General features: G+C 43.1%; 59 protein-coding genes and 1 pseudogene (1 of these 60 cut by a window edge). 18 read left to right on the top strand and 42 right to left on the bottom strand.

Annotated features, from left to right (window positions below; genetic code table 11):
• The 3 genes in view from qoxB to qoxD are tightly spaced (at most 1 nt apart) and all read left to right on the top strand, a layout consistent with a single transcriptional unit that may run on beyond the window.
• Positions 1 to 1,065: the 3' portion of a cytochrome aa3 quinol oxidase subunit I gene (gene qoxB, locus B9N86_RS15825; protein WP_208914136.1), read on the top strand. The gene continues 879 nt to the left of window position 1, outside the view; the window shows 1,065 of its 1,944 coding nt (coding positions 880–1,944); its start codon lies beyond the left edge, outside the window; it ends in the stop codon at positions 1,063 to 1,065.
• Positions 1,062 to 1,658 (top strand): cytochrome aa3 quinol oxidase subunit III, encoded by a 597-nt coding sequence (qoxC, locus tag B9N86_RS15830; RefSeq protein WP_208914137.1) that lies wholly within the window; start codon positions 1,062 to 1,064, stop codon positions 1,656 to 1,658. Before qoxB ends, qoxC begins: the two co-directional genes overlap by 4 nt.
• 1 nt (position 1,659) lies before the next feature.
• Positions 1,660 to 1,947, top strand: coding sequence for a cytochrome aa3 quinol oxidase subunit IV (gene qoxD / locus B9N86_RS15835; RefSeq protein ID WP_208914138.1), 288 nt, complete (start codon positions 1,660 to 1,662; stop codon positions 1,945 to 1,947).
• A gap of 79 nt (positions 1,948 to 2,026) precedes the next feature.
• Here the strand turns inward: qoxD and B9N86_RS15840 are convergent, their stop codons facing one another.
• From B9N86_RS15840 to B9N86_RS15895, 12 genes are all read right to left on the bottom strand, one after another.
• Positions 2,027 to 2,227 carry a hypothetical protein gene (locus B9N86_RS15840; RefSeq protein WP_208914139.1) on the bottom strand — a complete coding sequence of 67 codons (201 nt, stop codon included), beginning with the start codon at positions 2,225 to 2,227 and terminating at the stop codon, positions 2,027 to 2,029.
• The gene (locus B9N86_RS15845; protein WP_244562718.1) at positions 2,214 to 3,518 is read right to left on the bottom strand and encodes a sensor histidine kinase; all 1,305 of its coding nucleotides are present in this window, start codon (positions 3,516 to 3,518) and stop codon (positions 2,214 to 2,216) included. The genes B9N86_RS15840 and B9N86_RS15845 overlap by 14 nt, the downstream gene beginning before the upstream one ends.
• Before the next feature lie 109 nt (positions 3,519 to 3,627).
• A complete protein-coding gene (locus B9N86_RS15850; protein ID WP_208914141.1) occupies positions 3,628 to 4,338 on the bottom strand; it encodes a response regulator transcription factor in 711 nt (236 codons plus the stop codon).
• A 212-nt stretch (positions 4,339 to 4,550) separates the two neighbouring features.
• Positions 4,551 to 4,856, bottom strand: coding sequence for a hypothetical protein (locus B9N86_RS15855; RefSeq protein ID WP_208914142.1), 306 nt, complete (start codon positions 4,854 to 4,856; stop codon positions 4,551 to 4,553).
• A 78-nt stretch (positions 4,857 to 4,934) separates the two neighbouring features.
• Complete coding sequence (locus B9N86_RS15860) at positions 4,935 to 6,140, bottom strand: cell wall-binding repeat-containing protein (protein ID WP_208914143.1); 1,206 nt, start codon at positions 6,138 to 6,140, stop codon at positions 4,935 to 4,937.
• A 118-nt stretch (positions 6,141 to 6,258) separates the two neighbouring features.
• Positions 6,259 to 7,512 (bottom strand): DHH family phosphoesterase, encoded by a 1,254-nt coding sequence (locus B9N86_RS15865; RefSeq protein WP_208914144.1) that lies wholly within the window; start codon positions 7,510 to 7,512, stop codon positions 6,259 to 6,261.
• Positions 7,513 to 8,009: 497 nt separating this feature from the next.
• Complete coding sequence (locus B9N86_RS15870; RefSeq protein WP_208914145.1) at positions 8,010 to 8,939, bottom strand: hypothetical protein; 930 nt, start codon at positions 8,937 to 8,939, stop codon at positions 8,010 to 8,012.
• A 146-nt stretch (positions 8,940 to 9,085) separates the two neighbouring features.
• Positions 9,086 to 9,865, bottom strand: a complete 780-nt coding sequence (locus B9N86_RS15875) for an SDR family oxidoreductase (protein WP_208914146.1) — start codon at positions 9,863 to 9,865, stop codon at positions 9,086 to 9,088.
• Between the two features lie 171 nt (positions 9,866 to 10,036).
• On the bottom strand, positions 10,037 to 10,378 hold the full coding sequence (locus B9N86_RS15880) for an antibiotic biosynthesis monooxygenase (RefSeq protein WP_208914147.1): 342 nt from the start codon (positions 10,376 to 10,378) through the stop codon (positions 10,037 to 10,039).
• A 135-nt stretch (positions 10,379 to 10,513) separates the two neighbouring features.
• Positions 10,514 to 10,885: a rhodanese-like domain-containing protein gene (locus B9N86_RS15885; protein ID WP_244562719.1), complete on the bottom strand. Its 372-nt coding sequence runs from the start codon at positions 10,883 to 10,885 to the stop codon at positions 10,514 to 10,516.
• Positions 10,886 to 11,284: 399 nt separating this feature from the next.
• Positions 11,285 to 12,280: a biotin synthase BioB gene (gene bioB / locus B9N86_RS15890; RefSeq protein ID WP_208914148.1), complete on the bottom strand. Its 996-nt coding sequence runs from the start codon at positions 12,278 to 12,280 to the stop codon at positions 11,285 to 11,287.
• 243 nt (positions 12,281 to 12,523) lie between these two features.
• The gene (locus B9N86_RS15895) at positions 12,524 to 14,449 is read right to left on the bottom strand and encodes an LTA synthase family protein (protein ID WP_208914149.1); all 1,926 of its coding nucleotides are present in this window, start codon (positions 14,447 to 14,449) and stop codon (positions 12,524 to 12,526) included.
• A 201-nt stretch (positions 14,450 to 14,650) separates the two neighbouring features.
• Between B9N86_RS15895 and B9N86_RS15900 the strand changes: the two genes are divergently transcribed.
• Positions 14,651 to 15,583 (top strand): NAD-dependent epimerase/dehydratase family protein, encoded by a 933-nt coding sequence (locus B9N86_RS15900; RefSeq protein WP_208914150.1) that lies wholly within the window; start codon positions 14,651 to 14,653, stop codon positions 15,581 to 15,583.
• A gap of 155 nt (positions 15,584 to 15,738) precedes the next feature.
• On the opposite strand, the gene B9N86_RS15905 is transcribed toward B9N86_RS15900, so the two are convergent.
• The gene (locus B9N86_RS15905; RefSeq protein WP_208914151.1) at positions 15,739 to 16,668 is read right to left on the bottom strand and encodes a DMT family transporter; all 930 of its coding nucleotides are present in this window, start codon (positions 16,666 to 16,668) and stop codon (positions 15,739 to 15,741) included.
• 76 nt (positions 16,669 to 16,744) lie between these two features.
• Here B9N86_RS15905 and B9N86_RS15910 point away from each other — a divergent pair, with 76 nt between their 5' ends.
• Positions 16,745 to 18,100: a TrkH family potassium uptake protein gene (locus B9N86_RS15910; protein ID WP_208914152.1), complete on the top strand. Its 1,356-nt coding sequence runs from the start codon at positions 16,745 to 16,747 to the stop codon at positions 18,098 to 18,100.
• Between the two features lie 120 nt (positions 18,101 to 18,220).
• Here B9N86_RS15910 and B9N86_RS15915 read toward each other — a convergent pair whose 3' ends face one another.
• Positions 18,221 to 18,493: a hypothetical protein gene (locus B9N86_RS15915; RefSeq protein WP_208914153.1), complete on the bottom strand. Its 273-nt coding sequence runs from the start codon at positions 18,491 to 18,493 to the stop codon at positions 18,221 to 18,223.
• 151 nt (positions 18,494 to 18,644) lie between these two features.
• Here B9N86_RS15915 and B9N86_RS15920 point away from each other — a divergent pair, with 151 nt between their 5' ends.
• Both B9N86_RS15920 and B9N86_RS15925 read left to right on the top strand, forming a co-directional pair.
• The gene (locus B9N86_RS15920; protein WP_208914154.1) at positions 18,645 to 19,877 is read left to right on the top strand and encodes an aminopeptidase; all 1,233 of its coding nucleotides are present in this window, start codon (positions 18,645 to 18,647) and stop codon (positions 19,875 to 19,877) included.
• 137 nt (positions 19,878 to 20,014) lie between these two features.
• Complete coding sequence (locus tag B9N86_RS15925) at positions 20,015 to 21,244, top strand: aminopeptidase (RefSeq protein WP_208914155.1); 1,230 nt, start codon at positions 20,015 to 20,017, stop codon at positions 21,242 to 21,244.
• Between the two features lie 369 nt (positions 21,245 to 21,613).
• On the opposite strand, the gene B9N86_RS30995 is transcribed toward B9N86_RS15925, so the two are convergent.
• Complete coding sequence (locus B9N86_RS30995) at positions 21,614 to 21,694, bottom strand: MHYT domain-containing protein (protein ID WP_425298614.1); 81 nt, start codon at positions 21,692 to 21,694, stop codon at positions 21,614 to 21,616.
• Between the two features lie 106 nt (positions 21,695 to 21,800).
• Here B9N86_RS30995 and B9N86_RS15935 point away from each other — a divergent pair, with 106 nt between their 5' ends.
• Both B9N86_RS15935 and B9N86_RS15940 read left to right on the top strand, forming a co-directional pair.
• A complete protein-coding gene (locus tag B9N86_RS15935; RefSeq protein WP_208914157.1) occupies positions 21,801 to 22,388 on the top strand; it encodes an RNA polymerase sigma factor in 588 nt (195 codons plus the stop codon).
• A complete protein-coding gene (locus tag B9N86_RS15940) occupies positions 22,369 to 23,178 on the top strand; it encodes a DUF4367 domain-containing protein (RefSeq protein WP_208914158.1) in 810 nt (269 codons plus the stop codon). Before B9N86_RS15935 ends, B9N86_RS15940 begins: the two co-directional genes overlap by 20 nt.
• 48 nt (positions 23,179 to 23,226) lie before the next feature.
• Here the strand turns inward: B9N86_RS15940 and B9N86_RS15945 are convergent, their stop codons facing one another.
• The gene (locus B9N86_RS15945) at positions 23,227 to 23,715 is read right to left on the bottom strand and encodes a hypothetical protein (protein ID WP_208914159.1); all 489 of its coding nucleotides are present in this window, start codon (positions 23,713 to 23,715) and stop codon (positions 23,227 to 23,229) included.
• Between the two features lie 148 nt (positions 23,716 to 23,863).
• A complete protein-coding gene (locus tag B9N86_RS15950) occupies positions 23,864 to 25,180 on the bottom strand; it encodes a hemolysin family protein (protein ID WP_208914160.1) in 1,317 nt (438 codons plus the stop codon).
• Positions 25,181 to 25,516: 336 nt separating this feature from the next.
• Between B9N86_RS15950 and B9N86_RS15955 the strand changes: the two genes are divergently transcribed.
• Positions 25,517 to 27,373, top strand: coding sequence for an alkaline phosphatase (locus B9N86_RS15955; RefSeq protein WP_210190584.1), 1,857 nt, complete (start codon positions 25,517 to 25,519; stop codon positions 27,371 to 27,373).
• A 66-nt stretch (positions 27,374 to 27,439) separates the two neighbouring features.
• Here the strand turns inward: B9N86_RS15955 and gerQ are convergent, their stop codons facing one another.
• Complete coding sequence (gene gerQ / locus B9N86_RS15960) at positions 27,440 to 27,916, bottom strand: spore coat protein GerQ (protein ID WP_208914161.1); 477 nt, start codon at positions 27,914 to 27,916, stop codon at positions 27,440 to 27,442.
• A 62-nt stretch (positions 27,917 to 27,978) separates the two neighbouring features.
• Complete coding sequence (locus B9N86_RS15965) at positions 27,979 to 28,401, bottom strand: cell wall hydrolase (RefSeq protein WP_208914162.1); 423 nt, start codon at positions 28,399 to 28,401, stop codon at positions 27,979 to 27,981.
• 187 nt (positions 28,402 to 28,588) lie between these two features.
• Here B9N86_RS15965 and B9N86_RS15970 point away from each other — a divergent pair, with 187 nt between their 5' ends.
• From B9N86_RS15970 to B9N86_RS15980, 3 genes are all read left to right on the top strand, one after another.
• The gene (locus B9N86_RS15970) at positions 28,589 to 29,563 is read left to right on the top strand and encodes a carbohydrate ABC transporter permease (RefSeq protein ID WP_208914163.1); all 975 of its coding nucleotides are present in this window, start codon (positions 28,589 to 28,591) and stop codon (positions 29,561 to 29,563) included.
• Positions 29,560 to 30,384 (top strand): carbohydrate ABC transporter permease, encoded by an 825-nt coding sequence (locus tag B9N86_RS15975; RefSeq protein WP_208914164.1) that lies wholly within the window; start codon positions 29,560 to 29,562, stop codon positions 30,382 to 30,384. The genes B9N86_RS15970 and B9N86_RS15975 overlap by 4 nt, the downstream gene beginning before the upstream one ends.
• A 116-nt stretch (positions 30,385 to 30,500) precedes the next feature.
• Positions 30,501 to 31,868, top strand: coding sequence for an ABC transporter substrate-binding protein (locus B9N86_RS15980; protein WP_208914165.1), 1,368 nt, complete (start codon positions 30,501 to 30,503; stop codon positions 31,866 to 31,868).
• A gap of 75 nt (positions 31,869 to 31,943) precedes the next feature.
• On the opposite strand, the gene B9N86_RS15985 is transcribed toward B9N86_RS15980, so the two are convergent.
• From B9N86_RS15985 to B9N86_RS16020, 8 genes are all read right to left on the bottom strand, one after another.
• Positions 31,944 to 33,020 carry a copper resistance D family protein gene (locus B9N86_RS15985; RefSeq protein WP_208914166.1) on the bottom strand — a complete coding sequence of 359 codons (1,077 nt, stop codon included), beginning with the start codon at positions 33,018 to 33,020 and terminating at the stop codon, positions 31,944 to 31,946.
• A gap of 3 nt (positions 33,021 to 33,023) precedes the next feature.
• Positions 33,024 to 33,689 carry a copper resistance CopC family protein gene (locus tag B9N86_RS15990; RefSeq protein WP_244562720.1) on the bottom strand — a complete coding sequence of 222 codons (666 nt, stop codon included), beginning with the start codon at positions 33,687 to 33,689 and terminating at the stop codon, positions 33,024 to 33,026.
• Between the two features lie 211 nt (positions 33,690 to 33,900).
• On the bottom strand, positions 33,901 to 34,446 hold the full coding sequence (locus tag B9N86_RS15995) for a DinB family protein (protein ID WP_208914168.1): 546 nt from the start codon (positions 34,444 to 34,446) through the stop codon (positions 33,901 to 33,903).
• A gap of 64 nt (positions 34,447 to 34,510) precedes the next feature.
• Positions 34,511 to 35,461, bottom strand: coding sequence for a helix-turn-helix transcriptional regulator (locus B9N86_RS16000; protein ID WP_208914169.1), 951 nt, complete (start codon positions 35,459 to 35,461; stop codon positions 34,511 to 34,513).
• A gap of 121 nt (positions 35,462 to 35,582) precedes the next feature.
• Positions 35,583 to 36,332 (bottom strand): SDR family NAD(P)-dependent oxidoreductase, encoded by a 750-nt coding sequence (locus B9N86_RS16005; protein ID WP_208914170.1) that lies wholly within the window; start codon positions 36,330 to 36,332, stop codon positions 35,583 to 35,585.
• 93 nt (positions 36,333 to 36,425) lie between these two features.
• Positions 36,426 to 36,842: a DUF2500 domain-containing protein gene (locus tag B9N86_RS16010; RefSeq protein ID WP_208914171.1), complete on the bottom strand. Its 417-nt coding sequence runs from the start codon at positions 36,840 to 36,842 to the stop codon at positions 36,426 to 36,428.
• A 229-nt stretch (positions 36,843 to 37,071) separates the two neighbouring features.
• Entirely contained in the window at positions 37,072 to 37,260 is a 189-nt protein-coding gene (locus B9N86_RS16015; protein ID WP_208914172.1) for a hypothetical protein, read from the bottom strand.
• Between the two features lie 330 nt (positions 37,261 to 37,590).
• Positions 37,591 to 38,880 (bottom strand): WD40/YVTN/BNR-like repeat-containing protein, encoded by a 1,290-nt coding sequence (locus B9N86_RS16020; protein ID WP_244562721.1) that lies wholly within the window; start codon positions 38,878 to 38,880, stop codon positions 37,591 to 37,593.
• 248 nt (positions 38,881 to 39,128) lie between these two features.
• Between B9N86_RS16020 and tlp the strand changes: the two genes are divergently transcribed.
• Positions 39,129 to 39,356, top strand: coding sequence for a small acid-soluble spore protein Tlp (gene tlp, locus B9N86_RS16025; RefSeq protein WP_208914173.1), 228 nt, complete (start codon positions 39,129 to 39,131; stop codon positions 39,354 to 39,356).
• 440 nt (positions 39,357 to 39,796) lie between these two features.
• Positions 39,797 to 40,726, top strand: coding sequence for an L-lactate dehydrogenase (locus B9N86_RS16030; protein ID WP_208914174.1), 930 nt, complete (start codon positions 39,797 to 39,799; stop codon positions 40,724 to 40,726).
• A gap of 75 nt (positions 40,727 to 40,801) precedes the next feature.
• Here B9N86_RS16030 and B9N86_RS16035 read toward each other — a convergent pair.
• From B9N86_RS16035 to B9N86_RS16060, 6 genes and pseudogenes are all read right to left on the bottom strand, one after another.
• Positions 40,802 to 41,909, bottom strand: a pseudogene (locus tag B9N86_RS16035) (DUF3900 domain-containing protein).
• A gap of 137 nt (positions 41,910 to 42,046) precedes the next feature.
• Positions 42,047 to 42,964 carry a tyrosine-type recombinase/integrase gene (locus B9N86_RS16040; RefSeq protein ID WP_208914175.1) on the bottom strand — a complete coding sequence of 306 codons (918 nt, stop codon included), beginning with the start codon at positions 42,962 to 42,964 and terminating at the stop codon, positions 42,047 to 42,049.
• Between the two features lie 188 nt (positions 42,965 to 43,152).
• Entirely contained in the window at positions 43,153 to 43,518 is a 366-nt protein-coding gene (locus tag B9N86_RS16045) for a spore germination protein GerPE (RefSeq protein WP_208914176.1), read from the bottom strand.
• Between the two features lie 201 nt (positions 43,519 to 43,719).
• The gene (gerPC, locus tag B9N86_RS16050) at positions 43,720 to 44,340 is read right to left on the bottom strand and encodes a spore germination protein GerPC (RefSeq protein ID WP_208914177.1); all 621 of its coding nucleotides are present in this window, start codon (positions 44,338 to 44,340) and stop codon (positions 43,720 to 43,722) included.
• Positions 44,341 to 44,403: 63 nt separating this feature from the next.
• Complete coding sequence (locus B9N86_RS16055) at positions 44,404 to 44,619, bottom strand: spore germination protein GerPB (RefSeq protein WP_208914178.1); 216 nt, start codon at positions 44,617 to 44,619, stop codon at positions 44,404 to 44,406.
• A 13-nt stretch (positions 44,620 to 44,632) separates the two neighbouring features.
• Positions 44,633 to 44,857, bottom strand: coding sequence for a spore germination protein (locus B9N86_RS16060; protein ID WP_208914179.1), 225 nt, complete (start codon positions 44,855 to 44,857; stop codon positions 44,633 to 44,635).
• 108 nt (positions 44,858 to 44,965) lie between these two features.
• Between B9N86_RS16060 and B9N86_RS16065 the strand changes: the two genes are divergently transcribed.
• On the top strand, positions 44,966 to 45,421 hold the full coding sequence (locus B9N86_RS16065) for an Hsp20/alpha crystallin family protein (RefSeq protein ID WP_208914180.1): 456 nt from the start codon (positions 44,966 to 44,968) through the stop codon (positions 45,419 to 45,421).
• Positions 45,422 to 45,562: 141 nt separating this feature from the next.
• Here B9N86_RS16065 and B9N86_RS16070 read toward each other — a convergent pair whose 3' ends face one another.
• The 3 genes from B9N86_RS16070 to B9N86_RS16080 form a co-directional block, all read right to left on the bottom strand.
• Positions 45,563 to 47,032: an MFS transporter gene (locus tag B9N86_RS16070; protein WP_208914181.1), complete on the bottom strand. Its 1,470-nt coding sequence runs from the start codon at positions 47,030 to 47,032 to the stop codon at positions 45,563 to 45,565.
• Positions 47,033 to 47,196: 164 nt separating this feature from the next.
• The gene (locus B9N86_RS16075; protein WP_208914182.1) at positions 47,197 to 48,195 is read right to left on the bottom strand and encodes an AraC family transcriptional regulator; all 999 of its coding nucleotides are present in this window, start codon (positions 48,193 to 48,195) and stop codon (positions 47,197 to 47,199) included.
• 89 nt (positions 48,196 to 48,284) lie between these two features.
• A complete protein-coding gene (locus B9N86_RS16080) occupies positions 48,285 to 48,977 on the bottom strand; it encodes a Crp/Fnr family transcriptional regulator (protein ID WP_208914183.1) in 693 nt (230 codons plus the stop codon).
• Between the two features lie 88 nt (positions 48,978 to 49,065).
• Between B9N86_RS16080 and B9N86_RS16085 the strand changes: the two genes are divergently transcribed.
• Together B9N86_RS16085 and B9N86_RS16090 are read left to right on the top strand one after the other, a co-directional pair.
• Positions 49,066 to 49,842 (top strand): HAD-IIB family hydrolase, encoded by a 777-nt coding sequence (locus tag B9N86_RS16085; RefSeq protein WP_208914184.1) that lies wholly within the window; start codon positions 49,066 to 49,068, stop codon positions 49,840 to 49,842.
• Positions 49,843 to 49,999: 157 nt separating this feature from the next.
• Positions 50,000 to 51,352, top strand: a complete 1,353-nt coding sequence (locus tag B9N86_RS16090) for an IS1182 family transposase (RefSeq protein WP_208914185.1) — start codon at positions 50,000 to 50,002, stop codon at positions 51,350 to 51,352.
• Positions 51,353 to 51,563: 211 nt separating this feature from the next.
• Here the strand turns inward: B9N86_RS16090 and B9N86_RS16095 are convergent, their stop codons facing one another.
• The 6 genes from B9N86_RS16095 to B9N86_RS16120 all read right to left on the bottom strand — a co-directional run bounded on the left by B9N86_RS16095 (position 51,564) and on the right by B9N86_RS16120 (position 57,542).
• Positions 51,564 to 52,754 (bottom strand): GNAT family N-acetyltransferase, encoded by a 1,191-nt coding sequence (locus B9N86_RS16095; protein ID WP_208914186.1) that lies wholly within the window; start codon positions 52,752 to 52,754, stop codon positions 51,564 to 51,566.
• Positions 52,755 to 53,351: 597 nt separating this feature from the next.
• On the bottom strand, positions 53,352 to 54,227 hold the full coding sequence (locus B9N86_RS16100; RefSeq protein WP_208914187.1) for a carbohydrate ABC transporter permease: 876 nt from the start codon (positions 54,225 to 54,227) through the stop codon (positions 53,352 to 53,354).
• Positions 54,228 to 54,249: 22 nt separating this feature from the next.
• A complete protein-coding gene (locus B9N86_RS16105; RefSeq protein WP_208914188.1) occupies positions 54,250 to 55,107 on the bottom strand; it encodes a carbohydrate ABC transporter permease in 858 nt (285 codons plus the stop codon).
• Between the two features lie 116 nt (positions 55,108 to 55,223).
• Positions 55,224 to 56,564, bottom strand: coding sequence for an ABC transporter substrate-binding protein (locus tag B9N86_RS16110; protein ID WP_208914189.1), 1,341 nt, complete (start codon positions 56,562 to 56,564; stop codon positions 55,224 to 55,226).
• Between the two features lie 476 nt (positions 56,565 to 57,040).
• A complete protein-coding gene (locus B9N86_RS16115; RefSeq protein WP_208914190.1) occupies positions 57,041 to 57,271 on the bottom strand; it encodes a cold-shock protein in 231 nt (76 codons plus the stop codon).
• A 70-nt stretch (positions 57,272 to 57,341) separates the two neighbouring features.
• The gene (locus B9N86_RS16120) at positions 57,342 to 57,542 is read right to left on the bottom strand and encodes a cold-shock protein (protein ID WP_054957841.1); all 201 of its coding nucleotides are present in this window, start codon (positions 57,540 to 57,542) and stop codon (positions 57,342 to 57,344) included.
• Positions 57,543 to 57,671: the final 129 nt, after the last annotated feature.

Raw genomic sequence — 57,671 nt, forward strand, 5'->3', positions numbered from 1 at the left:
GAGATTATTTCGGCCTTCTCGAAAAAAAATCTCTATGGTTATACATCGATGGTTATCAGTATGGCCGTGATTTCCGCTTTGTCTTTCCTTGTCTGGGCTCACCATTTCTACACCATGGGTCAAGGCGCTATGGTCAACGGTTTCTTCTCCATTACAACGATGGCTATTGCCGTTCCGACCGGAGTCAAGATTTTCAACTGGCTGTTCACGATGCGAAAGGGCCGAATAACCTTTACGACACCGATGCTTTATTCACTGGCCTTTATTCCAGTCTTTACGATCGGTGGTGTGACAGGTGTCATGCTGGCGATGGCCAGCGCGGATTATCAGTATCACAACACGATGTTCTTGGTGGCGCATTTCCACTACACTCTCATACCAGGTGCCGTGTTTGCTGTACTCGCAGGTTTTCATTACTGGTTCCCTAAAGTGTTCGGCTTCCGCCTGAACGAGCGACTTGGTAAAGCCGCCTTTTGGTTCATCGCCATTTCGTTTAACGTAACTTTCTTCCCGATGTTCTTCCTGGGATTGAAAGGTATGACGCGCCGGATGTACACCTACTCAGCTGAGACAGGGTTCGGACCACTGAGCATGATCTCGATGGTCGGTGCAATCGGTTTGACAATAGGTTTCATTCTTCTCGTCTACAACATTTACTGGAGCACACGTTATCAGCCTCGGGACAAAACCGGAGATCCATGGGATGCTCGTTCGTTGGAATGGTCTACGCAAAGTCCTGTGCCAGTATATAACTTTGCTGTTACACCAAAGGTTACTAAACGTGATGCCTACTGGTTCGCCAAGCAGGATAAAGTTCCACTGTCAGATGAAAAGATTACGAAAATTCATATGCCGAGCAATTCAGGAAAACCATTCATTCTCGGTGTAGTCTTCTTCTTCTTCGGATTCTTCTTGGTATTCAGTTGGTGGACACCAGCTATTATTTCCGGTATAGCCCTCATCATAGTTTTGGCTACGATGTCCTTCGACCGGGATAACGGTTACTATATTCCGGTAGAAGAGATTGTTCAAACAGAAAACAAATTGCGGGGTGATACGGTATGAAAATAGATGCCACTCAGCCGCTTGAATACGGAACAGAGGAAAACAGCAACAAGATTTTTGGATTCTGGTTGTTTCTCGGAGCTGAAATCGCACTGTTCGCAACCCTGTTTACCACCTACTTGATTTTGGTCAATCGCTTTGCGTCTGGCCCGAGCGGTGCTGAAATATTTGAGATTGGTCCAGTTATGATCGAGACCTTCCTCTTGCTAACATCAAGCTTCACAATTGGACTTGCGGTTCACAGTATGCGCCTTGGTCTGAAAAAGCAGATGATGATCTTCATGATCATCACCCTGCTGCTCGGCGCTGGGTTCCTTGGAATCGAAATATACGAGTTCTTCACTTACGTTCATGAGGGTGCTACATTATCGACAAGTGCTTTCTTGTCCAGCTTGTTCGTACTTCTGGGTACTCACGGTGCGCACGTTGCCTTCGGTCTCTTGTGGGGATCGGCTATTCTAATCCAGTTGAAAAAGCATGGCTTGGATCATCGTACAGCTAATAAATCATTTATCTTCTCGCTGTACTGGCACTTCCTGGATGTTGTGTGGATCTTTATCTTCAGCTTTGTTTACCTGAAAGGACTGATGTGACATGATGAAACAGCTGTTTCCGATTAAGCATGTAGTAGGTTATGTTTCCTCTCTCGTCCTTACAGCCCTTGCACTGGTTGTGCTTATGGATTTTCCGGCTGCGGTGAAAATGGGAATACTTGTAGTAACAGCTATACTGCAAGCATCCCTCCAGCTCGTCTTGTTCATGCACATCGGGGAATCGGACGATAAAAAATCACTGTATATCAATATCGCCTATGCATTGTTCGTTGCATTGGTTACGATTTTTGGATCGCTCTTCATCTTTGTGTGGGGCTGGTACGCTTAATACTCGTGAACCGAACCTGCATGAAGCTTGAAAACACTAAAAATGCCCTCCTTGATTTCTCAAGGAGGGCATTTTATGTTCAGCGTTTTCGCATCCATTTTATCAGTACATATATACTACCAACAACAATCAAGACTAGACCGATAAGCAAACAAATACGAACCAGCATCGGACCAAGATTCAAGAGAGACCCTTCAGGGTCTGACGTTGCAGAGACCATGAGACACATCAGGCCAACCGCCATTAGCGCCACAGCGAGCATCCACTCAACCTTCCTCATAATCTTCCTCCTGACTTCCTGAAAGAGGAAAACATATGTCGAATCTCGTGCCAACTCCTGTTGTGCTGCTTACGTGAATTTCGCCGCCTTGCAGATCAATCAGTTTTTTAGCGATAGATAATCCCAATCCAGTGCCGCCATACTGGCGGGAGCGAGACTTCTCCACCCGGTAGAACCGGTCGAATAAGAATGGAAGCTCATCCTCAGGTATTCCTATACCTGTATCTTCAATCGTCATCGTTACTTGATTGGCATCACTGTGCAGTGACACTGTAACATCTCCAGACTCCGTATATCGCACAGCATTATCCAACATATTTATAAAAATTTGCTCCATACGTAGACCGTCACCTCGGATCAATGGAATATCAGAGCCATAATTAGCTTGTAAATTCAAACCCTTCTCTTTAACTCTCCATTCCATTTTACGAACCGCACTTCGGGCGATCTCCGTCAGATCTATCCACTCCAGAGTCAAGCTGATCTTTCCTTCTTCCATTTTGGCCAACTCGAACAAGTCATTTACCAGCCGCTGCAGACGAACAGCTTCCTCCTGAATGATATCAAGATACTTGTCCTTCTCTTCCTCTGAAGTATATAACTTCTCCTTTACAACTTTTGCGTAGCCTTCCAGATACGTAATCGGTGTGCGCAGCTCATGAGATATATTTGCAAAAAACTCTTGCCTCGTATCCTGGTAGCGCTGCAAATCCCTTGCTAGATCATTTATGGCCTCGGCAAGCAAGCCAATTTCGTCCCTGCTCTTAATCGTGAGTCGTGTTTCCAAATCTCCCACAGCAATTTTGCGGGTTGCTTGCTGCATTTGCAGTAATGGACGGGATAATACCTGAGCCGCTATCCAAATAAAGCCTAACGCAAGCAGGAATGCTCCAACGCCTGACAAAATAAGCAGATTGCGTATGTTGGCAATGGATTCATCGACATGTTGTGTTGAAGCAAGCAAATATAAAGCTGAGTCGCTTACACGATGGGTATCATCCTGCGGAATAGCCATGCCGGTTACCAGATAGCGATTACCGTCAGGATCTGTGTGTTTAAAGTTCACCGTCTCCCCGGAGAAAATTTTTTGAACATCTTTGTCGTGAATGAAAGAATGATCCGAAGGATCATGCGAGCCTGAATGTGCTGTTACATCTCCTTTATTGCTGATAAAGAATATACTCACGTCAGAGAAATCCGCAAACGCTTCAAGGGAATGCTCGGATGATTGATCCTTCGATGCAGCCATCATAACAAAGTGCGCTGTCATTTCACTATAGTTGTTTCTCATTTCCGCGTAGTGAAAATTAGTAAACATACGGTCTATAGCCACACCTAGAAAAAGGATTACAATCAAAAATAAGGATATCATCCATAAACCAAGCTTTGTTCCGATTCGGTTATGAATCATGCTGCTCACCAGCCTGGTGGAATTTATATCCAATCCCCCATACCGTTTGAACGGGATTATAACTCAGACCAGCCTTGTGCGCTTTTTCCCGGATATTTTTCACATGCGTATCAATGACGCGCGATTCCCCATGATAATCATACTCCCACAGACGTTCAACAAGCTCTTCTCGGGAATAGGCACGATGATTGTTTTGTGCAAGCGTAAGTAGCAGATCGAATTCTTTTTGAGTAAAATCTACGGGCTGATTACGAATTAATACTTCACGCCCCTCAGGGTGGATCGACAGCTCGGGGTAGTGCAGTTTCACTTCAGGCGGTGCATTCATTTTCGATATCGTATACCGGCGGATTAGGGAATACACCCTTGCAATGAGCTCCTCGGATTCGAACGGCTTAGTTAGATAATCATCTGCACCGATGCCCAGACCATGAACTTTGTCCTTCGTTTCCGAACGTGCGGTCAACATCAGAATTGGAACTTGGCTGTGTTCGCGAATCTTTTTGCATACTTGCCATCCATCCGTATCCGGCATCATCACATCGAGAAGTATAACATCAAAAGAATGCTGCATCGCCAAAACCAGTGCCTCATGGCCCGTTGCCGCCTCCTTGACCTCGAAACCTTCCTTCATCAGATAAATCCGCAATAAATTGCGCATATTCCACTCATCATCTACTACAAGTACTTTTATTTTCATTAGCGCTTCACCTGCTCTATAATCATAATTCCTCTTATTATAAGTCAAAAATATGTTGAAAACATGAAGGCACTCTTTCACGCCCGAAATTAGGATTACCGGAATTGACGTTGACGGTTAGTTCGAATGGTAGCATCTGGTTATGGTTCAAATAAAAGAAAAAACCAGTCTACAACACACAACGTGTCAGACTGGTTTTTGACATCTGTTCTTTAGGAATCTTGCAATGAGCCAGCTTCGCTGTCCCACATCATTGAGCCACCGTTACCGCGCATCATGTGGCCGTCATTTACGGCATTATTAGAGGTTTGTCCTCCGTTACGCATCATGCCACCGTTATTCCCGTGACAGCTCTCATACATGTCATTCAGCTGCTGCTCCGAAGCTCCTGGGTGCATTTGTTTCATAAACGGCAGCATGTCCTGAAAAGACAGGTCATTAACATCAGCATATACCATCGTGCCGAGTCCAAATGTAAGTACTGCAACCCCTATTCCAGCGAGAAATTTGTTCTTCATGATGTATCGCCTCCTTATAAACCCATCATAACGAGAAATGATGTGGTTTTTGTGTAGAGGCTGTGACACTGATGTGAATTAGTGTCCGCTATGAGCATCCCCACCGGAAGACGGAACAATTTCAAGCATATCATCGATTTCGCTTTGACCTTTGTCAGAAATCGAATTTACATCTCCTGTGATCCATGCGTGATTGTACGGCCCCTCTGTAGGACTCTTCTCGAATTTAGGCTGAATCGACATTACATATTTCATCACAGACTCCGGCATTCCGTCCTTGTCTGTAAACAGAAGCGGTGCATGCTTGCCCAAGTGGGAGAATGGGGCGACCGCAATACTCAGCATGGTAGAGTCAGCAGGCAGGAACGAGAAGTTATGTCCAGGACTGTCAATACCCCAGCCGAACTCCGTTTCAATATCCTTGAATTTGGCAAAATTCACAGCATTCTCATATGGATCTTCACCGGAAATCCGCGTAACCTTTCCATAAGCCTTCAATTCTTCCTCAACTTTTTTGGATATCGAAGATTCAGGTCCAATTAAATAAATATTCGCTTTACCGCCGCGAGTATTCAGAGCCTCAATCGTCTCTTTAGGCACCTCGTCCTTATTAACGTATAGCAGAGGTTCAGGCATATGAGCAATCCAGTTCACAGCCGGCAGTGTATATTCAGGGCTGTCCATCGATCCGACAATGACGGATTCTGGCGTACTCCCCGCTACCTTGGCGTAATAAGCGTCTATAGCCTTGGCTACAGCAGCAGGCTCTTCCCCTTCCACTTTATCTACTTTGTAATTCAGCTCTTTGAGCTGCTCTTCCACTTTCTCAGCAACCTTGCCAACAATAATTACCTGAACTCCATCGTTGCTCGCAGAGCCTTTTGGATTTAATCGTTTCAGCTCATTAAGCGTAGCTTCCGGAATTCCATCCCTATTCACAAACAAAATCGGTCCGTTGCTCGGATGATGGATCAGATCGGCGCTGGCCGCCGCAATCTGCCAGTTCTCTGAATCCACAAGCACAACGCTTCCAGCCTTGTTGTTATCGTTCGTTGATGTCCAGAGCGTCTTGGAAGCCACTACAGCTGCTTCAACGGGATCGGATGTATTAATCCGCGTTGTATTCTTGGTACCGACCCATGGCGTGCTCACTTCCGTCTGAGAGACAGCTGTGCTTCCAGTAGAAGGATTAGAAGGTGGCTGAGCGTTGTCATTATCCTGACATCCTGCCAATATGCCTACTGCAAACAAAGCTGTTGCACCGGCAGCTAACACTTTTTTCATAGATAAATCCCTCCAGATCTTCTGCTTTGTCTCGTCCTATCTTTGGACTGTTATCAACTTACCCAACAAATATGTGGAATCTGTGTAGGAAGTGTGAATTTTCTGGAGGGTTCAAATATTAAATATCTTCTAGTGTAGCTTCACCATCAAAATCAGGTAGGGCAAGAGGCATTGCACCAGTTCGGATTCTCCTCATATGATCAGTCAGCATGCTGACGTAAATCTCATCTCTAGCAAGCCAGGCTCCATAGTTACGCTTAATATGCCGCTCGGCATCCTCAAACGTCTTAAAATGAAAGGCAAGCGGTTCATCATTCCACTCCACCGCCCATTGCCCTGACCGTGATAGATAAACGAAAATTTTATCATCCCCCCAACTTTCATACAGCACACCAGTTTCTGAACCTTTTATATTAAATTGATTACGGGCAGCATCCGCTCTCATGGGTTCAAGTTCAAACGGCTCTTCTACAAATAATTTAAATACCACATCACCAATATTGCAGCCGGAAGCCTTGGCATGGCCGCCTCCTCCATAGCGCATAGCAATAGCAGATACATCAATATGTTCGTGAATCGTTCGAAGACTCATTTTTCGACCGCCCATGTTTAATATGGCAATGAAATCCAAGTGTGGATGGCTTGTCCCCAGCTCACTGGCTAGTTCGGAATGATATGATTCCGCATACACAATGCCGGCACACTCGCTGCCAATAAAGGTCTGAATCATTTCCCTTCTTTTGCGGCGGATGTAGCGTTCGATTTTATTCTCCTCCATGTCAAGGATTTTCTCCTCGAATTCATCGAAGGTGAAGCTTTGTTGACTCCGAAGCCGATCCACCATTTTAGTCTCAAACTCATCAAGGGATACCATGAAGAACAGGTCGTTCAACCGCTTGGCTTGCAACTTGTTTTCGGACTCCCATTCCCATGTATCATAAAGCCGGACCAATTCCACGAACTGATCCATCGATTCGGTACGCGAAAGCATTCCGTTTTTGATCAAATATTCATAAAACAATGATGTAGCTGAGGAAAGCCGTCCGTCAGCGTGATATACATCGACCTGAGCCCAAGAGTAGTCGTTAAAATGATTTGCTGTTTTATGATGATCAATCAACCGGACATGGCCACCGTCCTTTACATAGCGATCTAAACGCTGCTCCAGCTCGCTGTTGACTGTAAGGTCCGTAATAAACAGCAGATCGTCTGGGTTTCCCTGAACGGGTACCCGGTTCAAATACCTTTCCACCTGGAAGTTCAGTCCGCTGATGGAATTGTAACGGATATCAACCTCGTCTCCGAATGCGCACTTTGCAATAATGCCACAGCCCACTCCATCAAGATCGTTATGGCTATATAAATAATACATTGAGTGAACAGCTCCTTATAAAAATGTTTATTTCTAACTTTAAGTTCCCCTTTATTTTTCCACTTTAGTCACCTTTGTGAGACGCTACGCGTACGAATCGTTCCTACGATCGCTCTTGCCCCCGAATTTCTTGAATTATTCCTTAACGGAAGAAATCCGTGGACAAAGGCGAACACTTCGTTTCTTCGGAATCGCTTCGTCCTCTCCGCTGCTTCGTGTATGACCACATTTGTAACTAGTTTAATACATCAGGCCTGTTGATTAACCATATAACGGAAACTGTGTTCTCTCAGAAAGGGCAGACCTCTCCATGAAAAGAGAAAGCTTTACACGCCAAATCGCAGGCAGTTGGCCGTGCAGCAACAGTCGTGAGAACTCCACAAAAGAAAGAGTGACATGACGCGGCACCATCAAGCTGCCTGTATCATAGAAAAACTTCAACGCGACTCTATAGAGAAAAAATGGACGGGGACCTTTTCCAATCTCCGTCCATTTTGCTACACAAGCTTAAAAGATCTACTTGAAATCTCCACATCAGGATTTAGTTCCTTCAATTGCATTCCATAGTCTTTTTTCATCTGTGAGATATGCAGTGATTCTAAATCAGGAAAGTACTCCTTTAGATGAATTAGATCAACCTGCACTTCGCATAAAATAAAATCAATGTGCTTAACATTCTTTAGCCCGCCGATCTCTGTTAGATTCATTTCATTCGGGCAGCTGTTTACTATTAAGGTCTCTATTCCCTCAAAAGTCTTTAACGTACGTAAATCCAGCTTTTTGCAGCCATCTACAACCAGCCTTTTAATCCTCTGGTTACCCCCTGTAAAACGTTCTAGACTACGACAACCTAATACATCTATAGTAGTTAATCCTGATATTGCTGCTGTATTTCCTAATTCTTTAAATTTGCATCTCTTAAATGACAAATTTTCAAAATGAACGTCTTTCCATTCCTCTAAATCAGGCTCCATCGAGCGATAGATGTCTATTGTTTTAAGATACTTGAACCCAGCAATAGCAGTTAAATCCTCTTTTCGCTCTACATAAAGATCAATGCCAGTTACTGTTGTATTAGAAAACTGAGAGATATCTCTGCGACGATTGGAGTGGGTTTGAATTTTAATATATTCACCTTTAGTAAACGACTCAATCCCATCAAATGATTGAATATGTTGTCCATAGACAAACAAAAATTTCAGATTCGTAAATGCACTTACTATACTAAGATTTTTTAAAGAAGAATTATAGTCGATTATCAGTTCTTCAATTTTATCAATGCCGTTCATCCGTTTCAGATGCTCAATCAAAGCCTCACCATCTACTTGTATTTCCGATGGATTGGTTATCCTCAAGCTGTCATATTGCGGTTCTATAGATGAGAGTTGTGCAAATCGAGACTCATCTACTATTAGCTCTTCTGACATGATGTTCATCCTTTCTGATCAAAGTTATTTGGTAGTACGGGGTTGAATAGTCCTGGAACAAAATACCTCCATGCATCCAAATATCCCCAAATCACTTCTCCCTCAACCTTCCAGAATTGGATAATCAACAGGCCTGTTAATACATATTATTTGCCTAGAAATCCTCCTTCAGATTTTATCACTTGTCCAGTAATCCATTGAGACTCATCGCTTGCTAATAAGCTTATACCTCGAGCAGCATCTTCCGGTAACCCAATCCTTCCCATAGGGAACATAGTTAGAAATTGGTGTTTCATCTCTTCATTAATCCAGCCTGAATCGGTTGGCCCGGGATTAAACCCATTCACTGTAATATTGAGTGGTGCTAAACCCACGGAAAGAGGTTCAATTAATCCAATTAGTGCGGCTTTCGTTGCAATATAGGCCAAGTTATTCGGATCAGGCCCCCCTGATACCATAAAGATAATCCTTCCAGGGGTCTCCTTAGAAAGCTTGTTCTCAAATCTCTTTGCAAATTCTGTAGTGAGCAAGATCGTTCCACGAATGTTCACTGCATAATGCTGGTCTAGCGTATTTTTGTCCACGTTTCTGAAATTTGTAGAAAGCTCGTATGTTGCATTGTTAATTAATATTGAAGGGGTGCCAAATGATTTTTCTACTTGATCCATTATAAGAGCAGGCATTTCGGGTTTAGCTAAATCTGCTTCCATATGGCTTGCTCTAACACCCAAGTTCTCCAGTTCTTTGCATAAATGTTCAGGCCACTCCGGTTCCCCACCATTGCCTTCTGTTTCATCAAAAGCACGCCAATGAGTAAAGAATATGTCTGCTCCTAAACTTGCAAGCGAACGGCAGATAGCTGTTCCGATCCCCTTTGATCTGCTTGCACCAGTAACAATTGCAATTTTATTTTCCAATGAAATCATTTATTGTTCCTCCATTCATTTTTAGGAGGATAAGCAGGTAGAGATCAATAGAGATGCAATCTCCCATAAAATAAAAATGGATACCATTACATTGGTATCCACATGACGGGTTTATGAAAATACATCCCTGCGTATCCTTTTTCTGATAGGTATCCTAATTTATATTTAAAATTAGTTTGCAGCCTGTACAGGTCTAGGACCCTTGGACGATTTAACTTCATACATCCCGTGTGAAGAGCTTACAATATGATCAGGCGTCGGTTTGCCGCGACTGTTCCGGTGGCCTTGAATATGCGCTTCACTCGTCTCCCAGCGCTTCCATGCTTCCTTAGAGTCCCAACGGATCATCACGATAACTTCCTCAGTCTCGTCGCCTCTGCGAGCATTTTTGACCATGACACTCAGATCAATGAATCCTTCGATCTCCTCGATCGGTCCTGGTCCGCTAAATCTTTCCACGACAAGATGAGACGTGCCGGATTTGACGATGATTGTTTTAGTTTCGATTAACATGCATACCCTCTCCCCTAGGATAATTCTACTAAGTTTCATTTTATTGATAAAGATTATCATTGTCAACCAATAGAAGCTGATACCTAAAAAAGCCTGCCAACCTGTTAAGGATGATCAGGCTCTTATAGAGAAAATTTACCGGCTTGATGTACAGGAATGGCAATCATCTGTTAAGTAGAACAACGATTTGAACCCGACTTTTTTGAGCTTACGTGCGGCGAGCAGTCCCTCAGACCGATTCGGGGTTACGATAATAACCTCGTCTTCCGTACTCAATTCTTTATCCCATACAAAGGGCAGCCTACCAAGGGAGATGTTAACTGATTCCTTCAAATGACAGGCAGTATATTCAGAGACGTCCCGAACATCAAGCACCTTTAGATTCGGGTGATCTTTTTTGGCCTGAGTGAGCTCACTGCACTTCATCAGTTTCAGTCCGTGAATTGGAACCCAACGGCGGTATGCGTAAACCAGCAGCATAGCTGCAATCATATATGCGAAAAACAAAACCCATTCCTCCCCAAGGTCACCTAATAACCTCTTGATTAGGCAAAACGCCAAAAAAATAAGAACTGCATGCAGGTAAGTGTGAATAACATGAATTATTGTAACATGAAGGTGCTGCGCATAGGTTACATATGATTCAAATATATTACCCCCATGGGTATAATATAAGATGTAATGATTCGTATGTCAAGTCGTTGAGCAGAGTTCCAAAACTCATAATACGGCCGTTTAATCAGCAAAAAAAGCCCCCAGAACCATATCGCATTCCGGGAGGCCTTGGATTGTGAGGACACTTTAAAAAAATCTTGAGAAAATTCTACGGGATTCCGGCTCAATGCTGTTTCTGCAGGGTGGTCGACTTTCGATCCGTGTGGTTCCATCCAGATCTTACTGGATAGTTTAGAGCGCGCACTCCTCAATCTCAAACCCAAGGTCTTCGATCATCTGCCAGTCCCAATGCTGCTCCTGACCAGCTGTTGTTAGATAATCGCCTACAAAAATGGAGTTTGCCGCATATAAAGCCATTGCCTGAAGGGATCGTAGGTTGACCTCCCTGCCACCGGCAACTCGAATCTCCTTCGTTGGATTGACAAAACGCATCATAGCCAAAAGTTTCAGACATTTGGCAGGTGTAAGCTCACTCCGGCCTTCAAGCGGCGTCCCATCAATCGCATTCAAGAAGTTACACGGTATCGAATCCGCATCCACCTGTCTTAACGCGAATGCCATTTCCACCGCTTCTTCATCACTTTCACCCATTCCGAATATAACTCCGGAACACGGTGAAATTCCTGAACATTTAACCTGTTCAATCGTGTCAATCCGGTCTTCGAAGGTATGGGTTGTCGTAATATTTCCATAGTTACCTTTAGAAGTGTTCAAATTATGGTTATAGCGGTGAACGCCTGCTTCAGCCAGCTTCTGTGCCTGATGTTCTTTCAAGAAGCCAAGGCAGCAGCATATTTTTAAGTCTGTTGTCTCTCTGATTTCCCGGACGGCATCCGCTACATGCTCTATTTCCCGGTCTGTAGGACGGCGTCCGGAAGCGACAATACAGTAAGTCCCCGCTTTTCTACGAATCGATTCATGAGCTCCTTCGATAATTTTCTCCTTTGTAAGCCAGGCGTACTTCTCGATCGGTGCTTCTGAAACGATGGATTGAGAACAGTAGCCGCAATCCTCAGGACACAGTCCTGATTTGGCATTGATGATCATGTTAAGCTTAACCTTCCTGCCAAAATAGTGGCTTCGGATCATAAATGTTGCTTGCAGTAAAGCTAACAGCTGATCATCACTGCTACGTACAATTGCTACTGCTTCATTAGCCGTAACTTGGTGTCCATCAATCACCCTATTCGCCAGCAGTGTCCATTCATGAATTGTCTGTGTAATCATAAGTAAATCCCCTTTAGCTATTCTATTGTAAACCTTAAATTAACAAAATAAAGTTAACAATAAGGATACAATAAACGAAATAGCCTTGTTTATCAATCCTAATGATACGTTTAAATTCGTGCATAACGACTTTGAAATACACAAAAACCAACAGGCCTCCCAAGGGATGGCCTGTTGGTTTTTTCTAAGAGATATCCCTATTACTCATTTAAGTTCTACTTATAGAACAACTTCTGCTTTATATTATGGAGCTCTCTGTGGCAGAAGTTTTACATATTCATCAGACAACTTCATAAGCTTCAGCACGTAATCATAGTCATCCCGGTAAGGTGAAATATCTTGAACGGGCTGCAATGTTTTTAATGAAACCGCCGTTCCATCCTCAAATCCATCTCCAGGGACAAACATAACCTCATTGTTGAAGAACGAGCCTGTCGGCAAGTAATATCTCATTCCGAATACGTTCTTATCAATGTTCAGCAGATCCTGCCCCATAGCGGTAAACTGTTCATTTTTCAATGAAATCCCCATGATGTTCGCGATCGTTGGCATCATATCAACTTGACCTCCGACCTGTTCAATCGTCTTCCCTTCCTTCAGCCCTGGTATGTGGACTATAAAAGGAATGTTAAACCGACTGATTCTCTCATGATAAGGAACACCCAGAGAAGACGTAATCAGACTGGGATCTGTATCGTTACTGTTAATTCCAAAGTGATCACCATATACTACCAGAACCGTGTCTTCCCATAACCCATTTTGTTTCAGTGATTCGATCAGCTTACCCAGTGCGTAATCCGAGTAGTTGACGGAATCCAGATAATTGCCCAGTTGTGTGCCTTTTAGGTCGGAGGGAATATTAATTTTCGAAAAATTCTCCGGTACCGTGAACGGCGAGTGGCTCGATACGGTAACAAATTGAGCATAAAATGGTTTGTTGTCTTTATTCACATTACTCAGCTTTTCTATTCCCACACGATACAATTCTTCATCAGAAGGTCCAAAACTATTAAAATGATCGTTGGTGAAGTATGGTTTATCGTAGAAATGATCAAAAGCAAGAGCCGGATACATCTTGTTTCGATCCCAGAAGCTGACTTCATTTACATGAAACGTATTAGACACATACCCTTGTTCACTAAGCATACGCGGCAGACTCGGAAGTTCCCGGCTACCAAAGCCAGTCGACATCGCAACCGAACCTAAAGGATATATCGAGGTGTTCGATAAGAACTCAGCGTCCGATGTATTGCCTTGGCCAATCTGCTGGAACACATAAGGAAAGTACAATCCCTCATCCGCAAGTTGATTCATTATAGGCGTCAATACCTGATTATCCAGAGACTGATGTATCGGGAAATTCTGTAGCGACTCCATCTGAACGACAATCAGATTTTTACCTTTACCTACCCCAAAATATTCTGACGGTTGGCCCTCCTTCTTCGCTTCCCGATAAGGGTAGCTTTCCTGCAATTGCTTAATTTCTTTAATCGTATCCTGTAGGTTGCCTTCCGCTAAAGCCCGATTTTCCTGCCCGCTTTTAACGACAGCAGCTACCTGATAATTCATAAAGCCCATATGCTCCGCGCGAACAAGTTCATTCTCAATTCCCCATGCTTTGCGGATCGATAACCCTGATATGACTACTCCCAGGATCAACAGGCCGGCCATACTTAACTTCCATCCGGAAATCCTTTTTGAGCCTCTATAAGAAGTCTGCGTAAAAGTGGTGAAGCCTCCGGATCTGGAATTCCGCCGGCGAAACCGGTTCACGATCCAAAAAACAGCCATAACCAGTACATCCGCAAAGAAAATGAAATGTTCTGGTTCAAGTAACGTCGTTATGCTGGAGCGCACCTGATGCACCTGTCCAAGACCAGATAACGCAGTATATGTCGGTATGGATCCAAAGTACACATTATAAATAGCAGACGCGAACAAAATGAGCGACACAACGAGATTAAACACCCAATAAACGACATGTCGTCTCTTCATGGGAATGAGCAGCTCCAGAAAGCTCATCAATACAAGCAGAGAAAAGGCATCTGTTGGGACTTTCCCCCACATGACTTCATTAAATAAAAACAACCTTAATAACATCAATTTCAGCAGCAGAAGCAAAAAAACACCGCTGAACAATCCTGCTCTTTGTTTCCACGTTCTTTCCATGTTCTATCTATCTCCCTACTTCTATTTTAAAATGTAATTTTAAGAATCGTTCCCTATTATAACAGGTATGTAAACCTCAATCTATTCAACCACAGGAGAAAGAACGCCCAAAGCTTGTAAATCATGGTCAATTGTCTCATGCACACCTCTCCCGTCTCACGTACGATAGAGCATTCCAATCAAAGGCTGGAGGGTTTAAGCATGAAAACGGTAGTAACCGGCGGAGCGGGTTTTATTGGCTCTCACCTCGTCAACCGGCTGGTTTCACAAAGCTATGAAGTACATGTGATCGATAACCTGACAACCGGTGATCCAGGTCGGTTGCATTCCGAGGCGGTTCTGCATGTCACGGATGTGGGTAGTGATCAGGCGGCGACATATATCCGGCTGCTTAAACCGGATATCGTCTTTCATTTAGCGGCGCAAACGGATGTGCAGCAGTCCATCAAGTCACCAACTGCTGATGCGTACGCTAATATTAAGGGAACAATTAATGTATTGGAAGCATGCCGGGCAGCCAAAGTTCGAAAAATCATATTTGCATCGTCATCCGAAGTGTACGGAAATGTAGCAAAGGATGTTCTGACTGAGGATGATCCGGTATCTCCGATTTCTTTTTATTCCTTATCTAAGCTCGCGGCTGAACAGTACATCCGTCTGTATAAACACTTTTATGGACTGGAATATACCATACTCCGTTATAGTCATGTATATGGCCCCAGACAAACGACAAATGGTGAAGGTGGTGTTATTGCCGTCTTTGGTGAACAGATGAGTAGCGGACTCCCTCTGAGCATATTCGGAGACGGTACACAGACACGGGACTTTATTTATGTAAAAGATGTAGTCGAAGCCAATCTGGCCGTCATCGACCTTGGACATAGTGATACATTGCATGTGAGTACGGGACAGTGCACAAGCGTTAACCGGCTAGTCGATATCGTGCGCGGACAATTTACCGGTGACATTCATGTGAACTACCTTCCTGCCAAGCCGGGAGACATTGCACACAGCTGCCTTGATAACAGTAAGATCATGTCCATGCTGAATTGGAAGCCTGAATATACAATTGAACAAGGTTTAATGGAAACTACCCGATATTGGAGTGTCTCCTCCAACAACGATAACGTATGACAAGTAGAACCAGTTTAACTGTCTTATAAAGACGGTTACGTTTCTGCGAGGAATATTAGATTATTTATGCATGAAACTTATAAATTCCAATATTCAGAAAAAGCGCCCCCGATCAAAAGCTGATCGTTGGCGCTTTATTTAAGGTGTTCGAAAATTCAGCCCAAACTCTCTGTCTGCAGATCGGTTGGAGCTACGGCTGTAGCTTTCTTGGATGGTCGGACATTTAGGAACAAGATGAGTCCAAGCAGCACGAGTGCACCCCCGGCAGCCTGCAGACCATTCATAGACTCGTTAAGAAGGAGAAACGCGAGCAGGCTTGCTCCCACCGGTTCCCCAAGAACGCTCATCGATACCGTTGAAGCGGATGAATAACGCATAAGCCAATTAAATAGAAGATGGCCGAATACCGTTGGCACGACAGCAAGCAGGGCGAATATTCCCCACTCTTTAGCTGCATATCCTGTTAGCGGGATCCCTGAGAACACATTGTAACCAGCCAGGAACAATGCCGCAAAAACAAATACAAACCAGCTGTAAAGAAATGAAGGTATCCGTTTAAGCAACATTTGCCCCAGAAGCATATGTGCCGCGATCGCTCCCGTTCCGAACAGTGACATTAAATCACCTGTCAGATGGCTACCTGTACCGCTCATTCCACTTTTACCGATCAGCAGGAACACGCCAAGAAAAGCGATTCCCATCCCGGATAGCGCAGAGACAGATGTTCTCTCTTTAAAGAAAACATAAGCTCCGATCATCACAAAAACCGGCTGAAGCGCCAGAATGATCGTTGAGCTTGCAACACTAGTCCATTGCAGTGAACCCATCCATAGCAGAAAATGAACCGCCAGCATCATACCGGAAGCCATAAGTTTCAATATGTCTGTTCCTTTAAGTTTGCGGGCTTGCGAAATATATTTGATTCCAAAAGGCAGCATGAAGAGCATGGTGAGAATGAGCCTGTACATGGCTTGAATCGACACAGGCGCATCGGACCACTTCACAAAAATAGATGAGAATGAAATAGCAGTTATTCCGATAAAAAGCAGAATAGCTACTGGAATTGGCGGTTTTTCTGGATTCATGATGGTTAAATGTCTCACCTTTCGTGTATTATTAGAGAATGATTTATTTTATTGTAAGGAGATTAATTGTAGCGCTATGAAGACAACAAAGCAGCAACGAACTAAAATGAGCCCTCCCAAATTTTTAGCTATCGGTTTTCTTTCCATTACGCTCTTCGGCACATTCTTGCTCAAGCTGCCGATTTCTACAGAAAGTGGTATGCCGACACCACTGATCGATGCGTTTTTTACGGCTGTATCCGCCATCAGCGTGACAGGTCTCACCGTAGTAGACACCGGTACGCATTGGTCAATGTTTGGAGAAATTGTCATGCTGATGCTTGTTCAGCTTGGAGGTCTTGGATTTATGACCTCCGCGACATGGATCGCGCTGATGTTGAACCGCAGAATATCTCTACGGGAACGAATGATTCTTCAGGAAGCGATGGGGCAATACCAGATCCAAGGAATTGTCGACCTGATCCGTCGTGTTCTCGTCTATGCATTTACCATTGAAGGGATAGGCGCATTACTACTCACTTTGCGTTTTTGGGCGGAGATGCCGCTGACCGATGCTGCTTACCTTGGCATATTCCAGAGTGTCTCAATTTTCAATAACGCAGGGTTCGATCTGTTTGGCGGCATTCATGGTCCATTCACTGGATTTGCAACCTATGGCACCGATCCGATACTCAATATCATTAATATGGCCCTTATCTTTCTAGGTGGGATTGGATTTATCGTCATGTTTGATGTCATTGAATATCCTAAGTGCCGAAAGCTTTCTCTGCATTCCAAGGTAGTCCTTACCGTAACATCACTGCTAATTGTTATCGGTGCGCTGATGCTGTTTATTTTGGAATTTAATAATCCGGCAACACTCGGTCCACTCTCTTACCCGCAGAAGATTATGGCCTCCTTCTTCCAATCGGTTACATCACGATCAGGGGGAGTCAGTACGATTGATATTGGTGGACTGCAGCAATCATCCCAATTTTTCATGATTATGCTGATGTTTATTGGTGCCGCTCCCGGATCAACGGGTGGAGGTATTAAAGTAACGACTTTTGCCGTCCTGATTGGTGCCGTTATCACGATGATACAGGGTAAACGTGATGTAGTGCTGTTCCGGAACCGTATCTCTCAAGCAGTCGTTTATCGTGCGGTCACCTTGACCATACTATCATTGCTGCTTCTGGTTGGGTTTTCCATGTTCTTGTCTGCGACGGAATCCAGTGATTTTCTGGCTATTCTGTTTGAAACCGTGTCCGCTTTCGGTACAGTCGGACTGTCTATGGGACTGACAACCGAGCTGTCCGAGATTGGAAAAATAGCTATTGCGCTGGTCATGTTCCTTGGACGTTTAGGACCACTGACGCTGGCATACGCGCTGAACCGCAGACGCTATAAGGACTTGTACCGTCATCCGGAAGGCAAAATCATTATTGGCTAATCATTTTACAGACATGACGCCCTTTGAATCACAGAACAAACCGTCCGCTTCCCTCACGGGAGACGGACGGTTTATTTGTGATCAGCCCTGATGATTTACAATGGGACTGAGACTAGAGCTTTATGCGAATCCGCCGGCATCAATAGCAGCATCCAGCAGATCGTCAAACAGTTCGTCATTCTCTTCAATTTGAGCGTCAACTTTCAGAAATTGCTCCTCCGGACCCGGCTCACCGGCGAAATTCAGACTGTAATCCCAGTCTCGTCCATTCTTGCTCATAAATGTGATCTCATAAGCAGAAGTTTGTCCTTCCAAGGTAAATACGGTGTATCCTATAAAATTATTCTCCTCATCACGCTGCATACCTGCACGATCGATGGTAACCTGTGACATAGGTCCACTCTCCTTCAAAATGCTTAACAATGTTGCTCATAAAACTCAGTATATCACTTTTTATGTGGATCGATTAATGTTTTTCATCTGAGCGGCAATTTAGTATAATGTGGTTATTGCTTTTAAATAAAATGTAATTGGAGGGTACCTCATGTCCGACTTTAAATTATCCCTGGACAAGTATGCGGAACTGACTGTCAAAGTAGGAGTCAATGTACAAAAAGGGCAGACTTTAGTTGTCCATGCACCTGTAGAATCCGCTGAATTTATCCGCTTAATCGCCGCAAAGGCTTATGAAGCGGGTGCCCGCCTGGTCAAAGTGCTCTGGAATGATGAAGCCTTAACCCGGCTTCAATATGAGAAAGCATCTGATGACGTGTTTACGGAAAAACCAAAATGGTTTGTCGGTGAAATCGTTGAGCTTGTTGAGAACGGTGCAGCAGTTCTTCATGTACTTGCCGAGAACCCGGATCTCCTGAACGGTATCGATCCAGAAAGAATTGCGAACTTCTACAAGACACGTGGAGAAGCTATGAAGCAGTATCGTGCCTATCAGCAAGCTGATAAATTCAGTTGGTGCCTAATTGCCGTACCTTCCCCTGCTTGGGCTGCGAAAGTATTCCCAGACGTACCTGAAGCTGAGCAGATGGACAAGCTCTGGAATGCCATTTTCCACACGGTCCGTGTAGATCAAGAGAATCCGGTGGAAGCCTGGAACCGCCATTTGAACGTACTTGAAGAGAAATCGGCAGTCCTGAACGCCAAGAAATATAAGGCTCTGCATTACATAGCTCCAGGCACGGATTTGACCATTGAACTGCCAAAAGGTCATATTTGGGCACAAGGAGACAGCATTAACGAGCAGGGTCACGCCTTTGTTGCGAATATGCCAACAGAGGAAGTATTTACAGCTCCTCTGAAGACAGGCGTTAACGGAACGGTAAGCAGCACCAAACCGCTAAGCTATGCAGGTAATATCGTAGATAATTTCTCACTTACCTTCGAGAACGGACGAGTTGTCAGCTTTACGGCTGAGCAAGGTTATGAAACACTTGAGCGTCTGCTCAATATGGATGAAGGTGCTCGTTATCTCGGCGAAGTCGCTCTTGTTCCACACCAGTCTCCGATTTCAGAGTCGAACATCTTGTATTACAATACACTATTTGATGAGAATGCTTCCAACCACCTGGCAATCGGAAGTGCTTATGCTTTCTGCCTGGAGGGCGGAAAGGAAATGTCTCAGGACGACCTGGTTAAGCATGGACTGAATACAAGTGTAACTCACGTTGATTTCATGATCGGCTCAGGCGACATGGACATTAACGGAATTACCGAGGATGGAAAAGAAGAACCTGTATTCCGTAACGGAAACTGGGCATTTTAATTCAATATCACGTTCACAGCAGCCTCATCTCTTTGGAGTGACGGCTGCTGTGTTGTAATGACTAACACCTCTACTGCCCTATTATTGACCTGAGGTTGATTTATGAGTTTACTAATCATCAATTTGGAGGTTCTTACATGCTTACTTTTGAACAAAAACTGGAGCGTTACGCTGAACTGGCCGTTAAGGTTGGAGCGAATGTTCAACCAGATCAAATTCTTGTCGTTAACGCGATGATTGAAGCCGCTGAACTCGTTCGTCTCGTCGTAAAAAAAGCGTACGAAGCTGGTGCCAAGCTGGTCAAAGTCAATTACAGTGACGAAGTGGTAAACCGGATCCGTTACGATCTGGCTCCGGGCGAATCTTTCTTGGAGCCGCCGAAGTACCAGGCTGAGGAAATGACAGAGCTAGCGGAGAACGGTGCTGCCTTCATGACCATTCTTTCGGCAAATCCGGATCTCATGAAAGGTGTAAATCCAGAACGCATCTCCAATTACCAACGAACCTTTGGTGCTGCGATGGCCAAATACCGGCAATATCAACAGGCGGACAAGATGAGCTGGACCGGACTTGCTTTTGCATCACCAGATTGGGCAGCAAAGGTCTTCCCCGATGCTCCGCAGGATCAACAAGTCGACATGCTGTGGGATGCTATTTTCCAAGCGGTTCGTGCGGACCAGGAAGACCCGATTGCTGCATGGGAGAAACATATCGATACATTGCAGCATAAATCGGATGAGCTCAACAGCAAGAAGTACCACAAGCTTCATTTCGTATCCGAAGGCACAGACTTGACAGTTGAGCTACCCGAAGGACATATTTGGGCCCAAGCGGGAAGTCACAATGAAAAAGGCGATCGTTTTGTAGCGAACATTCCGACAGAAGAAGTATTCACAGCTCCTCTAAAAACCGGAGTTAACGGGACCGTACGCAGCACGAAGCCACTAAGTTATGGCGGAAACATTATCGACAACTTCTCAATTACGTTTAAAGATGGACGGATTGTAGAATATTCAGCTGAAGAAGGCCAAGATACGCTTGCCCGTCTCATTGAAATGGATGAAGGATCACATTATTTGGGCGAGGTTGCTCTGGTTCCTTATGCGTCACCTATTTCGGAGAGCGGGATTTTGTACTACACAACCTTGTTTGACGAGAACGCCTCCTGCCACTTGGCCATCGGTAGCGCATATGCTTTCAACCTTGAAGGCGGAAAAACGATGACTGCCGATCAGCTTGCCTCAAGCGGACTGAATGCAAGCATAACTCACGTTGACTTCATGATGGGTTCCAAAGAATTGAACATTACAGGCATTACCCATGATGGTCAGGAAGAACCGATCTTTATTAACGGAAACTGGGCTTAATCTATTCTGTCTGCTTCACAACCAAAGAGACCGCCGATTTAACGGCGGTCTCTTTGGTTTGAGCGGATTGAATATTAATTAACCCAAAAAAAAAGATGGCGAAGTAGCCAACTGATTGTACAATTTCATAAACTGATCCATATCGTAGGAGCCTCACGGCTCCATCTCCTTCCAAACCACTCCGCACTTGTAACCGTTACAAATGTAACAGTTCAATTTATCCGGCATTTTCCTCGTCATCCTGCAGTTAACCTCATTCTGTTCTGCGAGCAGCATCTACGTTCCAATACCTGAATCGTCATATGGTACTTCGGCGTCTCCAGTGCGTTCTCACTGCTGATCCGCTTCATCTATAAGGAAACAGAGCCTTCATCTGAATTGCAACATCAGAGAAATAATAAGCAGTGCAAGATCATAGGTTACAGGGTAGTCAAACTTCATCGCTAACATTCCAACTGAAATATTTCTAACTAGAAAATATTGGGCGCTTAATACGAAAATGATGTAAAATAATGAGAGGATTAGCAAGAGGATTCACCAGAGAGGAGAATAACGCGTGTCTAACCGATTGCAATTACTCCTCGCAGCAGATTTCAATGAAATAAGTGAACCTATGCAGGAAGAGGTTTATTATGAATTTTATGATTTGGTCTACGGACAGATTATGTATGTGCTCCGGGACCACGCTGCTGTTGAGGACATTATTCAAGAATCATTCATTAAAGTAATAACAAGCAAGCCGGTTTTTGATAATATAAACAAATTAAAAGCTTGGTTACGAGTGGTTTCTAAAAATACAACAATGAATTATTTAAGAAAAAATAAAAAATACCGTAACCAAGTCGATGTTGACCGTGTTTTTATAAGTGAAGAGGAATTGGTTGCTTCTTCCACTAATGTTGAACATCAGGTAGAGTCCAAAATGATGGAAGAATCCATTAAGAAATATCTAGAGCAGTTGAAGCCCGAATATCGGCTGCTCATCGAGTACCGCTGGAAGCACGGATTAACCTATAAGGAAATCGCCGAGCTGCTGAATACCCGGGAAGACATTGTGAAGCAGCGTCTATTCCGAGCCAGGGAATCTGTTAAGAAAATGCTATATAGGGAGTGGGGTGTTATGGATGAACAACGAAAAATATGATGATTGGTTTAACGAAGTTTTTGATGAGGCTTTTGAGCGTGCTGCTTCTCATTCCTCTACTCCTGATCATGACACCAAACGGGAATCTTGGCTACAGGTCAAGCAGCAGCTTGAGAGTAAATCTAGACGTAAACAACGCCGACGCAGATTTCAAATGGCAGGGATTATTGCCGCTTCTATGGCTATTGGAGCAATTTTATTTTCTCCGCCAACGATTACTCAGGCCGTATCACCAATTTATCAGCAAATCAAGGAATGGGGTGACGGTATCGTAACGATTATATCTGGTAAGGATGATTCGGTAACAGATACCGTGCCAAAGACGAGTCCACCACCTGGAAGGTCAGGAGAAATATACGAAAATTTAGGCGAAGAGGTTTTGTGGAGCAGTTCTGCGGAAGACAATAATTTGACATTAGAAGAAGTTAAGTCAAGGTTAACGTTTACGTACTCGGATTTCGAGTACATTCCTCAAGGATATAAGTTCCATGATGTACTTGTGGCTCCGATAAACGAAGAAGCATCGATTAATGACATTGCTATTCAATATGTGTCCGAGAGCGGCAAGATTCTGAACATTTCATATATCAATATAATTAACGGTCCCGTCTCAGTCAGCACCCTCAGCTCACCATCTTCTGAGAGTTTTCAGCTTAATTCAGGAACAGAAGCCTTATACACAAAAGGCATCGCCAGTTCTATACAATTTACACACAATGGTGTAATGATTCGAATCGTTGGTGAAATGAGCAAGGAAGAGCTGCTAAGAATGGCTAACAGCTTACCATAATGATGAAGGGCGTACCCATTATCGGGTACGCCCTTTATTATAATTGAATCAGTTCCCCATTAACAATGATTCTGTATACATGACCTGCGTTTCAGTTTTGCCATTCACCGTAGCAAAATGTATCGTTTTTCCACGGTAATAATAACCTTCGATTGCACTAAAAGACTTTGTCCCGTAATAACTGTTAGAATTTGTACTGCTACCGGAACTACTTGCGACTTCTACCCAGACGGAGCCCGTCCAGCGTTGAAGAAAAAAATCTACACCAATCGAGTTTGCGGTCTGACTTGCGTATGTATTTCCTGATATATCCATTCCAGAACTAGTTTTTCGAATAGAAGATACCGCATCGATTAAATATGAATTCATTGGATTTACGTTCATGATGTTCATCTCAACTGGAGGTGGAGTCGTTAATGCCCCGGCTATTTTGTCTTCTGTCGTATCAGCGGATGCGCCACCTGCAATCGCCAAGCTGACCAACAAAGTTGCTGTAAAAGCCGGTATTACGCGTGAAAGCTTCTTTACGTTTGACATAACATCACCTTTTCTCTCATGATTTTATCGAACATCCATATATTAACATACCCATACGACAAAGAAATGTCTTTTTCTTCATTTTTAGTATCAATTTAAAAAAAGACAACGGCTATAAGCCGCTGTCTTCTTAGTGCCATCGCATATATTATGCGCCGGCCTCCTCCTGTATCACCTGCTGTTTCAGCAAAGTAATGCGGGATATTCGTTTATTTTCCGTCTCTTCCACAACGAATAAATATTCGCCGTAAGAATATGACTGACCTTTATGCGGAAGGATGACCTCCAGTCGGGAAGACAACCAACCACCAATCGTATCATAATCCTCTGTATCCACATCCAGACCAAAATGGCCATTAATTTCGTTGATCAACATCAACCCATCAATAGAATACTCATCCTCAGACACGATTTCAATTCCCTGCCGCTCCTCATCAAACTCATCCTGAATTTCACCAACAATTTCTTCCATGATGTCCTCCAGAGTAACAAGGCCGGACGTACCACCGTATTCATCGATCAGAATCGCAATTTGCGTTTTGCTCCGTTGCATACGCTTCAGCAGTTCACTAATCTTCATCGATTCAGGAACCGCGATGATCGGGCGAATAAGTGAAATCTGGTCCCGGACATATCCCCGCATTAAATCCTTAATATGAATAAATCCAATAATATGGTCCTTATCCTCATCGCAGATCGGGTAACGGGTCCTCATTCCCTCATGGGCGATCTCGAGATTTTCCTGCATGGACAGATTGCTGTATAAACAGATCATATCCGTACGAGGAATCATGATCTCTCTTGCTGTTGTATCCGCAAATTCAAAAATATTATCTACCAAGGTCAGTTCCGTATCATTGATCAGACCAATCTCACTGCTTTCCTTCATCAGATCACGCAGTTCTTCCTCTGTGTGAGCCGTTCCCCGTTCAACGACAGGTGTCATCCGGAACAAGCGCAGAAGACCGTTCGATAAATTGTTAACTAACCAAATAACCGGATACGATATTTTATAGAAGATGTCCATCGGTCTTGCTGACAACATGATTATCGTTTCCGCCTTGCGGACAGCAACTGTTTTGGGTGCGAGTTCGCCTAATACGATATGCATCACTGCGATAAACGCAAATGCAATCACAATAGACACCACATGTAGCACTGTGTCTCCAAGTCCTAATACTTGAAACCATGGAGCTATCATGGACGCAATAGAACGTTCTCCGATCCATCCAAGTAGAAGCGATGAAGTCGTAATGCCGAGCTGGCAAGCGGACAAGTAAGCGTCCAGGTTGCGCAAAATCCGCTGGGCTATTTTTGCGTTCTTCTTTCTTTCTTCAACAAGTGCATCAATCCGGCTGCCTCTGACCTTTACGAAAGCCAGCTCAGCCGATACAAAAAAACCATTTAGTAATACTAAAAACAATATCAAGGATATTCCCAACCAACTCGGTAAAGGGTCACTCAATCGTTCTCCTATCCGCCGTATGAACTACTAAGACAGATAGGAACACCTCCTTCGGTTATTAAAAATGTGTGGGGCCATAACGCATAACAACGTAATCGGACAACGCGTCAACTTCCCAATGGTCTCATCTCCTTGTTTTTTTAACGTAAACAACCTATATAAGTAATTATATAGTTATACGATACACAGTCAAACGCTCTGTTATGACATAAAACCGCGTTGTTACAAGCTGTTTTTTGATTATCGTCATTTAACACTCGTTTACACCAATTTGATGCTCTCTTAATAATTGGCCTTCATACTAGATTCGAAGACACCTTTTAAGGAGGAACTAGTGTGAAAAACAATCGATCAACACGTATGGCTGCTATCTTACTTACAGTGGCAGCTGCATTCGGGGGAACGGCTCCACTCCCCGCTCATGCAGAAGGAATAAGCGCTAATCAACAGGCTTCCACTGCACCAGTCATTACGATTTTGCCTATTGATCGAGCTGCTATATTGGCAGGTCAAAAATTGGACTTTAGAGTAGAAATTACAGGTATAGAAAGCAAAGAACCACTGCAGGTGCTTATTAACGGCAAGGATGCTGGCCAATATTTTGGCAAAAAGCCTGTCATTACGCACACCACAGCGAATAGCACGGAGTATACGATCCGCGATATATCATTTAAAAAACCGGAACGTATTTCCGTTAAAGCCTCCGCCAATCACAAGAAAAAAACGTTGACTAAAACGGTCAATTATGAAGTGTATCAAGCCATTGGCAACGGTAAAAAAGCGAAAAATGTCGTTCTTATGGTAGGCGACGGAATGAGCTCTAACATAAGAACCGCTGCACGCGTTGTTTCAAAAGGAATAAATGAAGGCAAGTTCAAAGGTTGGCTGGAAATGGAGAACATGGACTCCATGGGTATGGTTACCACGTCAGGTATGGATTCTATCGTTACAGATTCTGCCAATAGCGCCTCAGCCTATGCTACAGGTCATAAAACAGCAGTTAACGCAGAGGGTGTTTACCCTGACAATACAGCCGATCCGTTAGATGATCCTAAAGTTGAGAACATTATTGAGCTGCTAAAACGTACACGAGGGATGTCTACAGGTCTTGTAACGACAGCAGACATCACTGATGCAACACCGGCTGCTATGACTGTACATACCCGTTCACGGTATGAATCAGAGTTTATTGCCAAGTCCTTTCTGGATCCTCTCCATCGTCCGGATGTGCTGCTTGGAGGCGGTAGAGAATGGTTCCTTCCTGCTTCTGATGGTGGTAAACGTAAAGATCAGACCAATCTTATTGATGCGTACAAAAAGCAAGGGTATTCATATGTTACGAACGCTAAGGAGCTGAATAAAACTTCAGCCAACGGAAAGCTTCTTGGTCTGTTCCGTCCAAGCAACATGAACGTATATTTCGACCGTGAATATACACAGCCTAATAATCCCGACATCGTTGGAACGTATAATGACCAGCCTACTTTGATGGAAATGACCTCAAAAGCACTAGACGTACTTGATAATAACAAAAACGGCTTTTTCTTGATGGTCGAAGGTGCTTCGATTGACAAACAGGCACATACCATGGATATGGAACGAGTGATTTGGGATACGATTGAATTTGATCAGACCGTGGGACTCGTCAAGGAGTACGTTCGCAAGCACCCAGAAACACTTGTTATTGTAACAGCCGACCATGGCCACTCCATGACTTTAAACGGTACATTCTCCGTAAAAGATGCTGCCGGCAAAAAAGGTGATGAGCTCCGCGAGCTAATCGGCACCTATGCGGATTCGAAATTCCCGACCTATAAGGATGCCGATGGAGACGGTTTCCCCGACAAACCGGATTCCGATTGGAAACTAGCCATTGGTTGGGGTAACCACCCGGATCACAATGAAGATTACATGACAAATCCGAAACCGGTAAGTCCAACGATCCAAGACCCGAATGTGACTGACAAGTCATGGTACATTGCTAATCCGGATAAGGACCCAAATGGAGTGCATTACAATGGCAACCTTCCTCATGATGAAGGTCAGGAGGTTCACACGTTTGACGATGTGCCGATCAATGCATCAGGTCCCGGAGCCTCTTTCTTTAGCGGATACATGGATAATACTGAAGTATTCCGAAAAATGATGACAGCATTGCAGTTAGATCCGGTTAAGGAGAAGGTTAAGAAATAACTTTGTTACACAATAAGCCGTACATCTGACTGAGATGTACGGCTTTTTCCTGATTTAAATTCTTTTTTATCTTCCCATTGGAGGGGTGCCAGCCACTCCAGGATATTGATATGTCAGAGGCTCATTAAACACGACATAGTCAAGGTTCACCATAAGAAGGATGATTCGACGGCCCGTTTGAGGCTCACTGATAATGATGTGATCGCGGCCAGCTGCTTCTATAACCCCTGTAAATATTTTTGCGTTCCATTGGGAGTTATTCTCATAAGTCATGTAGAATGTAGCTTGCTTACCAAGATTCAGACGGAGAATATTTTCAATATAGGACTGCTCGAACTGCGGTGGAGCCTGAATGACTTGACCCGTTGGTGTCATAGGAGCACCACTCATTACTTGTGGAGGCATCTTAGTGTTATTAGGAGCCATACCACGACTTTGCTGTGGATGACCACTTTGCTGAAAGCCTTGTTGAAAGCCTTGCTGGATACCTGGATATCCATTACCAATCGTATAGTTCACAGGTGCATTTCCATGGTTTAACATAAGTAATTTCCTCCTTCATTATACAAAACGCTATTAATACACATTCGGGATACAAAACGCTATTAATACACATTCGGGCAATCTTCGGAAGTAGGTCTGAAAAAGCAGTGAGACTTAAACCGACCGGTATTTTGCTGGTTATACCAAGTTGGTGGGCATTCCCCTACCGGTCTAAAAAACCACAAAGCGTTATTCGCAGGCCAGGTGCGTTCCCCATTGATGGTACGCTGAGCTAGCCTTCTATCCCTATCCCGAGCTCTCTGATAAAAGTAACCCTTCTGAGTCGCTTCAAATCCGCCCGGACTCTGAAACACCATGTCATTCATGTTGCGGATATTAAGGAAGTCCAGACAATTCGCCAAGATCCGGTTTACTCCAACATTCCCGACCATGAGCATGCCCTGTTCCCCTTCTCCCTCCGCCTCGGCACGAATCAATCTTGCCAATAAATCCACATCTGATGAATTCGCTTTGATAACGGCCACAGTTCTCCTCCTCGTTTCCTTGTTTTCACCATGTATCTTATGTGCATTCGCCCATAGAGGTGACAACAGGCAAAAAGGTTTTATATAAATTACTTTCGCCATACACAAATCCCCATCAGATTTAATATCTGGATTCTATACTCTTATATAAGTAAGGCCAAGCATGAAAGTGAGGTAATGCAAATCCATGGAAAAAGAATACATGCTCTCTCCTCCGAGGCACTCTCTGACGTCTTCAACCCATGAGCAAGAACTGCTTACCAAGGCAAGCGGCACATCGATCAAAAAAATCCGCCGTAAAGAAATTACGTTGGCGTACGCATTACTGACCCCTTCGATTTTGCTGTTCGGTTTATTTTTATTCTATCCTCTCATTAAATCAGTGTACCTCAGCTTGTTTCTAACCGATCCCCAAGGCCGAGTGGCTGAATTCGTCGGTCTAGACAATTTCAAGCAGATTCTGGTATCCGATATGTTCTTCAAGAGTTTTTCGAATACTATGCTGTTTATCGTGCTGACGGTACCTGCCGGCATCGCTGCCGCTCTTCTCCTAGCAGCTTTAACCCACAACAGACTGAAGGGGATGAAAGTGTTCCGGTTCATATTTTCATTACCGATGGCTGTTTCTGTCGGTACCGGCTCGATGATCTGGATGATCCTGTACCACCCAACCCTAGGGATACTTAACTATTTCCTGCACCTCATCGGAATTGAGCCGGTACAATGGTTGACCGATCCGAAATGGGCGATGCTGTCCATTGCCTTGATGACAGTTTGGATGAATCTTGGTTTCAACTATATTTTGATACTGAGCGGAATGCAGGGCGTCTCCGACGATATTTATGACAGCACAAAAATCGACGGCTCAGGTCCGATACGAACATTTTTCCGGATTACGCTGCCGCTCATCTCCCCTACTCTCTTCTTTACGCTGGTCGTATCCGTTATAGGTTCCTTTCAAGCGTTCGGACAGATTAACATCTTGACAAAGGGTGGTCCGATGAACAGCACGAATGTGATGGTTTACAACATCTATCAGGATGCATTCATTAACTTTCGTTTCGGTATAGGAAGTGCTCAAGCGCTGATCCTGTTTGCTATCATCCTTCTGCTCACCGTCGCTCAGTTCAAATTCGTTGAAAAGAAGGTGCACTACCAATGAGCATGCGTCTCCTGCCAAAAAGCTTTATCTACCTGGCTCTGCTGGTCTGCTCACTTCTCGTCGCTTTCCCTCTCCTCTACACCCTGTCTACTTCCATGATGAGTGAAGCAGAATCTGCCGTGTATCCACCGCCAATACTGCCGGATGCTTTGAATATGTCCAACTTCATCAAGGTCGTCGATACCATTCCGGTTCTTAGATTCATTGGGAACAGCATGATCGTATCCTGCGTAATCATGGCAGGACAGATCATAACGGCAAGCCTTGCTGCATACGCCTTCGCATTTCTCAAATTCCCTGGAAAAACGCTGTTATTCAGCCTGTTTCTGGCCACCATGATGGTTCCTTGGGAAGTCATTATGATTCCTAATTACCTTACGGTAAAAAGCCTCAACTGGCTTGATACTTATCAAGGGCTCATTGTTCCTTTTGTCGCTTCCGCATTCGGGACATTTCTACTGAGACAGTACTTTTTGCAGCTGCCAAAAGAGCTGTTCGAAGCAGCCCGAGTGGATGGCTGCGGACATGTGCGGATGTTCCTAAAGCTGGTGATACCGTTATCCCTACCAGGTATCGCCACGCTCGGTGTCTACTCTTTTCTAAACAACTGGAACATGTACTTATGGCCGCTGTTAACAACCAACCGGGAGGAGATGCGTACCGTTCAGATCGGTATCGGCATGCTTCAATTCGAAGAGATGAATTCGTGGAACCTTATACTTTCAGGGGTTCTTACATTGCTGCTCCCTTCCTTGCTACTGCTTGCGTTAGGACTTAAACCGCTCGTTCGCGGTATTACTGCAGGAGCGTTAAAAGGGTAATATTGGTGCTCAAGCGATAAGGATATGAGAAATCAGTCTTGCGGGGCCAGCTGCATTTGGCTACGTAATGTTGATATAGATACAAACTATATTTTCAAAGGGAGAGATTAACGATCATGAAACGTATTGGAAAAAGATCCTTCACCCTGCTTCTGCTCGCTTGTATGATGATTGTGAGTTCAGCCTGTGGAAGCAACGGTTCACCGAAAGTTGCTGAAACAGCCGCTGCCGCTGACTCTGGAACCGCCAAGGATCCTGTAAAAGTTGTGTGGTGGCATTCCATGAGCGGGGATCTCGGAAAAGTAGCGGACAAGCTAATCTCGGACTTCAATGCGGCGCATCCGGATATTCAGGTAGAGGGTGTGTTCCAGGGAACGTACGATGAAAGCTTGAACAAGCTGAAGGCTTCTCTTGGCTCAGACAGCGGTCCGGCGATGATCCAGGTGTATGAAATCGGTAGCCGCTTCATGATGGATACCAAAGCGATTAAGCCTGTTCAAGATTTTATAGATGCTGAACAATATGATATCTCCAGTCTTGAGCCAAATATTAAAAATTACTACACTTTCGATGACAAGCTGTACTCCATGCCTTTCAATTCGTCCAACCCGATTCTTTATTACAATAAAGATGCCTTTAAAGCTGCTGGGTTGGATCCGGAAAATCCTCCAAAAACCTACGAGGAAGTAGCTGCAGCTGCTAAGAAGTTGACTAAAGACGGAATAACAGGCGCCTCCTTTGCAATTTACGGATGGTTTATGGAGCAGTTTTTTGCCAACCAAGGCGCTGAGCTGCTGAACAACGGAAACGGTCGCAGTTCGCTTTCAACAGCTTCTCAGGTAAACAGTAAGGCTGGTGTGGAGACGCTCGAATGGTGGAAAGGAATGCTTAATGATAAATCCCTTCTGAACCTTGGACGTAAAACCGATGACACTAAAATAGCATTTGCTGCTGGACAAGTTGCCATGACGTTGGACTCTACCGCCTCCCTACGCGGCATCGTCAGCGCTTCTGAAGGCAAGTTCGAAGTTGGAACAGCCTTCTTGCCTAAACCGTCAAACGGTGGCAAAGGCGGCGTAATCATCGGCGGAGCAAGCCTGTGGCTGCTTGGCAACAAGTCTGAGGCTGAGCAAAAAGGTGCCTGGGAATTCATGAAGTACCTTGCCGAACCGAAAACACAAGCTTACTGGCATGTAAATACAGGCTATTTCCCGGTAACCACCAAAGCCTATGACGAACCCATTGTGAAGGAAAACCTAGAGAAATACCCTCAGTTCCAAACTGCCGTCGACCAACTCCATCAAACAGAACCGAATTTAGCCACTCAAGGTGCTGTCATGGGCGTATTCCCTGAGGCTAGACAAATCACGGAAACGGCCATAGAAGAAGTATTAAATGGACAAAAATCACCACAGGAAGCATTGGATAAAGCAGCTGCAGAAATAACATCCAAAATCGAAATTTATAATAAAACTGTGAAGTAACTTCTCATCAACGACAAAAGGAGTGTCCAGGTCAATAGACCTTTAGGACACTCCTTTTGTCTGTGTTTCATAATATTATCTAAAAGAAAACATGATTCCACAATATATTGCAACCGCTGCACCCAACCCGGTCAGGAGAACGATACTAGCACGCTTATTTCGCTTAAACAGAGTTACCATAAATGTTAAGAGCGCAAGCCCGATCAGAAGCAGTAATAGGCCTGGCAAGCTCCAACCAAAGCTTAGCGGCTTTCCTTCGAAACCAGGGTGTAACCATTTAAATATGGTGGCAGCATCAGAGGTGGTTAATGATACAGTCTGATCATGTGGTGCAGGCTGTTGGTTCATATACCCCGTCACAATGTAGATCAGCCAGAGTATGACTCCTTCGCTTCTTACCCAGATGGCGGGTCTAAACCCCTGGTCACGAATCAGCTTTCTTTTCATCAGGTTCCCGTTAATAAAGGCAAATACAAGAAGCGGGATAATCAGAATATGTTTGATCAAGAGTGCTTGACCATATGGCAGCACCCAACTGTTAACGAGGTCAGGTGTCACTCCACTCATGAGAAACAGTCCGGAGCCCACGACAAGAAGAACACAGATAATCGCTAAGGGATGGAACCATTTTAGAAAAGCGCCCCATCCTTCCGTTCCTCTATTAAACCAGCCAACAATAAGAAGTGTCCCTGTCCATACAGCCATGGCGGTAAAATGCCCAAAAAAGGCCATTTCACCTTTAAATCCGAACAAGGAAGCCGCGTGGTTGAACGAAGACATCGCGGCGGAGATCCCAAATAAACAAATAGGCAACAGCCAACGCATGGCAGCCTTTGGTCTTCGATGGACAATAACCGTTAGTACAGCCATTAGAATAGAAAGTCCGGCAATCCAGGCGTATCTCTCCCCTTCCCTGAAGGAGAACATAACCGCCTCAAACGATTGGGAAAATCCAACATCGTCCTTAAAAAACATGATGATCTGCAGAATCGGTATAAAGGCGCATAAAGCTACACTGAGAGCAGCGACAGGTCCAAGCCAGACTGGAAATTTGATTTCTGGTTTCTTGGATTCTGGTATGAAGGAAAGAACGGTAATGCCCGCCAATAGTGAATATCCTAAATATAGCAGCGGCTCACTAATCCAGTACATAGATCACCGTTTTTTCCGGGATTGTTTAAGAGCAAAGTAGACTCCAATAACAGCTATGACCACAATGATCGCAATCCATAAGGTATTTCCAGATCCCGATTCATCAGCACCCGATGAAGATTGAGGCTGTTCGGCAGGTGTGTTATCGGCTGCAGCAGCTTCATCCGTATTCGTTGGGGTTGGAGTTTCATCCGGTTTCTCTTGATCTGTATTTGTATCGCCGGCTGCATTCTCTTGCTTATCCGTAGTATTTTCATCAGCGTTATCTTTTACTGCATCTGGAGTTTCTTTTGGAGTTTCTTTTGGGGCTTCTACTTGGAAAGCATAAGTACCTTTCACAGGGTGACCGTCACGACCAACGATTTTCCACTCCACTGTGTAGGACCCGGAGTCCAAAGGTTTTTCCAAAGAAGCTTTTAAAAGATTCTCTTCAACCTTTACCTCTGCTGTATCCAATTTTTCACCCTTATCATTTTTAATACTTAATGTGCTTAATGTTGAGTCAATCTTTTCATTAAACGACAAGCTGAGATCTTGCACGGCTTCGGTCACTTTAGCATCAGCTTCGGGAATACTTGATTGTAGTTTCGAATGCGCCCAAGTGCCTGCTGGAAAAGCAAAAACAAGTAGCATAGAAAACAGTATGATTACGGATTTGAATGATTTCAACAATGTTCCTCCTTCTTTGACGAGAACTATTTAAAATTTTAATCTTCCTCATAATAACAAAGACATGCTAGCAAAGCTAATGAGCAATTTGTGAATAATTAAAAACACATCGGATATGTAAGGATTATAGTTTACATAATATTTTTTATGTTAAACATTTTAACAAAAAAGACCCCAGCTTTAATTAAGCTGAAATCTTCATTGGTTAATCCTATTTTCTTACGACATCTTCTAGATTCTTCTTTAATCGGTCTTTCTGCAGTAAATGATGACGGTAATGCATCTCAACCAACAAGAACCATTCCTTTCCGTTTAGGGCGCCAAAATGAGGATGTGATACGGTTTGAGATAGTGATAATTTAGTCAGAGCGGGCTCGATCTCCTTCATGCGTTGCAGCACCTTGTGAAGTCCCTCCACGATCTGCTCCTTATCTTTCGGCTGGGCTGGAGTATATTGTGGTGAAGGCGGTACGTGAATTCGTACCGGAGGAAAGCTTCCCTGTGCAAATATAGCCTTACCTGCCTCCGTTTTTTCACCTGTTAAAGTACTCTCCTCCCCGCTTGAGCTCATGCATAACTCTATATTTCGAATCTGCATGAACATAGCTGACTGAATCAAATGAACGTACATTTGTCCAAGCGACCATTCTTCATCATTGGATTTTCTTGTTAGTTGCTCCTCACTAAAGCCCGATAATTCATCAAGGTAGACATTTGTGAGTTCTTCCAATCTGTGTAAAGAATCATTAGTATTCATAGATATAACATCTCCTTCTCATCATTTGGCTTTATCATATAAAAACGCTACTGACAGCGTTATGTCAGTAGCGTCTCAACAATTTTTCAGCTTCTTCTCGAACCCGATTTCGTAAAGAATCAGGCTCCAGTACGACAATGTCTGCTCCCCATTGAAGTAGCCATGGCAGCAGCTCCTCAATGTGGCGTACTCGGAAGGTGGCATGCAAGCCATCTATGATGTCCGAAAATTCTTCTAAGTAAAAGTTGTTACATTCCTTAATTTTATGTGCAATACCCCGATCTGCTTGAATCCGAACTGTAATGTGACGATCATCCATCGGTGCATATTCTTGTAAATTGAAACTAGAAGGAAAAGTGAATTGATCCTCAAGAACGGAAAGTTCCTGCATCCGCGTCAAACGGAAATGGCGAAGTTCTTGTCTTAAATCACAATGCCCAACCAAGACCCACGAACCGTTAACAAGCACAAGACCATATGGAGCAACGGTGCGAATGCTGTGACGACTCTCACTAGCTGTGGAGTGGACTTTGGTATACTTGAAGGATACCTTGCGTTTTTCTAATATAACTCGGCGCAAAGCTTCAACATATTCTTTCTCACGAACACTATTCTCTGATGATTTATCGGATGCAAGAAGTCTCATGGTTGTACGTACTCTTGCTGCTTCTTTCCGGACGCTGTCCGGTAAGACAGCCTCAATCTTACTTCGGGAGCTCTGAGCATGTTTCCCATAGCCGGTATCCAACTTGTGCTCAATAAAGCCGGTACCAATCAGCAGCGCAACAGCTTCTTCCACCGTGAAACTCAGTGGCGGAAGAAAGTATCCTTCCATTAAGGAATATCCTAGACCGGTAGAACCTACAATAGGCACTCCAGCCTCACACAGCGCTTGAATATCTCGATATATCGTTCTTTTACTCGTCTCAAATGTAGCCGCCAGATCTTCTGCGCGCAGCACCCGGTTGCGCTGCAGCTCAAGAATGATTGCTAGCAGACGGTCTGTTTTGTTCACAACAGCTGCATCCTTTCATGTTTTTAACCATTAGAAATATGTATTCTATCTATCAATTTCCAGAATCCCGGAAATGCGATTCTCGTTAATTCATTCTATAAATATTTAATAGTGTTAATCATTATTCTTCGTATATCATTTTTCGAGTCATTCCGCCATCCACAACCAAATGCGAGCCGGTAACAAAGGTATTCTCAGGATCTGTTAGATAGAAGCAGGCTCGTGCAATATCATCGGGTCTTCCAACTCTTCCGGCTGGATGCTGTGCATGATCCCTCTCTGTTAATTCGTCGTACTGCCCTGTCTCAATCCATCCTGGGCTGATACAGTTGACTCTGATTCCGTCTGGCCCCAGACTGACGGCAAGCGCATGAGTCAAGGACACGATCGCTCCTTTTGAAGCGGCATAAGCTTCGGAATTCGGCTCCGACATGACCGAACGGGTTGACGATAAATTTACAATGGAGCCGCCGTTCTCAGCGTTTCTCATATACTTGGCCGCTTCGCGGGAGACAAGAAAACAGCTGCGGGCATTACTGTTTAACACATCATCCCACTCGTTCAGAGTCAATTCATAGGGCGATTTCCAGCGTGATACACCCGCGTTATTAATGACCATATCAATACTCCCGGTCTTTTCATAAGCAAATTTCATCAAATGGACCACATCCTCTTCTTTGCGAACATCACAAGTGGTAAAGAATGCTGAAAAGCCGTCTTGGAGCAATGCCTGCTCAACTTGACGGCCTTCATCCTCTTCCCTGTCGCTGAGAACAACTTTGGCCCCCTCGGCGGCATAGCCATGCGCTAGTCCAAGACCAATGCCTTTGACTGCACCCGTTATGACAACGGTCATGTTTTTAAATTTCATGGGTTGTTTCCTCCTTGTGTTTGCGCACTGACCTGGGACTTGTGTTCTGTGTTCATTATTATATAACAAGGAGAGAAACAGTCCAAAAGTCTTTTATTTATGATTTTCAAATCCTCGGACAGGTTCACGGTGTAATCGGGGATAACGCTCGAATCTGTAATATCGAGTCCCTTGGAAAGATAATCTTCCCTCATCTCCTTTTGCACAAATTCCAAACTCTTCTCCAGTGACTGCAAATTCCATCCGGTCTCCGCTCTCTACTTCAAAAGTCAGGTAATAGGAAGTCCGGGAACGGCTAGCCATGCTGTCATCCGGATGACGGCTGTGTGTAACCTCGCTTCTTTTGCTGACGATTCGAGAATCCACGGTTAGCAGCGGCTGCCTGTTATTTCGGTTCCATTGCATAATGCCTTTACCTGCTGACAGTAGTATAATACCAAGCACAACAACAAAAACCACAGGCATAACACTGCCGAAAAAATCGAACATCCAATATGTTTCCGATCCCATACGGCTCCCCCTTCCGTCTTTTAGCATCCTAATTCCACCTGACTTCCTTGTCTTCGTTAGATTATATGCGCCGATTAAGACAACTTTAACTCAGGATTCGGAAAAAAAACTCGTTTGCTGTTGGACAAGGGGGTAAACATAACAAAAAGCTGATGTTTGTATCGCTACAAATCACCAGCTTTAGGTCAAAAGTTGACTCTTTTTCTTCCATATTCGGTTAATCGGAGAATTACTCATGAATCATTTGCAGAAATGCCTTGGTTTCGCGTTGTCCTTCATTTTCGTTTTCGATCGGAAGAAGTCCAAGTTCAGTCCAGCAGGCTTTACACTGTTCTTCAGTCTCACACAAGTGGGCATCATCACAGTTGTAGCACAGGCGAAGCAAGTTAACTGTCATCATATCTGTTTCCATTCTCATCTCAATCACTCCTATTTGTTATTACCTCTTCTTTACACTTTTATAGTAACATGATTTACGTCTCTATATTGTGATTTTTTTCACAAATGTGTGAACATTATTCAAAATGTGATAATCCAAACTTGAATCCTCATGAGCGGCGATCATCGTGACACAGGTCGTATGGAACAAGACAAACGTCTATCGACATACCTCAAAGAAGACAGACCGCACTTAGTGGTAGTTTTCTTGCGAGATAAGGATGCAGTTTACTCCTACTTTCTTATCTCTAAAAAAAGACTTTGCCACTGCTGTTCAGGCTTGCAGTGACAAAGTCTACACATGATTGATTTATCTAATTCTCCAGGTTTCTCCACCGTCCATGCTTAGAAGAAGCCGGGATCGCTTCGCATCAGTGGTTTCAACAAGCATCCATCCTACTTCGGAGGAGGCAAACTCCATTTTTGAAACGATTGGATAATCTGCGAGATGTTTACCCAGTTCAGGATCAGCTGGGTATGGTGTCCAAGTCTTCCCCATATTCTCCGAGCGATAAACGATACCATCGATCATGCTCCAGCCTTCATTGAGACGTCTAAATACGGGACTTAGTGTACCGCTCGTGCTTTTAGGTTTCAGAGGGAAAGATACAACGTTCCATGACTCTCCGCTGTCTGAAGAGAAATATCCCAAGTATTCGGTACTATTTGCGTTTAAGCAGGTTACGGGAACCCATACATCATTCGTACTACCAAGGAACTTCGGTACTCCGGGTATGTAGGACTTACACATTTTCATTTGGTCATCCTGAAAAACCAGCTTAGAAGAGTTCCATTTTGTGCCTCCGTCTCTCGTAACATACAGTTTCGAGCCCTGTGTTTCCTTCACGGTAGCAAATCCAGTTATAGCGTTGGCAAATGTCATACCTACTATTAAACCTGTTCGCGGAATAACCGTGCCTGGAATACGAGAGGCGGGATAATCTGAATTCTGCATAATGTTGGACCATTTACCGCCATTATCATTCGTCCGGAATAAAGCCTTTTCCTCCGAGCCCGGAGAAGCCCCCCCAGAGGCCATCACCCAGCCGTTCTCGGATGAAGAGAACGAAAGAGCCGTCACTTTTTCCGTACCAGGTAAAGATGAGAGCTTCCATTCACTCCCCCCGTTATTCGTGTTCAGAAGCATGGTATCCTGACTCCCTACTCCGTTTCGGACGATCCAGCCATGGTCTTTATCTGTAAACACAATATCCTGTCCGTACACAGGCCTATCTACAAAATTAATGTTGGGTGAAGGGGAAATATCAACCCACGTCTCTCCAAAATCTTCAGTAAGGTACAAACGTATAGAGGTTTTCGTCAGTCCCCATGCGATTCCTTCGGAATCACTTAGCATATGGAAATCGGTTAGTCTTGTCTGTATTTGATATTTACTTTTCTCCTCAGGTGCTTTATTGGCTGTTTCGGGTGTTACCACGGTTAAGGTCTGTCCATCCTCAACAGATTCCGTTTCTTGCTGAATAACGGATGGTTCCACCGCTGTCGGTTTAGATGACGTTGATGAACAAGCAGTCAGTAAAAAAATGAATATGGTTAGCAATAATATGCTTCGACAGTACGAATGATTGCGTAATATCAAGCAGTTTCCTCCTTCGTATCGCCCCTTGCGTTTTGATGTCTCGTTTTCGTGTCGCGTTTTCGGTCATTATATCATAATCTCAATATGTTTACAGAACGGAACCTTTTCAGACTGTTAACAATTTTGTATCCTATTTATCTAATATTTACAAGCTGTGTATAGATGCATAAGGAACGCTCTTCCATGGAAAACTTCACAATATGCTGATTCAGCATTAGCGCAAAGCTTTAAAAAGAGGAGGTGAAATCATGCCTAAACCGGATAACCGCGAAGATAATGTCCATCGTTTGCAGGATGCTGTACAGGATACGATCGAGAATTTTCGCGAAGCCAAGGATTATCTTAACGAGTTTGGTGATGAAATTTCCGAATCCGAGAAAGAGCAGATTTTGGAAAAAAATGAACGACGCAAGAAAAGTATTTCCGGATTTCGTGAAGAAATCAAGGATGAAGCGAAACATCAACGCGAAAAGTAATGAATGTCCACTACTTAGTCAATTGAAACAGAAAACAGGAAGCTCAATGAGCTTCCTGTTTATATTAGGATTTAAATGATACCCCAACAATATTCGTCAACTCCGCAAACTTTAAAATCGTGAAAGCTTAGCTACGGCTGAGATTTTATTATAATGGATAATCCTAGAACTCGTCCCATCATATGAATTATTTTTCCAAGATTTAGCCCTTAACTGTCAGTACAGCCGATTCCATAAATAATATTAGGATGAAATTGTAAACATATAGACGCCCTTTCATGATGAAACTGTGACTAAATAGGTTGCCTTCTAAAATAACACGGGAACTAGATTCGTGTCAAGAATACCCATTTCATTGATTTACCCCTATAATGGGTAATTGTATAACGTACAACATTTTCCTATAAAAACGAGACAAATTAGGATAAGGAGATGATTGAATGAATTCCACAATCTTTCGGCCAAGCCGTGCTGTCATCATCGGGACAGGCGCGGTAGGAACGACAACTGCCTACACCCTGCTGCTTCGCAAGCGTGTAGCGGAGATCGTTCTGATTGATATCAATCACGACAAAGCCGTAGGTGAAGCACTAGATATGAATCACGGACTTCCATTCGTGGGTGGTGTCAAAGTTTGGGCCGGGGACTACTCGGACTGTGAAGGGGCCGATATTATTATCGTAACGGCTGGTGCTTCGCAAAAACCGGGAGAAACCCGTATCGATCTCTTGAAGAAAAATGCTGCTATTTTTGACGAGATCGTACAAAATATTACAAAGTATAATCAAGACGGCATATTGCTGATTGCCACCAATCCGGTGGATATATTGTCTTACGTAACACTCAAGGTGAGCGGTTTCCCGGCTAATCGAGTCATCGGTTCCGGCACACTGCTCGACAGTGCGCGCTACCGCTATCTTCTCGGCAAGCATAAACATATTGATCCGCGCAGTATTCATGCGCACATTGTTGGGGAACATGGAGATTCTGAAGTACCTGTCTGGAGTCTCGCTAACGTGGCAGGCATCGGTCTTGAGATCGATGAAGAGGATAAACAAAAGATTTATGACAGTACCAAAAACGCTGCTTACGAGATCATCAACGCTAAAGGGGCTACGTTCTATGCCATCGCCCTTGCGCTAGACCGAATAGTAACTGCCATAATGCAGAACGAAAGCGCAGTGCTTAATGTCTCCACTCTGCTCCAGGACTATAACGGTGTATCCGATGTATACCTCGGTGTGCCTTGTGTCGTAGACCGTACCGGTGTACGGGAAATACTCAACCTTCCTCTTAATGAAGAGGAGACAATCCTGTTCCATAAATCGGCTAACAAGCTGAAGTCTGAGATCGCAAGTCTTTATTCTTAAAAGGATAACAAAACGTCCGGATCTACTCCCTAAAGGAGCTGACCGGACGTTTTTATCCGTTTATTTATAAATCCCTTATTCCTGTTCGTCGGAAAGATAGGGGATATCCGAGATATACTCTTCCTTGTTAAGAAGCCGCTCGGCCACACTCTGGAAAGATTCCGGTTGCAGCAGTTCAATAGGAGAAACACCTTTATCAAACACAAAATGATCCCCTTCAATTACGACAGCATATCGTCCGTTCAGCTTAGTAATGTGAATAGTTTCTCCGAAATCAGCTAGAAGTCCTTTTACATTAACGTCACCAATTTTAAACTTCAATTCGATTTCCGGTTTAATTTCCACGATACGACTAGCAGCCTCCGTTACCTCCACCGGATCCCATTTCTCCTGAATATTTCGTTTCTCGCTTGCAGCCCACAATTCAAGATCTTTGACTTCCTGAAGGCGTTCTTCATCCGTCTCATCGGGCCATTTGGTTTCCACATATGTTTGCACATAACCCATCATTTGATCGTTAACAATTTCTGGGATAGACTGTTCATAAGTAACAAATTTCAAGAAATCCTCAAAATATCGGGCATGAGAGGATTGGTGAATTTTCAGTTCCCACTCATCCATCATTCCTTCTTCGAACATATACGGATACTGTATCGACTTCATATTCCGTGCGCTGATCGCCATTTCAACTTCGCTGATCAGACTTCTTTCATCTGAAATACGGGCAATCTTCTGCTCAAAATCGCATTTCATAACAAATATGAACGGATCATCGGAATGAGTGGACATTACCGCTTGAGAGATGATTAGCGCTCCGCCTCGTACTGCGCTTGTATCGAGATAACTGCGGACCAGATCGTCACATGCGTTCTTGAATGACTCTTTGTCATCAGCCCCGCGCAAGCGGGCAAACATATTAAAGTTCGGATTACTATCTAACTCGTATCCAGGCTCTACGATAAAACGTCCAATTTTTGTTGGGCGCCTGCTCTGTATTCGGGTTTTTCTCTACTTTCCTTTTGCTGATCCAGCTATACTCCCCATCCAGAAATCTCTTGATATCACTATCTTCATATTCATAATCATCTAATGTCTGATAGTGCTTGTACGATTTATTAAGCTGGCCTTCCTTCCCTTCAACCTGAATGACAAAGAAGGATAAATATTGCACACTAAATTTCATAGTTACTCCTTTAAAATGGCCATAATTTTAATTAATAACATTAATTATTTATATAATAAATTAATTTCAACCTACTGTTTCAGTGTCTATAGGACGATAAATTAGATTTCATTGTTTACATAACATTTAATATGTAACTAAAATCCAGTCGGAAGCTGAATATCCAATCGAGCGATAGCCTCCTCTTTTTCACGGCTACTCACATGGGTATAAATGGTTGTCGTCTGTATTGATGAATGTCCGAGCAGCTCCTGGACGGTTCTCAGATCCGCCCCCTTCCGAAGCAACATGGTTGCAAACGAGTGTCTCAGCTTGTGACTGGAATACGATAATCTTTGCTGCACGGGTACATCTTCCTGAAAGCGATCAAAGGTTTCAGATGCAATTTGCTGGATGCATCGGATGGACAAACGCCGGCCTTTTTGAGAAGTGAACATAGCATCCTCTTTTGCTCGCCACGGCTCCAGCCTCTGGGATATGGCTTGCTCCAAGATTTGACTAACCGATTCAGGGACAGGAAGTGAGCGCCATTTACGTCCCTTTCCGAATACGCTCAGCGTACGGTGCTGGGCATTATAATCGGATATATTAAGAGCATGAACCTCACCGATACGTAGCCCCATATAGGCCATAAGGAGAAAAACAGCAATGTTCCGCGTGCGATATTTGCCTTGTACTGCTTCAAAAAAGCGAATGAGTTCCTGTTCATTTAAATATGAGGGGACTTTGTTCGTCTCAGTTTTTGATTTTTTCACCCCGGATGCAGGGTTCTGCGCTACCAATTCCAGATCCATTAAGGCTTTAAAAAAACAGTTAACCGCCGCATGTTTGCGGTTCCGGGTTGTGTCGCTAACTCCGCGTTCGCGGACAGAAGACAAGTACGACATGACATGAAGCTTTTTGACATGATCCAGCGTTTTGCCATTTAACGATTCCAGAAATTCATAGACATCACTCATATATGATTTCTGCGTATAAACTGTATAACCGGCATCCTTCATCCAGATCAGAAAAGCGTCTAATGGCTCTTCATAGAAGTCTTTCACATCGGACATAGCGCTTCTCCTCCTTGTGCTGAACCTTAATTTTAACACAATTTTTATCTGATAGCGGCAACATCATCTGATCAAAATATTGAATGCATACAAAAAAGTCTGCTCTACACAAATGTTAGATTGCAGACTATATTACACATGCTTATTTCATTCGACTATTTACATCATATCATTTAGAATCTCATTTCTCATCGTTTGTTTTGTGGTGAGCTCACCACCTGTTTGATCATTTTAAGCCGGTTTTCTAAATCAATCGTTCGGTTACATCCAACTTGAAATGTCGTTCCCTCTGAGATGGATAGAATCTTGATACTGCCTCCCCGAATAACAGAGCCGGTATTATCCGTTGATATAGTTAAATTCTCTGCATCATCTTCCATCCATCGAGGTATTTGCCGTTGAAACATAGGATAATCCCCGTATTCAACTTCTTCATCCTTGGATTTGGATGCGTCTATTTGAACATTAATCTTGAATGACTTGGACATTATGCTTTCGGACTCACCGCATATAAATATAGAACTGTTCAAAATACTATTAATGTATAAGTTCATGAGTTTCGATGTCCTCATGAGGTAACCTGTTGGTTCGGGGCTAAGGGTTGTTCTTGGTCCTTCTGAGGGACTGGACTTACCATCAAGGAATCCGGAGGTGAATCGTACACAGACGCACAATTTACAACCTGAGTATCACCGACCAAAAATACCGACGAACCGCTTATTTCTATGATTTTCACCGCACCCACATACAGTTCCTTATTCACGACGTTCAGTTTCATTTACATCCCACTTTCCGGAGAAGCTCCGCTCTATGTGTTGCTTTACAGCTATTTCAATATCTCTCTTCATATGTTCAATAACTGTAGTCCGGATATAATCCTTATTCCTTATCTCCTCTTCATCCGTTTGAATCTTTTCCAAGTAAATGAGAATTCGATCATTAATCTGCCGACGGACATCGTCAATTATCATATGTGTGTATGGTGAATCTATTTGTATTTTACGCTCTCTAGCCATAACACGAATCAGTTCGGGAATTTCATCCTGAAGATAACTAAGAACTGGCTGTTCTATACTTCGTATCATTTCTGACTGATCGGGATTTTTTTGGATCTGTTCCATGGACTGCCCATTGACCGTAATATCTTCTAGATTTTTACCATCATTTGAGTTCATACCTATATTTAAAGTACCTTCCAGCTTTTCGATTTTTAGTAGATCAAAATGGTAGTCGACCCGTTCAATGTGAGTTTGGCTTTTGCTCATTAAACCGTCAACATCTTTGCGCAGCTGCTGTAATAATTGCTCCATTTGTCCAAGTTTCTCCGATTGAGCCTTCAATTCATGAAATAGCTGTTGAATATAAAAAGGATGCATGCAACCCCCTCCTACTTCATTCTATGTGGGGGTGATTAGTCAGATTCATCATTCGATGGATCACTACATCAGGACCGGTTCAGGTAACAGAACCACAGGTTCCTTCTTTTCCTGTTCTAGGTCATTAGAGGCGGCTATGCTCTCTAAACCCGATGTATTATTAACATGTGATAATGCCTTAATGCTGCCTGAGGTGCCAATCTGCAGCACGGATGAGTTCGTCACTGTCCCGATACGCAGTTGTTGGACCGTTATGCACTGGTAAACAGACAAATTCATGCTTTCCACACCCTTAAACGGTAGATACCTGATCAACAGCATCCGGATCTAATGTATTTGTACTGCTTGCTTGGTTGTTATTAACGTTTACTCCGAAGGCATCTCCAGGTGAAAAGGAGTTCGCACCCGCATGATTTTTGGAGTTACTGCTGAGTATAACCGAAGCTGTGTTTCCCACTAAGACTGTGGAACTGGGGCCAACTGAGAGAATTTTCATATTTCCTATTATAGAAACCACCAATCCACTCCTCCTTCAAAATTATAAACCATTCTATGTAGATAAGTGCCTAGGTGTCACTGAATAAGTCAATCACCCATACAATAGATAAAAACAAGGAGGAAAGCCATGAGCTCAAATCTGACCAACTTAGATTGGCTGAAGGAGGACCCTTTCTTCAAAAAGCACTTTCCATTCAAAACACTTGAAGAACATCTGAGGGTGGATTCGGACGCGGTGGATCAATATGTTGAAAATGCGATTCGTCACGCAACCTCTAACTCTCCGCAGTTTATGAACAATAACGGAACCAAGCTTCAATATGAACATATGGATACACATAACCATTTAATTACAAAAGTACGCATTCCTAAGCGCGTTCATCCGGAGAACATTTGGATACAGCTCAACCGCACTCAACTCAAAATCAATGGGCTGAACGACGACCAGAGTCAAGTTATCACACTGCCAACTCCGATTAATCCGGATCAAAGCAAAGCGACCTTTAAGCAAGGTTCCCTTCAAGTAAAAATGCCAAAAATATCCACGGGTCGTTTCAAAGATGTCCACATCCGCTTTTTATAACACAAAACTTGAAAAACCACCTCATTTGAATGCAATTTATCCCCCATCCTCGTCCATAAAAATGCTTTAGATCAAAATATGCGTATAATTTATGTTATACGCATATTTTTTTAAAGAGTAGGCAAGGTCAAACGTGCATGTTTAAATGCGGTGTGACCCTCTTTCTTGATGCTCTTTTAGAAAGCATAGGCAAACAAAAGCAACTAAAGCAAGTACTCCGCTCACTGCAGTGGAAGTAGAGAATGCTCTTATATAATCCGTTGAACCTGCTTCTAAAAGCGTATGTCTAAGTGAAAAAGAAAACAAAATGCTGATCAAGGCTACTCCCAGCGAATTAGCCAAATACATAAATGTCGTAAATAATCCAGAGCCCGTCCCTGCCGATTTAACCGGTACAACACTAAGCACAATATTGGCGAGCGGCGTCGTAGCCATGCCAAGACCCAGGCCATAAACCAATAAGATCAAGATATTCTGAATATGAAACAAATGTACAGCATCTACATGCAATGACCCAATAAGTAGAAAATTGCACAAGCCCATGATTAAAGCGCCTGTTTTCAGCACCACACTCCCCCATCTCTTGACCATACGGGACGACAATAATGACGTGAGGAAAAAACCGGAGCCCAGTGGCATAAAGACCAGACTGGCCGACTCGATGTTGTAATGGAGGCCTGATTGCAAATAGTAGTTTAATACGAAGAAAAATGTGAACATGCTGAGGTAAATGGTGATCTCAGTTATTATGCCAACATTGAACGAACCTGATCTGAATATAGACAGATCGATCAATGGAGCGCGATGTGTCTTTCTCTTCTTTATTTGTACTGCAATAAAAGCAAACAAAATCATAATTGATAACAGTACACATCCCCAGGTCCAAGATGGCCACCCCTGCATTTGACCTACTGTGAGTGGATAAATGAGTAGAAATAAGCCCAGCATCAATAGTAAAGTACCTGCCCAGTCAATGCTTTGCATAGCATCTCCACGGGACTCAGGAACAATCGGCAGCCCTAACAGTACAAGAAGACCAAAGGGTACATTAAATAGAAAAACAATACGCCAGCCGAGCCCAAGCGGGTTCCAATCCACCAGAAATCCCCCCAGAATTAAACCCATTGTAAAGCCAATCCCAATGACCGCTCCATAAATAGCAAAGACCAAGCCCTTTTCTCTGGGCAGAAAGCTACTCTGTATAATGGATAGGACTTGCGGCTGAATCATCGCTGCTGACAAGCCCTGGATAGTACGGATAACAATTAATAATGTAGGATGGGATACCACTCCACCTAATAAACCCATTAACGTAAATCCCAACACACCATAGAACAGTATACGTTTTCTGCCATATATGTCTCCAAGCTTTCCTCCCAAGATCAAGGCAACCGCAAGCCCTAAAGAATAACCTGAGAAAATGAGCTGCGCTTCAGAAAAACTGGCATGCAGGCTGTTTTGCATAATCGGAAGTGCAACCTGCATCATATAGTTGTTCAAGGAAATCAGGAGGGTTGGAAGCAGAATAAGAATAAGCGAAAACCAACGGCATGGATCAGCCTGCTGGTTTGTCTTTTGTTTCGTCATGAATGCTGTAGAAATATCATTCATTTTATTTCCTCCCTTTTAGATCAATATTTCAACTGATAATCATTATCATTTATATTGATGGTTTGTTCTACCTGCCAAGGTATTTTCTTTCCCCGTAGAAGGAGCCGGAACCAAAAAAACTCCAAACATGACCAGCATGCTTGGAGTACTTTATTGCTTTGATTTTATTCATTTATCGCGTTCTGATAAGATATGTTTTTCAAATATTCACTCGGATTACAGCCGTAATACTTTCGGAAAGTTGTCGCGAAATTGCTTACATTGCTATAGCCTACAGAAACAGCCGTTTCTCCGACGTTCATCCGTTCCACTTCCATATACCAAAGTGCTTTTTCCATTCTTTGCTTACGTACTAACTCAAAAATGGTCATTCCGAATCGTTCACGAAACCCTTTCTTCAGCTTGAATTCATTCAATCCGACTTTTCTGGCTAACTCTTGAATGGACATCGGTTGTTCGAAATGGTGAGCGATTAATTCCCTGGCCATATCCAACTTTGATAGATCATCACGGCTTAAAAAGAGATTCCTCCCCATTGTTCCATGTCCATCTACCTCTCCAAACAAAGCAATGAGCTCCATGGCCTTACTTTCCATATATAATCGTTTCATCGCTCCGTTATAGGTGCAATTGATCAAATCATATACGCATTTATGGATTGCCGCTGTATTCGGATATTGGTCGATTCGTCCCTTGTAACGCTTCAACCATGATTCCATTTTATGTTTCTCAGGAATATCTGCCGCATAATGAAAAAGCTCCTTCGGGGATAACCGAATTTCCAGCAAATGATTCCTGACACTCGCTTTTTTCTCTTCGTATACCAACTCATCCTCAAAAAAGAGAACGTTCCCCGTCATTTTTTCTGTAAGGCTTTCTTTTCCATTCCACTCACAATAGATTTCGCCATTCAGGCAATAGCTTAGCTCAAACAATTGACAAGCTTCCTGAATGTGAAGCTTCATATCTTGTTCGAATGTAAGATCCGTAACCACAATTTCCATGCCTGAACGAATACGCGTCCGCTTTATGCTCCCCTTGCCAACCTCAGGTGGAATGGATATATGCTGTTCCCATTCGTTATGATGAGTATGGCCATTAACACGCTCCGTGAATTGATCAAAAAGACTGTGAACCTCAGCATTCAATATATTTATAGTCAAAATGGCACCTTCTCATCTACATAATCGATATAGGCATTGTACTCTGCAAGTCTTTTGAATACAATCGTATGAAACCTGCTATGTTTATTTTATTCGTAACGAATACCATTTGAGAGCTCCTGTAACACCTTCTTGTCTAGAATATAAATTGTGTCCCGCTCTCTTCCTATCACACCTTGCTCTGATAGCTTTAAAATGACACGATTTAAGTGCCTGGGCGTTGTACCGATCAAATCCGCGATTTCTTGCGTGTTTGTGGTTCGAATTTCTTTTCCGAATTCATATTCTTCATGGATCGTTGTCAACAAGTAGCTTGCGAACCGATTTTCAACAGAGGCTAATAAATTGACTCGTGAAGCGGTTGTACATGTTTGAAGTTTATATGTTACGTGTGTGAGTAAAGACATCAAAAACTTCGGCTCATGGATGGCATGTTCGTATATGTATTTAAATGAAACTGCAATACAAAGTGTACGATGAACAGCTTCAACTTGGGATTGTACAGCGATTTTTTGAATAAGCTCAATATCACCGATAACAGCAAACGGCTCACAAAAACGTAACAGCAATACTTTTCCTGTCTGTACGCTGGATGTAATTTTAACTCTGCCTTCAACAAGAAGCAAAAGGGTGTCCATCTGCTCTCCCTCTTTTAATACAAGCTCTCCCGGTTCATAGTAGCGCAGCTCAAAAGGAATTTCGTCTGATAAACGAAATATTTGATCGATTTCAAATTGTTTTATTTTTGATTGTAAGAGTATAGAGTCATGAATTATTTTCATGAATAAGTTTTCCTTTCGGGACAAATGTCCTTTTCTTTGTTTGGGAAGATGCTTAAGATGAAATGAAAAACAGCAAGGATGTGCCAAATTGATATTTGTATTCGATTTAGACGGTACCATTTGTTTTCAAGGAAAGCCATTAAGTCCAGTCATTATCGATGCAATCGATAAACTGACATATCATGGCCATGACATCATTTTTGCTTCAGCGCGCCCTATTCGCGACCTGCTGCCTACCTTACCCGAGCATATGCATGCTTACCCGATGGTCGGTGGAAACGGTGCAATCGTTGCTAAAGAAAAGAATATCATTTCTACAGTCCATTTTGAAGAAGATGCTAGGGACCGTATCGTTACAATGATTAATAACTATAATCTGAAATATTTGATCGATAGCGATTGGGACTATTCCTACACTGGAAGTGAAGATCACCCCATTAGGCGTAACGTTGACCCCCAGAAGCGGGCTAACCATGTATCCTTAGAATCCATTCGAAAAATGATAAAGATTGTGCTGTTTGACGTTTCTGATCACAGTTTAGTGCTAGAAGAACTATCGGCATTACCCGTAGTTATACATAAGCATGGAAATGAAGGTATCCTCGACATCAGCCCTCAGGGTATTGATAAGTGGAATGGATTGATGCGATTGGGTTTACAAGACCGATCGTATATTGCATTTGGAAATGATGCGAATGATATATCGATGTTTCAGCATGCCCACACTTCTATTATGATCGGCAGCCATAAAGAGCTTGAAAGCTATGCAACTGAACAATTACAAGCTGATGAAGAGCTCATCGCGCAAAGATTGTTGGCCTTCTGTAAAGTAACTGAACAAACCGATTGTCTAACGATGATTTAATACTTCCTAATATTATATTAAAAAAAGCCATCGGATTTGATCGAGGCCACTGAAAAAGTCTCTCTCATAGAAAAAGGTACAGTCCTTCAAGAAAATTGAGGAGACTGTACCTTTTTTATCGTATAATTGAGTCATTACGAAAAGCGGGTGAGAGCGGATGATTCGACAACAACAAACCTTGGTTCTGAGTCCTTATGCGGCACTGTATGACATCGTTGTCGCCATTGACCCGATTCGCATGTTTAAATATCTACTACTGAAAGCTATATTTGAACTCTCTGACGTAGACATTGTTGAACGGTCTAAGTATGACCTGTCGTTCAAATTTTTTCTTGGCATGGCACCAGAGGACTCGGTAATCGACCCAAGTTCTCTAACGAAATTCCGCAAACTACGATTAAAAGATATGAACCTGCTCGACATGCTCATCGGGCAGACAGTAGCCCTCGCGATCGAGCAGGGTATCTTAAAGAGTACCTCTATCATCGTAGATGCCACACATACGAAAGCGCGCTACAACCAGAAGTCACCGCAAGAAATCCTGCAAGACCGTGCGCGGAAGCTGCGAAAGGTTGTTTACAGCATGGATGAGTCGGTCAAAGCCAAAATGCCAGCAAAGAACATGAACAATGTGCTTGAAGACGAAATTGCGTACTGCCAAAAACTTGTCGCTTTCATCGAAGAAGAATCCAGAATCGCACAGGTGCCGAAAATTGTGGAGCCGCTTAATCTTCTGAAAGAGACGATTGAGGATGATGTGGAGCAGCTGCGCCTTGCAACAGATCCAGACGCGCGCGTAGGACACAAGAGCGCAGATAGCGCTTTTTTCGGTTACAAAACACATCTAGCGATGACCGAGGAACGACTTATAACGGCAGCTGTCATTACGACAGGTGAGAAAAATGATGGCAAGCAATTGCAGACACTGATCGAAAAAAGCCAAACCGCCGGGATGCAGGTCAAAACGGTAATTGGGGATACGGCGTATTCTGAGAAGGATAACCTGATCTACACGAAACAAAACGAGATTGAACTTGTAGCGAAACTCAATCCACTCATTACACAAGGTGCCCGCAAGAAAGAGGACGAGTTTCTGTTCAACAAAGATGCCGGCATGTACGTTTGTCCAGCCGGACACATGGCGATTCGAAAAGCACGACAGGGGAAAAAAGGCGTCAATAAAAACCAACAAGACACCTATTTTTTCGATGTGGAGATCTGCAAACGCTGTCCGTTTAAGGAAGGCTGTTACAAAGAAGGAGCCAAGAGCAAGACGTATTCCGTGACGGTAAAATCCGATGAACATTCGGAACAGATGGCGTTCCAGGATACAGAATATTTCAAGGCAAAATCTAAGGAACGCTACAAAATTGAAGCAAAGAACAGTGAACTCAAGCATGGACACGGGTATGATGTAGCCACATCCTCGGGTCTGCTTGGCATGCAACTTCAAGGTGCGATGGCCATATTCGCTGTAAATCTCAAGCGAATACTGAAATTAGTAGACTAAGAACTACTGGTGAATACATCATTATGAAGACAAAAAGAAGACATTCATCTCCAAAACGCGGAGTGAATGTCTTCTTTTTACACTATTTGCACCGCCTCCGAAGAAAAACGCAAGTTCTTCAGTGGCCTCGATTTGATCCAATGGCTTTTTTCATGATCATAGTTTACATAATATATATTCAGTTAACAATAATCACTCCATTAAATGATTCTCACCCAGCACCACTTATTTCAGTTGCATCCCCACTATTTTGTAACAATAATCCGAACCATTCCATGGAACCATACTTATCGAAAACAGGTTCGTTAGTAATCATCGATGGATCATCCAATCCCAACGATACGGACTTCATTAATTTGTCTGACACTTCCCTCTCTTGGTCCAATTGGGCGTAGCATCTAGCAGCATTATAATAAAACCAATATTGATTGTCTGGATTCAAAATCCGGCTCCGACTGATCTCAAGATCTTCTTCCCTGGTCAACCGATCAAACACCAATTCATAAAAATACACGGCTCCGCTAAAATCTTTGTTTTGATAACACTCATAAGCCTGAACAAGGTAATTATCAAAACGGTTGAACCAACCAAACCATGGGTCATACGTCTTGAATAACTTAAACCCTACTTTCTCCGCCGTCTTCCATGATCCGATGTTCGTGTCGAAGCAATCCCAGCCTATCCTCTCGATCCCTTTAGAACGTGCTAACTGAACACATGCAGAAGCAACAGCCGTCGCCAGCCCTTTTTGTCGATGATCCTCATCGGTCTCGATCCCAATCTCACATCTGTTTCCGATCACATAATCCGTTAAGCACCAGCTTACGATTTCGTTGTCGTTAGTTAGTATACAGTACCCGAACCCTCTGTCATTAAAGTTTTCAGCGGTCATATGATTGGAGTGAATTTCATCCAAAATAAAATCCGGATTCGTAATGTCCGTTCTTTGAAGCAATTCCAAATTCACTTCCTGCAAATGATATCCTTCTGGAAGTTCAGTCGGTTTTACGTCCACAGAGAGATCAAACAAATAATATCTTCGCTTATTAAAAGATGAATGAAGGCCGTTAATCAAGTTCTTTTCCAATAGATCCATACAGACTAAAGAATGAGGATACCGAATGTAATAATCCAGCATATCAGAATTGGACTCCACCATACCGGGAAACACTTTAGTTCTTAAGTGGATATTTACTTGTTTGAAAAATTCAACATTACAACCGGTAACATATAATGCCCGACCACGATCCCAAACCATAGCAGCACTTGGCTGCTCCGTACAATCTACATAAATTTCACCAGGGATTGTATGCTGCAATAAAGATACCAGTCTTAAATCATACATAAGTTCTTCGAACAATGGTTGAACGGTTACATACTGATCTGTTGATAATAAATACATTGATCCATCTCCTTTTAAATATCCAGTCACAAAAAAGAGCCCGAGGCATGGTTCATTACGCCAGGCTATGTCCAAAAAAGGCACAGAAAAGCCCAGGCATCGATGCCTGGGCTCAAATTCATGCGGAATGCATACAAACTTACTTGCGTCCGATTGAATGAGGGGCAGCGAAGGATAACTTTGTACTTTCGTTCATGTAATCGTATCCAGTCATATCCTAATCCCCTCCTTCCTTGTCAATTAGGTAAATTATACCACAATCACTTTCAATAAGTCTATCTTTTTTGTTATATTTGTTTAATTGGTTCAAATTCAGTATGTACTGGCTAAAATCAATGATTTATAATCATACCCTTTTTCAATCTTTAAAGTAGATAAGTGCGTTAAAATGAATTTTTGACACGATAATAACTAAAGAGCAGTAATGAAAGTTGTTTTACTATTATGAATTTTTCATATGTTGAAATACTCACTCTTTATAAAAATACTTCGTTTACACTCGTATCAATCCATCTTCGATGCAAACAAAAAAACAAGTCAGAGGCTCGGTAAAACCGTTCCTTTGACTTGTTTTTGGGTTGTTCCAGAACCAATCGATTAGCCTTTTACAGCTCCTTCTGTCAAACCTTTTTCAATAAACTTCGAGATGAACAAGTAAATAATCAACACCGGAATAACCGTTAGAGCAACCGCTGTTGCCATCAGTCCAAAATCCGTTCCGTATTGTGAGCTGATCTCATTCAATAGAGCAACAATCGGACGAACGTTTTCTTTATTAACAAAGATCAACGCTGAGAACAGATCGTTATACGACCATAAGAAAACAAAGATACTTACTGACGCAAATGCCGGTCTTGTAATCGGAACGAACAGCTTTACGAACATCTGCCACCTGTTGCACCCGTCTATAAAGGCAGCTTCCTCTAACTCCTTAGGAATTGTTGCCATATAACCAGCTATAACCAAGATGGCGAAGGTCAAGTTACCAGCTGTTTGAGGAAAAATCAATCCCGGATACGTGTTCACCAGACTTGTTTTAATTAAAATTTCATAAACGGGAACAACTGTTGCAAACGCAGGAATCAAAAGCGTAGCGTAGAGAATCGAATAAATCGTTCTCTTTCCTTTAAAATTAAATCTAGATAATACATACGCGGCTAATCCGCCAAACAGGAGCACCAATAATACGGCACTACCTGACATGATCAAACTGTTGATATAACTTCGACCGATATTAATACGTTCGAATGCATTCTCATAGTTAATCATCACCGGGTCAAAAGCAATTTTGAACGAATTATTCATTACATCTCTGGATGTCTTAAAGGAATTATTCACAATCCAGAACAACGGATATATTGTTGTCATGGCCCAGGCTGTCAAAATAACATACATAAAGGCGCTGCCTATGCTAAATTTCTTTGATTTAACTGGCCGTACAACACGTTGACTCTTAACGACTTCTTGCTGCATAATAGTACACCCCTATAACAGCTTAGTATGTAATTTCCTCTCTTTTTAACAAACGGTTGGCAATCAAAGCAAGCAACACTCCAAATACAACCATATAAATAGCAACCGTTGAGCCGTAACCGAAGTTTTGATCCACCATTGCTTTTTTGTACATATAGGTTCCCAATACTTCTGTGCCATTCTGGCCTTTAGTAATAACCCAAATGAATTCAAAGACTTTCATAGTTCCGGTAATAGCCAGCGTAATAACAACTTTAATATCACTCATAATCAGAGGGATCGTAAGTTTGGTCGTCTTCTTAAACCCGGTAATTCCCTCAAGTTTAGCTGCTTCATAAAAATCAGCAGGAATCTTTGACATCGCCGTCAAGAACAATACAAAGTAAAAACCAACATAATGCCATACGGTAGGAATAGCTACCGCCTTGAGAGCATTGTTTTCATCCAGCCAAAGGATCTTTTCGATTCCGAAGTTAGCCAATACGTTGTTCAAAAGTCCAAAATTATAGTTATAGAAGAGAACGAACAGCAAGGAAATGGCCGTACCGGAGATAACTACCGGAAAGAAAAATACCGTCCGGAAAAAGCCCTTCAGTTTCGTTATATTATCAACCATAACGGCTAGCACTAAGGCTATACCAACTTGGAATACGATGACATACAGCATGATTTCCAAAGTGTGTAGTGTTGCGGCTCCCAAAAGCTTATCTGTAAACAACCGTTCGTAGTTATCCCACCCAACAAACTTTTTATCAAAAAAGCCCGTTGTCCGGTAAAAGCTAAGATACAAACTTTTAAAGAATGGATAATACAAAAAGATAGTCATCAATAACGCTGTTGGTAACAAAAACATCAAAATATACTTGCGATCACCCTTCATATTTATCACCTTTGATGTTTATTTTTCTTCATTTTCTGTTTAAATGGTTACGCCGCCCTTATAAATACAAGAGGGGCGGCGCAAGCACATATAGGCAACCGTATTCGTTATAAAACCTATTTCTTATTGGCATCCTCGGTTTTCTTCGCTTCTTCGATTGCTTGTGTAGGTGTTTTCTCACCTGTAACAACCGGTTGTACGCTGGCACGAAGATTGGAGAACGTTTCTTGAGAAACTTTACTGTCTACCGGTGCGCTGATCGATGCCGCTTTTTGTGCCATTGCAAAGCCATCAAGAGCTACCTGAGGCAATCCTGTAACTTCAACCTCAGCTGCTGGTGTTCCACCATTCGCTGCAGCGATTTTTTGGATACTCGCAGGAGATGTCAAGTGTTTCAGCAATTCAACTGTCATTTCTTTTTTATCTGCATTGTCATATGCAGCCTTGGATACATAGAAACCAGTACCGAATCCGCCTACGATATCATTTCCGCTACCTGCTCCGCCAGGGATAGCCGGGAATGGAATAACGGTTGAGTTGTCTTTAACCGCATCGCTCCAACCACCGATAGCCCATGAACCTTCAAGAACCATAGCAGCAAGACCTTCACTGTAGTAGTTGCCTGCCATACCTAAATCGATCGTAGCAGCATCCTTAGGGAATGCGCCCAAATCATAAAGCTCTTTCATTCCAGAATAAGCTTTTTCCCAATTTGGCTCGATTCCGTCAAGCAATCCTTTGTTTTGACCTTCCGGACCAGCAGCAGCCAGAATCGTATGTTCAATCAGGTAATGAGATTGATCGAATGGTGCTGAAATCGGAATAATTCCTTTTTTTGAAAGAGTTTTAACTGCAGTTTTCAGCTTTTCCCAGTCTGTTGGAAGTTCAAGACCGTTTTCTTCAAAGATCTTCTTGTTTACAAACAAACCTTCATAAAAACCAGTCAACGGAGCTGCATAGATATTACCATCCTTTTGTCTGGCCAGCTCAAGAGCATCTGGAATAAAGCCATTTTTCCAATCCGGATTAGCATCCAGAATTTCATTCATCGGAACAACCTTACCTGCGTTCACAAAACCTTCAGCATCCGTACCGATGAAGTAGAAGAGCAAGTCCGGCTCGTTGCCGCTGTTCATGTCTGTGTTAACTTTCGTTCTGAAACCGTCATCATTTGCTGACATAACGTCATTATCAATTTTTACATTTGGATATTTCGCTGTGAACTCATCCAAAGCTCCTTGGAAAGCTTCACGTGCAGCATCCGTACCACCGAATGTCGAGAATACGCGAAGTGATACTTCTTTCGCTTTCTCCTCTTCTTTTGGAGTCTCAGCCGCTGGCTTAGGACTCTCTCCCTCAGCTGCAGGAGTTTTGGTTCCGCTGTTATTACCACAGGCAGCAAGGAACATGCTGAGTAATAACATTACGCTCATGAGCAGTAATGAAGACCTTTTCATTTCTAAATCCCCCTAATTGTATTTTTGCAACAAGCAAGTATTTCTTGCTGTCTACCAAATTTTATGCCAACTATGCCTGTATTCAAAGGGGGATATTCCTCTAAATGAGGGGGAAAAATCTAGCCTTGCATTTTTGGAATTCAAAAGTTATTATGTACTTTTTTACTTAATGTAGTTTCAAGGGAGTTCATTTTTGCTTTATGGGAATAAAGTATCAGGGGAGGTGTTTTTTAATTTCTATTGTGAATTTTTCATATATTGAATTTTTAGAATCTTAAAAGAATAGTTGTTTTAACGTTGTTCTCTTTTGACACGACGCCGCTTGATATGATGCACTAGGGCAAAAAAAGCAGCTCATCTAAGAGCTGCTTTTTCCGGAACAACCTTAAATCCATGATATCCCCCATGCGGAACGTAAAAAAGACACCCACGAGGGCGTCTTCAAGTTTTACTGGTATACACCCTTAGATTATTCTTTAGGATATCCGGGTACCTTTTGCCAAGTTCTTGATATCTTTCTTGGAGTTTACCAGTTGGGGCAGCGTCTTAATACTTCTGATCATTGGCGAGCTGCACTGATGGCATGTCGGTTGATGCTCAAAGGCAAAATCATCTCGAATCCAGCCATTACATCCTTCCTTTTCACATGTCCAAACCGCGGTCTCTTCTTGAGGAAGCTCTTCTAACGATTTTTTTCTGAAGTACATCTTGACCCCTCCTTAAAGTAAAAAACTGTCCTTAACATAAGGGTTAAGGACAGTTTTTCCAGTAATCAATTTACAGTTTTACAACGTTCTCAGCTTGTGGTCCACGGTTGCCTTGTACTACGTTGAACTCAACGCGTTGGCCTTCATCCAATGACTTGAAGCCGTCGCCTTGGATCGCTGAGAAGTGAACGAATACGTCATTACCGTTTTCAACTTCGATAAAACCAAAACCTTTTTCTGCGTTAAACCATTTCACTGTGCCTGTTTCCATAATATAAAAACCTCCAAAATTTTTTAACATGCGTTTCTGAAATTATAGGGTACAAAATAACAAATTCACATATTGAAAAAGTTGCCCAGCAGAAGTGACAACCTTTTCAATATGTGAATCACAAGGTTT

Origin of the sequence: Paenibacillus uliginis N3/975, assembly GCF_900177425.1 — a bacterium.
Lineage (GTDB): Bacteria > Bacillota > Bacilli > Paenibacillales > Paenibacillaceae > Paenibacillus_AQ > Paenibacillus_AQ uliginis.

What these genes read in the sequence shown, in the direction of transcription:
- qoxC (WP_208914137.1), top strand. Translation starts at nt 1,062, where the DNA reads ATGAAAATAGATGCCACTCAGCCGCTTGAATACGGAACAGAGGAAAAC.
- qoxD (WP_208914138.1), top strand. Translation starts at nt 1,660, where the DNA reads ATGATGAAACAGCTGTTTCCGATTAAGCATGTAGTAGGTTATGTTTCC.
- B9N86_RS15840 (WP_208914139.1), bottom strand. Translation starts at nt 2,227, where the DNA reads ATGAGGAAGGTTGAGTGGATGCTCGCTGTGGCGCTAATGGCGGTTGGC.
- B9N86_RS15845 (WP_244562718.1), bottom strand. Translation starts at nt 3,518, where the DNA reads ATGAGAAACAACTATAGTGAAATGACAGCGCACTTTGTTATGATGGCT.
- B9N86_RS15850 (WP_208914141.1), bottom strand. Translation starts at nt 4,338, where the DNA reads ATGAAAATAAAAGTACTTGTAGTAGATGATGAGTGGAATATGCGCAAT.
- B9N86_RS15855 (WP_208914142.1), bottom strand. Translation starts at nt 4,856, where the DNA reads ATGAAGAACAAATTTCTCGCTGGAATAGGGGTTGCAGTACTTACATTT.
- B9N86_RS15860 (WP_208914143.1), bottom strand. Translation starts at nt 6,140, where the DNA reads ATGAAAAAAGTGTTAGCTGCCGGTGCAACAGCTTTGTTTGCAGTAGGC.
- B9N86_RS15865 (WP_208914144.1), bottom strand. Translation starts at nt 7,512, where the DNA reads ATGTATTATTTATATAGCCATAACGATCTTGATGGAGTGGGCTGTGGC.
- B9N86_RS15870 (WP_208914145.1), bottom strand. Translation starts at nt 8,939, where the DNA reads ATGTCAGAAGAGCTAATAGTAGATGAGTCTCGATTTGCACAACTCTCA.
- B9N86_RS15875 (WP_208914146.1), bottom strand. Translation starts at nt 9,865, where the DNA reads ATGATTTCATTGGAAAATAAAATTGCAATTGTTACTGGTGCAAGCAGA.
- B9N86_RS15880 (WP_208914147.1), bottom strand. Translation starts at nt 10,378, where the DNA reads ATGTTAATCGAAACTAAAACAATCATCGTCAAATCCGGCACGTCTCAT.
- bioB (WP_208914148.1), bottom strand. Translation starts at nt 12,280, where the DNA reads ATGATTACACAGACAATTCATGAATGGACACTGCTGGCGAATAGGGTG.
- B9N86_RS15895 (WP_208914149.1), bottom strand. Translation starts at nt 14,449, where the DNA reads ATGGAAAGAACGTGGAAACAAAGAGCAGGATTGTTCAGCGGTGTTTTT.
- B9N86_RS15900 (WP_208914150.1), top strand. Translation starts at nt 14,651, where the DNA reads ATGAAAACGGTAGTAACCGGCGGAGCGGGTTTTATTGGCTCTCACCTC.
- B9N86_RS15905 (WP_208914151.1), bottom strand. Translation starts at nt 16,668, where the DNA reads ATGAATCCAGAAAAACCGCCAATTCCAGTAGCTATTCTGCTTTTTATC.
- B9N86_RS15910 (WP_208914152.1), top strand. Translation starts at nt 16,745, where the DNA reads ATGAAGACAACAAAGCAGCAACGAACTAAAATGAGCCCTCCCAAATTT.
- B9N86_RS15915 (WP_208914153.1), bottom strand. Translation starts at nt 18,493, where the DNA reads ATGTCACAGGTTACCATCGATCGTGCAGGTATGCAGCGTGATGAGGAG.
- B9N86_RS15920 (WP_208914154.1), top strand. Translation starts at nt 18,645, where the DNA reads ATGTCCGACTTTAAATTATCCCTGGACAAGTATGCGGAACTGACTGTC.
- B9N86_RS15925 (WP_208914155.1), top strand. Translation starts at nt 20,015, where the DNA reads ATGCTTACTTTTGAACAAAAACTGGAGCGTTACGCTGAACTGGCCGTT.
- B9N86_RS30995 (WP_425298614.1), bottom strand. Translation starts at nt 21,694, where the DNA reads ATGTTAGCGATGAAGTTTGACTACCCTGTAACCTATGATCTTGCACTG.
- B9N86_RS15940 (WP_208914158.1), top strand. Translation starts at nt 22,369, where the DNA reads ATGAACAACGAAAAATATGATGATTGGTTTAACGAAGTTTTTGATGAG.
- B9N86_RS15945 (WP_208914159.1), bottom strand. Translation starts at nt 23,715, where the DNA reads ATGTCAAACGTAAAGAAGCTTTCACGCGTAATACCGGCTTTTACAGCA.
- gerQ (WP_208914161.1), bottom strand. Translation starts at nt 27,916, where the DNA reads ATGTTAAACCATGGAAATGCACCTGTGAACTATACGATTGGTAATGGA.
- B9N86_RS15970 (WP_208914163.1), top strand. Translation starts at nt 28,589, where the DNA reads ATGGAAAAAGAATACATGCTCTCTCCTCCGAGGCACTCTCTGACGTCT.
- B9N86_RS15975 (WP_208914164.1), top strand. Translation starts at nt 29,560, where the DNA reads ATGAGCATGCGTCTCCTGCCAAAAAGCTTTATCTACCTGGCTCTGCTG.
- B9N86_RS15980 (WP_208914165.1), top strand. Translation starts at nt 30,501, where the DNA reads ATGAAACGTATTGGAAAAAGATCCTTCACCCTGCTTCTGCTCGCTTGT.
- B9N86_RS15985 (WP_208914166.1), bottom strand. Translation starts at nt 33,020, where the DNA reads ATGTACTGGATTAGTGAGCCGCTGCTATATTTAGGATATTCACTATTG.
- B9N86_RS15995 (WP_208914168.1), bottom strand. Translation starts at nt 34,446, where the DNA reads ATGAATACTAATGATTCTTTACACAGATTGGAAGAACTCACAAATGTC.
- B9N86_RS16005 (WP_208914170.1), bottom strand. Translation starts at nt 36,332, where the DNA reads ATGAAATTTAAAAACATGACCGTTGTCATAACGGGTGCAGTCAAAGGC.
- B9N86_RS16010 (WP_208914171.1), bottom strand. Translation starts at nt 36,842, where the DNA reads ATGGGATCGGAAACATATTGGATGTTCGATTTTTTCGGCAGTGTTATG.
- B9N86_RS16015 (WP_208914172.1), bottom strand. Translation starts at nt 37,260, where the DNA reads ATGAGAATGGAAACAGATATGATGACAGTTAACTTGCTTCGCCTGTGC.
- tlp (WP_208914173.1), top strand. Translation starts at nt 39,129, where the DNA reads ATGCCTAAACCGGATAACCGCGAAGATAATGTCCATCGTTTGCAGGAT.
- B9N86_RS16030 (WP_208914174.1), top strand. Translation starts at nt 39,797, where the DNA reads ATGAATTCCACAATCTTTCGGCCAAGCCGTGCTGTCATCATCGGGACA.
- B9N86_RS16040 (WP_208914175.1), bottom strand. Translation starts at nt 42,964, where the DNA reads ATGTCCGATGTGAAAGACTTCTATGAAGAGCCATTAGACGCTTTTCTG.
- B9N86_RS16045 (WP_208914176.1), bottom strand. Translation starts at nt 43,518, where the DNA reads ATGAACTTATACATTAATAGTATTTTGAACAGTTCTATATTTATATGC.
- gerPC (WP_208914177.1), bottom strand. Translation starts at nt 44,340, where the DNA reads ATGCATCCTTTTTATATTCAACAGCTATTTCATGAATTGAAGGCTCAA.
- B9N86_RS16055 (WP_208914178.1), bottom strand. Translation starts at nt 44,619, where the DNA reads ATGAATTTGTCTGTTTACCAGTGCATAACGGTCCAACAACTGCGTATC.
- B9N86_RS16065 (WP_208914180.1), top strand. Translation starts at nt 44,966, where the DNA reads ATGAGCTCAAATCTGACCAACTTAGATTGGCTGAAGGAGGACCCTTTC.
- B9N86_RS16070 (WP_208914181.1), bottom strand. Translation starts at nt 47,032, where the DNA reads ATGAATGATATTTCTACAGCATTCATGACGAAACAAAAGACAAACCAG.
- B9N86_RS16080 (WP_208914183.1), bottom strand. Translation starts at nt 48,977, where the DNA reads ATGAAAATAATTCATGACTCTATACTCTTACAATCAAAAATAAAACAA.
- B9N86_RS16090 (WP_208914185.1), top strand. Translation starts at nt 50,000, where the DNA reads ATGATTCGACAACAACAAACCTTGGTTCTGAGTCCTTATGCGGCACTG.
- B9N86_RS16095 (WP_208914186.1), bottom strand. Translation starts at nt 52,754, where the DNA reads ATGTATTTATTATCAACAGATCAGTATGTAACCGTTCAACCATTGTTC.
- B9N86_RS16100 (WP_208914187.1), bottom strand. Translation starts at nt 54,227, where the DNA reads ATGCAGCAAGAAGTCGTTAAGAGTCAACGTGTTGTACGGCCAGTTAAA.
- B9N86_RS16105 (WP_208914188.1), bottom strand. Translation starts at nt 55,107, where the DNA reads ATGAAGGGTGATCGCAAGTATATTTTGATGTTTTTGTTACCAACAGCG.
- B9N86_RS16110 (WP_208914189.1), bottom strand. Translation starts at nt 56,564, where the DNA reads ATGAAAAGGTCTTCATTACTGCTCATGAGCGTAATGTTATTACTCAGC.
- B9N86_RS16115 (WP_208914190.1), bottom strand. Translation starts at nt 57,271, where the DNA reads ATGTACTTCAGAAAAAAATCGTTAGAAGAGCTTCCTCAAGAAGAGACC.
- B9N86_RS16120 (WP_054957841.1), bottom strand. Translation starts at nt 57,542, where the DNA reads ATGGAAACAGGCACAGTGAAATGGTTTAACGCAGAAAAAGGTTTTGGT.